The following is a 57,671-nucleotide window of genomic DNA, read 5'->3' on the forward strand; positions in this document are numbered from 1 at the left end:
CGGTGAAGCGGTCGGTCTCGGAGTCGTTGGCGACGTAGTGCTTGGGCGTCGCGGCGACCCCGTTGTCCTGCAGGCCGCGCACGTAGGCGGCGCCGAGCTCGCCGGTGAGCTCGGGGTCCTCCGACAGGCACTCGAAGTGCCGTCCGCCGAGCGGGGTGCGGTGCAGGTTGATGGTGGGTCCGAGCACGACGTCGACGCCCTTGCGGCGGGCCTCGGATGCCGAGGCGGCGCCGTAGCGGTAGGCGAGGTCGGCGTCCCACGATGCCGCCAGCGCGGAGCCCGAGGGCAGGTTCAGCGAGGGATCGCGTTCGTCCCAGCGGGGGCCGCGCACACCCGCGGGTCCGTCCGAGAGGGTCATCGCCCGCAGCCCGATCGCCGGCAGCGGCACCGTCGTCCAGAAGTCGGCGCCCTGGACGAGGGCGGCCTTGTCCTCGAGGGTGAGCTGGTCGAGCAGGGGACGGAGGTGGTCGGTGGACGCGGTCACGGGAACTCCAAGCGAGAGGGGGTGAGGGGGTGGATGCCGGGGCGCCGGAACGGGAGCCCCGGCATCCGTTCAGGCTGCGCCGCGCGCTGCCTCGGACGCGAGGAACGCGCGTCGGGCGGCGCGGCGCTCCTCCTGCCGGTCGGGGTCGGGCACGGGGGCCGCCATGAACAGGCGCTGCGTGTACGGGTGCTCCGGCCGGGAGGTGACCTGGTCGGCGTCGCCCGACTCGACGATCTCGCCGCGGTACATCACCGCGACGCGGTGGCTGACATGGCGGACGACGGCCAGGTCGTGCGTGACGAACAGGTAGGCCACGCCGGTGCGCTCCTGGATCTCGATGAACAGGTCGAGCACGCGCGCCTGCGTCGACAGGTCGAGGGCCGAGACCGGCTCGTCGCACACGATCAGGCGCGGACGCAGCGCGAGCGCGCGCGCGATCGCGACGCGCTGACGCTGGCCCCCCGAGAACTCGCGGGGGAGGCGACTGCGCGCATCGCCGGGCAGGCCGACCTGGTCGAGCAGCTCGCGCACCCGGTCGCGGGCCTCACGAGCGCCGACACCGGCCGCGGTGAGGGGCTCGGTCAGGATCTGCTCGATCGTCATCGACGGGTTCAGCGACGAGTACGGATCTTGGAAGACGACCTGGATGTCGGCGCTGAGGGGGCGCCGTTCGCGCCGGGTCAGGTGCGAGATGTCGCGGCCGTCGAAGATGATCGAGCCCTCGGTGACGGGTGCCAGGCCGAGCGCCGCGCGCCCGAGCGTGGTCTTGCCCGAGCCGGATTCGCCCACGAGACCCACGGTCTCGCCCGGCAGGATGTCGAGCGAGACCCCCTTGAGGGCGCGGAACGGCTCGGCGCGGAATCCCTTGCCGGGGTACTCGACGACGAGGTCGGAGACCTCGAGCAGCGGAGCGGTCATGCGCTCGCTCCCTTCGTGACCAGCGCCGGGCGGGCGGGACCCTCGTCGAGGATCGCGTCCAGCAGCGCTCGGGTGTACGGATGACGTGCGTCGCGGAAGATCGAGCGCACGGGGCCCTGCTCGACGAAGCGGCCGTTCTGCATCACGGTGACGCGGTCGCACAGGTCTGCGACGACGCCGAAGTTGTGCGTCACGAGCAGCATCGCCATGTGACGCTCGGCCTGGAGGTCGCGGAGCAGATCGAGCACCTCGGCCTGCACGGTGACGTCGAGGGCGGTCGTCGGCTCGTCGGCGACGATGAGGTCGGGATCGGTCGAGACCGCGCCGGCGATCAGCACGCGCTGCGCCATGCCGCCCGAGACCTCGAACGGGTAGGCATCGAACGTCCGCTTCGGCTGCGGGATCCCGACGCGGGCGAGCAGGTCGAGCGATCGCTCGGTCGCCTCCTTCTTCGACAGCCCGAGCGTCGCGCGCAGCGGCTCGACGAGCTGGCTTCCGATCGTGAAGGCGGGGTCGAGGTTGCTCATCGGCTCCTGCGGGATGTAGCCGATGCGCTTGCCGCGCACTCCCGCGTACACCCGGTCGGAGGCGTCGGCGAGCTCGGTGCCCTCGTAGGTGATCGAGCCGCCGGTCACCCGGCCGCCGCGGGGGAGGAGGCCCAGCACGCCGAAGGCGGTCTGCGTCTTGCCCGAGCCGGATTCGCCGATCAGTCCGTGCACCTCGCCCCGGCGGATGTCGAGCGAGACGCCGTGCACCACCTCGATGTGCGAGCCGTCGGGCTGGTCGTAGCCGACGCGCAGGTCGCGGATCTGCAGCACGCGCTCGGTCGCCTTGCTGCGTGCGTCCTCGGGATGGACGATGACGTCGGAGCCCTCGACGACGGGCAGCTCGTCGAGGTCCTCGATGGGCTCACCGCCGCCGGTCGACACCGAGGTGGTGACGGCGGCGACCGAGCCGGTGGCGGTGGTCACCGCACGGCGGCGCTTGCGCCGGACGGTGACGGTGCGCTCGAGCTCGTCGCGCATGACGTTGGCCAGGAGAGTGAGAGCGATGCAGGTCAGGGCGATCGCGAGCGAGGGCCAGATCATCAGGACGGGCGTCTTGTAGATGTTCTTGAAGCCGTCGGTCAGCATCGATCCCCACGTCGGGACGTTGACGTCGCCGAGGCCGAGGAACTCCAGGCCCGACTGGATGGCCAGGGCGATGCCGGAGATGATCGCTCCCTGGATGATGATCGGCGCCCGCACCACCGCGAGCACGTGGCGTCCGATGATGCGGCCGTCGCCGAGCCCCGAGACCCGGGCGGCATCCACGTACAGCTCGCCGCGCACCGCGGTGACCGCGGCGTACACGAGTCGGAAGAACGCCGGGGCGAGCAGGATGCCGAAGATCAGCATCGAGATCCACACCGACGGGCCGAGCACGGCGCGTGCCGCGAGCAGCACCACGATGCCGGGCAGGGCCATGTTCAGCTCGGTCACCCAGGTGGCGACGGTGTTGAACCAGCCTTGGTAGTAACCGGCGATGAGTCCGCTGACGACGCCGAGCACGACGGCCACGACGACCGCGATGAGAGCGGCGGCGACGCTCGTCTGGGTGGCTGCGAGCAGGCGCGACAGCACGTCGCGGCCGCTCCCGTCGGTGCCGAGGAGGTGCGCGGCGCTCGGCGGGGCGAGGATGCTGCGGATGTCGGCGAAGTTCGGGTCCTGCGGCGCGATCACCGGGCCGATGACCGCGACGACGGCGACCAGCAGCAGGAACAGCGCCGAGACGACTCCGAGGGGCTTCTTCAGCAGGCGGCGGAACAGACTCACCCGCACGGGGGCGATGGGGACGGCGGGAGGGACGTCGACGGCGGTCATGACAGTCTCACCTTCGGGTTCAGAGCGGCCTGGGCGAGGTCGATCAGGAGGTTCACGATGACGACGATGATCGCGAACGCGATCACGAGGCCCATGACGACGGGGACGTCGCCGAGGGTGGTGGAGCGGACGCTCAGCTGGCCCATGCCGGGGATGGCGAAGATCTGCTCGACGACGACCGCGCCGCCGAGAAGACCGACGAACTGCACGGCCAGGACGGCCAGCGCCGGGCCGCCCGCGTTGCGCAGGACGTGCTTGTAGATGACCGAGCGCATGCCGAGGCCCCGCGAGCGGAGGGTGCGGACGTAGTCGCGCGACATCGCGTCGATGACCGAGCCGCGCACCTGAGCGGCGACCGTCGCGATCGCCCCCAGCGAGAGGGCGACCACGGGCAGGGTCACCGAGGCGAGCCAGCCCGTCGGTGACGTGGTGATGGGCACGTAACCGGTCGCCTTGAACCATCCGAGGTTGATGGCGAAGACGAGCACGAGGAGCAGGGCGATGAGGAAGCCCGGCACGGCGAAGCCGACGAGCGAGAGGAACTGCACGGCCCCGTCGACGATGCCGCCGCGGCGTGCCGCGAGAACGCCGAGGACGACGGCGAGGACGGCGGAGACGATCGTCGCGCCCAGCACCAGCGAGAGGGTGACGGCGAGGCGCCCGCTGACGCTCACCGAGACGAGTTCGCCGGTGAACCAGCTGCGTCCGAGGTTGCCGGTCAGTGCGGAGGCGACCCAGTCGCCGTACTGGACGAGCAGCGGGCGGTTCAGACCGAGCTCCTCGGTCTTCTTCGCGACGGTCTCGGCGGTCGCGTTCTCGCCGAGGATGCGGCGGGCGATGTCGCCGCCGCCGGCGTACAGCAGGACGAACGCGAGGAACGAGATCACCGCGATCAGCACGACGCCCGAGAGCAGGCGGCGCAGGATGAATGTGAGCATGATGCCTTCCCGAAGGTGGAACCCTCGGACCGGGCGCTGGAGAGTCGCCCGGTCCGAGGGAGTCTGATCAGTTCTTCGGCGAGAAGTCGAAGATCGACGGGTAGGCGTTGGTGGGCCAGAACTCGAGGTTCGTGTTCGCGTCGGTCGCGAACGTGCCCTGCACCCGGAAGAACGGCGCGAACCACGCCTGGTCGACGAGGTACTTGTTGAGGTCCTTGAGAGCCTGGTCCGACTCGTCCGGGGTGCCGAACTGCACGGTCTCGATGTAGCCGTCGACCGTCGGGTCCTGGTACTTGAAGGGGTTGAACGTCGCGTCGGGGCCGACCATGAAGTTGATCAGCTGCCAATCGGGGTTCTGCTCCAGCGCCATCCAGGTCGCGGGGTACTTCGGCGCCAGCATGTCGGTGATGAAGTTGCCGGTGCCGGGGTCGGTGTAGTTGACGGTGATCCCGATGTCGGACAGCTGCTGGGCGACGAGGTCGAAGGTGGTCTGGAAGGCCGGGGTCGACATCATGTTGAGCGTGAACCCGTCGGGGTAGCCCGCCTCGGCGAGGAGGTCCTTCGCGGCATCCGGGTCGTACGGGTAGGTGCTGTCGAGCGCGGCGTCGTACGCGACGGAGGTCTCGGGGAACACCTGCTCGGTGACGGTGCCGTATCCGCTCTGCAGCGACGCCAGCAGCGCCTCGCGGTCGAAGGCCATGTTGATCGCCTGGCGGACCTTGACGTCGGCGAGCTCGGGGGCCATCGTGCCGGCGCGGTCCAGCAGCAGCAGACCCTGGAAGTCGAGCTCGTTCGACTCGATCGTCCAGCCGGCGCCTTCGACCTCGGAGATCGTGTTGTTGTCGGCGATCTTCGCGCCGTTCGCCTCGCCCGCGCGGATCGCGTTGACGGTGGCGGTGACGTCCTCGAGGACGTTGATCGTGAGGTTGTCGTACTTGACGGCGTCCGCGTTCCAGTAGTCGGGGTTCGCGGTGTAGTTGTACGTGGTCCCGGTGACCGACGAGGCGGTGTCGAGGATGTACGCGCCCGAGCCGATGGGGTCGGTCGCGGAGTCGGGGTCGTCGAACGTCGACGGGGCCTGGATCAGGCCCGGGGCGATCGAGAGCAGGTTGATCAGCGAGGGGTCGGGCGCCTGCTGCGTGATCGTCACCGTCGTCGCGTCGACGGCGGCGAACTCCTTGCCGGCGAGGGTCGCAGCCTGCGGGGCGGTGCCGTCGCGGAAGTGCTCGAGGCTCGCGACGACCGCCGCGGCGTCGAGGTCGGTGCCGTCGGTGAACTTCACGCCCTCGCGGAGCGTCAGGGTCAGCACCGTGTTGTCGTCGTTGTACGACCACTCGGTGGCGAGCCAGGGCTGCGTCTCACCGGAGGAGTCCTTCGACAGGAGGGTGTCGAACACGGCCTGGAAGAAGGGGCTGCGGTTGCCCCATTCCGCGCCCTGGCCGATGTCGTAACTCGTGGGAGCGGCGATCGCCGTGAGGGTGAGCCGGTCGGCGCGACCGCTGTCACCGCCGGATCCGTCGTCGGTCCCCGCGCACCCCGCCAGGGCGAGTGCGGCGACGACCGTGAGGGCTGCTGTGGCCTTCCATCGGAACATCTTTGGTCCTTTTTCTCGGGAGAGGCGATACCCCGGTGGATCGCCCTGGCGCTGGACGCTAGCACCAAATCCGAGCGGTGACTAGATTTTTGAGACGAATTTCTATCGATCGCTAGGTTTTCGTTATCCGAGCGGGCAGACTGGCCTCCGTTCGCCGACGAGGGCGACGACGGACAGATGGACGATGATGACGACGACCGACACGACGGCGCCCGAGCGCCGTCGACGGCGAGGCACGTACGCGAAGACCGAGGCCACCCGCCAGGCGATCCTGGATGCCGCTCTCGAGGTGTTCTCGCAGTCCGGCTACCGTGCGGGATCGCTCCGTGACATCGCGACGCGCGTGGGCATGAGCGAGGCCGGGCTGCTGCACCACTTCCGCAACAAGAGCGCCCTGCTCGAGGCCGTGCTCGAGGAGCGCGACGCCCGCGCCCGCGCACTGGTGCCCATCGAGTCGGAGGACGGCACCGATGTCCTCCGCGGGCTCATCGAACTCGCCTCGCACAACGCCTCGACGCCTGGCGTCGTCGAGCTCTACACAACGCTGTCGGCCGAGGCGACGGCGTCCGATCATCCGGCGCACGGCTACTTCGTCCGTCGGTACGAGTACACCCGCGGCAACATCGAACGGTCGTTCCGGGTCCTGCGCGACGAGGGGCGCCTCCGGCACGGGATGACGCCTCGTCGCGCGGCGATCATGGCCGTGGCCCTCATGGACGGCCTGCAGGTGCAGTGGCTGCTCGACCGCGACGCGCTGGACATGGCCGCGGAGCTGCAGGCCATGTTCGCGAGCTTCGTCGACATCGAGTGGTCGCCCCGAACCCGAGAAGAGCCGTCGTCGTGATCCGCGTCCCGCTGCACGACGGGTGGACGGTCGGCCCCAAGCTCGGTCCGTTCGAGACCCCGGCCGACGGGCCGGGTCCCGTCGCCGTGACCCTGCCGCACGATGCGGTGCGCGATCTGCCACGCTCGCCCGACGAACCGCAGGGCGTGCACACCGGATACACCCCGGGCGGCGTCTTCGAGTACGCGCGGTTGCTCGACGTGCCCGGCGACTGGCGTTCGCGCACCGTCGTCCTCGAGTTCGAGGGCGTCTACCGCGACGCCGTCGTGTTCGTGAACGGCGCGTTCGCCGCGCATCAGGCGGGCGGCTACGCCGGGTTCTCGGTCGTGCTCGACCCCTTCCTCGAGTTCGGCGCCGTCAACCGCATCAGCGTCGAGGCGCGGGCGCATCGCGATTCGCGCTGGTACTCCGGGGCGGGGATCTACCGCCCGGTGCATCTCGTCGTGGCCGATCCCGTGCACATCCCGCTCGACGGCGTGCGGGTCGAGACACCCGACATCGACGACGAGCGCGCGGTCGTCGCCGTCGCGACGGAGGTCGCGAACACGACGCGGCACACCGTGACGACCCGGGTGAGCTGGCAGGTCGCGGCGCCCGACGGAACGGTGGTCGCGAGTGCGCATTCGCCCGTCACGGTCCTGCCGGGCGAGCGCGCCGTGGCCCGGGCGCGGGTGACGGTCGAGGCGCCGATGCGCTGGGATGTCGAGACGCCCGACCTGTACCGGGTGCGCAGCACGCTCGCCTCCGCCGACGGCGCGCTGCTCGACGAGGATGTCACCGACTTCGGCATCCGCTCGCTCCAGCTCGATCCGCGCCACGGCCTCCGTCTGAACGGGCGCTCGATCGACCTGCGCGGCGCTTGCGTTCACCACGACAACGGCATGCTCGGAGCGGCCACCGAGCCCGCCGCCGAGGACCGGCGCGTCCGGCTGCTCAAGCGGGCGGGTTTCACCGCGCTGCGCAGCGCACACAATCCGATGAGTCGCGCGATGCTCGCGGCATGCGACCGGCACGGGATGCTCGTCATGGACGAGCTGACCGACGCCTGGACGCGCCCGAAGGCCCCGTTCGACGCGACGATCACGTTCGCCGAGCACTGGCGCGACGACATCGCCTCGCTCGTCGCGAAGGACCGCAACCACCCGAGCGTCGTGATGTACTCGATCGGCAACGAGATCCTCGAGCTCGCCACGCCGCTGGGCGCGACCTGGAGCCGGCGGCTCGCCGAGCAGGTGCGAGAGCTCGACCCGACGCGATTCGTCACGAACGGGATCAACGGCATCATCGCGAACCTCGACCGCATGGCCGAAGCCCGCGAGCAGATGCCCGACGCCAACACGATGATGGCGGGGATGGGTGAGCAGATGGGGCTCATGAACGCCTCGCCGCTCGTGAGCGCGTCGATCGAGGAGTCGGCAGCGGTGCTCGACGTGGTCGGGTTCAACTACGCCGACTCGCGCTACCGGCAGGACGCCCTCGACCATCCGAATCGCATCATCGTCGGTTCCGAGACCTTCCCCGAGCGCATCGACGTGATGTGGGAGCTCGTGCGCGAGCTGCCGCACGTCATCGGCGACTTCACGTGGACGGGCTGGGACTACCTCGGCGAGGCCGGCATCGGTCGCGTCGACTACACCGACGAGCCCGGCTACACGCCCACCGGCACGGCCGGTCCCTATCCCTACCGGCTGGCCGGCTGCGGCGACCTCGACATCACCGGGCTCCGCCGGCCGATCTCGTACTACCGCGAGATCGTCTACGGGCTGCGCCGCGACCCCTACATCGCCGTGCACCGCCCGCAGCATCACGGGCGGCCGACGGCGACGACGCCGTGGTCGTGGACCGACACGGTGTCGTCGTGGTCGTGGGATGCGGCATCCGGTGCCCCCGTGACCGTGGACGTCTACGCGGATGCCGACGAGGTCGAGCTGTTCATCGACGACGAGAGCGTGGGCGCCGAGCCGGTCGGCCGCGAGAAGGCGTTCCTCGCTCGCTTCGAGACCCGGTACCGCCCGGGCCGCCTCGTCGCCGTGGCTCGCCGCGGCGGTGCCGAGATCGGGCGGCACGCTCTCGTCAGCGCGGGCCCGGCCTCGCTGGTCGCACGTCTGGAAGACGCCGCCGTGCACCACGACGGTCTCGCATTCGTCGCGGTGACGCTCGAGGACGACGACGGAGTCGTGGTCTGCGCCCGCGACGTTCCGGTGACGGTCGAGGTGTCCGGCACCGGAGTGCTGGCGGGCATCGGGTCGGGGCGGACCGACAGCGAGGAGTCGTTCGCCGGTCCCGTCTTCACGACGTTTGACGGCCGGCTGCTCGCGGTGGTGAAGCCCTCCGGTACCGGCACGGTCGCCGTCACGGCCTCCGCCCCCGGCTACGCCCCCGCATCCCTGGTGTTCGAGGTGGCGCCCGCCGCGTTGTGAGCCGCGAGGGATGAGAGAGAACTCATCGGGGCGAGGAGCGTCGTCGCCTAGGCTCGTCGGAATCCAGGAAAGCGTATTCCGATGGGATCCATTCGATGAAGAACAGACTCCGCTCCACGCTGCTCGCGGGCCTCACCGCGGGAACGCTCGCCGCCGCGACCCTCACCGCCGGAGGCGTCGCGACGCTCCCGGCCGCGGGCGCGCAGGAGCCACCGGCCGCCCCCGTGCCCCGGCTCGAGACCCTCGACCGGGGCCTCGTCGCGGTGCCGACGAGCGAGGGCGTCTTCCTCAGCTGGCGCCTCCTCGCGGGCGAGGCCAGCGGTGCCGGCGAGACCGGCCTCACCGGCACCGACTTCGTCGTCTACCGCGACGACGCGCCGATCGCCACCGTCACCGACAGCACGAACTACCGCGACGACGCCGGCACGGCGGCATCCGTCTACCGCGTGGCGCCGGTCACGGCGGGCGTCGAGACGGCGGCGAGCGACGCCGCGATCCCGATGCAAGACGGCTTCCTCGACATCGCGCTGCAGCGGCCCCAAGGCGGGGTGACTCCGGCAGGCGAGGAGTACACCTACTCGGCGAACGACGTCTCGGTCGGTGACGTCGACGGCGACGGGCGCTACGAATTCGTCGTGAAGTGGGACCCCTCGAACTCCAAAGACGTATCGCAGGTCGGGTACACCGGCGGGGTCTACATCGACACCTACAGCCTCGAGGGACGCCTGCTGAACCGGCTCGACCTCGGTCCCAACATCCGTGCCGGCGCGCATTACACGCAGTTCCTCGTCTACGACTTCGACGGCGACGGACGGTCGGAGACGATGCTCAAGACCGCGCCGGGGACGAAGTCGATCACCTACGCCGACGACGGCTCGGTGGCGTCGGAGCAGTACGTCACGATGCCGGACGAGGATGTCGCCGCGGGCTACGCCCACACCGACGACTACCGCATGAGCGCCGCCGACTACGCCGATCACCTCGTCGAGGTGTTCCGCGGGTGGTCGACGCGCGACGAGGTCGTGTCGGGCCGGTGGCCGGCCACGCTCGAGGAGGCCTTCGGCATCGAGCCGCGCTTCGACTACCCGCTGTCGGATGCCGACGCCCGCGCCCTCGTCGATCACTTCATCGACGTGTACGCGCCGAGCCGAAGCGCCCGCAACGCCCTGCGGAACTTCGAGGGCTTCATCCTCGAGGGGCCCGAGTACCTCACCGTCTTCGACGGCGAGAGCGGAGCCGAGCTGCAGACCGTGCGCTACGAGCCGGACCGCGGCGACGACGGCCTGCTGTGGGGCGACTACGCGATGTCGCGCATCGAGCCCGGAAACCGGGTCGACCGGTTCCTGGCGGGCGTCGCCTACCTCGACGGCGAACGTCCGTCGGCGGTCTTCGCCCGCGGCTACTACACGCGCACGACGATCGCGACCTACGACTGGGACGGCGAGAACCTCGTCAAGCGCTGGTTCGTCGACAGCGGGCACGCGCCGATGACCAACCCGTTCAACGACGGCCCGCACGGGGTCGACGGCACCGACCCCGTTTACGGCACGATCACGACGCAGGGCTTCCACAGCCTCTCGGCGGCGGATGTCGACGGCGACGGCCGCCACGAGATCGTCTACGGATCGGCGACGCTGGATGACGACGGAAGCCTCCTCTACAGCTCGTTCGCCGAGATGCCCGAGGGATCGGCGACCCCGGGCGAGATGGCGCGTCTCGGTCACGGCGACGCGATGCACGTCGCCGACATCGACCCGTCGCGCCCGGGCCTCGAGATCTTCACCGTGCACGAGGGCGGAGCGTATGCGCCGTACGGCACGGCGCTGCGGGATGCGGCCACCGGCGAGGTCGTCTTCGGCGCCTACTCGGGTCGCGACACCGGGCGCGGGATGATCGGCGACGTCCGCCCCGACGTCCCCGGCATGGAGGTCTGGTCGAGCATGCCCGGCGGGACGGATGCCTCGGGCCTGCTGACCGCCCAGGGCGAGGTGCTCTCGGCGGCGACTCCCGGCACGAACGCCTCGATCCGCTGGGCCGGCGACCTCACGACGCAGATCGTGAACGGCAGCGGCGACGTCACCCCGACGATCGACGACTGGGCGCGCGGCACCGTGCTGACGGCATCCGGAGCCCTCGCCAACAACGGCACGAAGGGAAACCCCGGCCTCGTCGCCGACGTCCTGGGCGACTGGCGCGAAGAGCTGGTCGTACGGACGGCGGACTCGTCGGCGCTGCGGCTGTACGTCTCGACCGAGGTGACCGAGCACAAGCTGTATACGCTCATGCACGATCCGCAGTACCGCGCCGAGGTCGCCCGTCAGCAGACGACCTACAACCAGCCGAGCTACACCGGGTTCCACCTCGCCTCCGGCATGGACTTCGCCGGTGTGCCGCTGCGGCCCGCCCCCGCGCCCGTGGCGGCTCCCGGCATCGGGGTCGACTCGGCCGGCGTCAACGTCACGTGGGCGACGACGGATGCCGGCGCCCCGGCCACCGGCTTCGCCGTCACGCTCCGCTCGGCGGCGGGTGAGACCGTCGCCCAGCAGGTCGGGGCCGAGGCTCGCTCCGCGCGGTTCGCGGCGGTGCCGCCGGGGGAGTGGACCGCGACCGTCACCCCCGCGGGAACCTTCGGCCAGGCGGCACCGTCACAGCCGTCGGCGACGGCTACGGTGCGAGCGGGGCAGCCGGTGCCGCTGCGCGTGAGCGCGCGGTCGCAGTGCGTGAACGGGGCGGTGCACGTCGCGGTCCACGCCGCGAACGAGGCTGAGGGTGCGATCGACGTGCGGCTGGCCGCGGTCGGCGGTGAGCACGCGCAGCAGAAGGTCGCCGCGGGCGACGCGGCGTACCGGCTCTTCGACGCGGGCCGTGACTCGCTCGTGCCCGGATCGGCGACCGTGACGGCGTATCAGTGGCTCGACGGAGTCGGCTACCACGCCACCTACGACGTGCCCTACTTCGCCCGGATGTGCTGAGGCGGCCCGCTCAGACGTGATGCCCTGATACATCTGCAGGACCGGAGTGACGGGTGGGGCCGGTGACACGGCGCGAACGCTCACCAGCCCCACCCGTCCGACGGATGTATCGGGTTCGGGCGCGGGTCGGCGCCGGCGGGGGGCCTCAGCGCGTGCGGCGGGGGCGCTCGGCGGCCGTGTCGGGCAGCGGGATGGGCGTCGTTCCGGCGACCTCGTCGCTGAACTCCTCGGGCGCGACGACCGAGATCGGGCGCGTCTCGTCGAGCGAGAGCGCGAACCGGCGCGAGCTCGAGCGGTGGACGCGTCCGGAGACGAGCATCCATGTCACCCCGACGCCGAACGCGACCAGGGCGGCGACGGCACCGAGACCGATGGCCGCGCGCGGCCCGAACTGGTCGGCGACCCATCCGACGATCGGGGCGCCGATGGGGGTGCCGCCCATGAGGATCGCCATGTACAGCGCGAGCACGCGGCCGCGCAGGGCCGGGTCGGTCGTCGTCTGCACGTAGCCGTTGGCCGTGGTCAGGGTGGTCACGACCGCGAAGCCCGTGAACATCAGCGTCACCGCGTACAGCCAGTAATCCGGCATGAAGGCCGACACCGCGGCGGCCACGGCGAAGAGTCCGGCGCCGAGGATCACGACGCGGATGCGCGCCCGCTCACGACGGGCCGCCATCAGGGCGCCGGCGAGGGACCCGATCGCCAGGATCGAGCTGAGGAGGCCGTACCCGTCGGCGTCGCGCCCGAACTCGATCGCCATCGTCGACGCGAAGATCGGGAAGTTCATGCCGAAGGCGCCGAGGAGGAACACCATCGCGAAAGTGACCATGAGGTCGGGGCGCCCGCGAACGTACCGGAAGCCGTCGGCGAGGCGAGCCGCGCCCGGCGAGGTCACGCGCGGGATGAGCTCGCCCGGCCGGATGAGGAAGAGCGCGACGATCATCGCGAGGAACGTCGCCGCGTTGATGAAGAAGACCCAGCCGGTGCCGACCGCGACGATGACGATGCCCGCAGCTGCGGGGCCGATCATGCGCGCACCGTTGAAGGATGCCGCGTTGAGCGCGACGGCGTTGGCCGCGATCTCGCGCGCGACGATGTCGGAGACGAACGCCTGACGTGCCGGATTGTCGAAGGCCGAGATCATGCCGAGCGTGAACGCGAAGACGTACATGAGCGGAAGCGTCATGACACCCGTGAGCAGGAGCGTGCCGATGATCAGCCCGACGAGCATGAGCGAGCTCTGCGTGACCACGAGCAGACGGCGCCGGTCGAAACGGTCGGCGACCCACCCGGTGACGCCGACGAGCAGGAGCGGCGGCGCGAACTGCAGCGCCATCGTGACGCCCATCGCTCCCGCGTCGTTGTCGGTGAGGCCGGTGAGGACGACCCAGCTCAGCGCCGTGGCCTGCATCCACGCGCCGACGTTCGACACGAGGGCGCCGAAGAACCACACCCGGTAGTTGAACACCGAGAAGGAGCGGAACATCGCAGAGCTCATCGGTCGGCCACCGCCCGCATGATGACGGCGGCGGCGGCCAGAGTCTCACGGTCGGCCGGTTCGAGCTCTTCCAGCGCGTGCTCGAGCCAGGAGTCGCGACGGCGGGTCGTCTCGATCACGACGGTGCGGCCCTCGTCGGTGAGGGCGATGTTGACCTTGCGGCGGTCGCCGTCGTCGGGCGTCCGTGTCAGGTAGCCGAGCTCTTCGAGGTGGTTGACGGTGCGGTTCATCGACGGCGCCGATACGCGCTCGCGGTCCGCCAGCTCGCCGAGCGTGTGCGGACCGTGCACGTGCAGGTTCGCGAGCACGGCGTACTGCCCGTCGCTCATCGAATCGACGGCGCGCTGCGCGCGGAGTCGCCGTGCGAGGCGGAAGGTCGCCATGCGGAGGTCGGTCGCGTCGTGCGCGAGATCGATGGCGGACGGCGGGGCGGAGGCGGGGGAGGAGGTGCTCATCTGTGATGTTTAGCTTAGCTCATTAGTCTTGCTAACGGTCTGTGGTGTCCGGAATGCGACGGCCGGAAACGTAGACTCGCCGCATGCCCGAGTTCACCGACGCGCACGGGGTCGCGATCGTCTACGACGTCCATCCCGCGCAGGGTGCGCAGCGGGCGGTCGTGCAGCTGCTGCACGGCGTCGGCGAGCACGCGGGCCGTTACGCCGAGCTGGCCGAGGTGCTCACCGCCGCCGGCTTCACCGTCTACGCCGACGACCACCGCGGCCATGGACGCACCGGCATCCGGCAGCACGGTGACCCGAGCAAGCTCGGCAAGCTCGGCCGGGGCGGACTGCACGCCGCGCGCGACGCGTGCGCCGAGCTGACCCGCATCATCGAGCGCGACCATCCCGGGGCGCCCATCGTGCTCCTCGGCCACTCGTGGGGATCGTTCCTCGCGCAGATGCTCTTCGACGACCGGCCGGACGCCTACGCCGGACTCGTGCTCTCGGGGTCGGCGCTGCGCTGGCCCGGATCGCTCAACTCCGGCGACCTGAACGCGCCGTGGAAGGCGCCCGGCGCGAACGGCGTCGAGTGGCTGAGCACGGATGTCGCCGTGCAGCAGAGCTTCCTCGACGACCCACTGACCACGACGACAGCGCTGCCCCGACTGTTCGGCCCCGTCGAGACGCTCAAGCTCATCGGCCGGCCGCGTCGCGACCTCGGGGTCGACGTCCCGGTCCTGCTCATGGTCGGGCGCGACGACACCGTCGGCGGCCCGCGGAGCGTCCACCGTCTCGCCGACGCATACCGCACGCGTTCGGGTCTGACGGACGTGACCACACTCGTGTACCCGGGTGCCCGCCACGAGATCTTCAACGAGGCGGTGCGGGGCGACGTGCAGGCCGATCTGCTCGCGTGGCTCGACGCTCGCTTCCCGCGGGGCTGAGCCGGGGAAGCGAGCGTCGGGGTCACCGGGCGGGGCCGCGCCGGATCGCCGTGACGAGCGGGCGTGACGCGAGGAGCGCCAGCGCGACCGCGCCGAAGCCCGCGACGAAGGTCGCCGCGATGACGGCCATCGTGAGCGGCGCCACGACCAGGCTGATCCCCACGATCGGGAGGGCCAGCGCCACTCCGACGACGGCCCCGCCGGCGGCCGCCCAGCGCAGGGGCAGCATCACGGTGATGCGACGTGCCCGGGCGAGCTCGGCGGGTTCCATGCCGAGACGGTCGAGGCCCACGATGAGCTCGCGGTCGTCGAGCACCGACGCCGCCTGACTGACGCCCACCGAGGCGGCGAGCAGGATGAAGCCCGCGCCCAGCGTGACGAGGACGCCGGTGCGGATGTCGGCGAACAGCGTCATCCCGGGCTCGTCGCCGGCGATCTCGGTCAGCGCCATTCCGCTGCCGCCGACGACCGCGATGAACGAGATCATCGCGATGCTTGACACGCGGCGCCACGCGGTGGGGGCGTGTGCGGCGAGCTCGCGGCCGGCGACGAGCTGAGCAGCCGTCCGGGCGCGCCGCGCCATCGACCGTCCGCGCGCCGCGACGATCGGAGTCCCGATGAGGTTGACCAGCGCGAGGGCGCCGGCGAACAGGGCCAATAGCACCACGATCGACGCAGCGGGGGCCAGGACTGCGCTGACGCTGCTGAACTGGGCCACGATGGTGCCGACGGCGACGATCGCGATCGCGGAGATCACGAGGGTCCGGGTGCGTCGCGGCGGCGCCTCGGTGCGGCGGCGCACGCCGAGAGGGGTCAGCCGCACGCGACGCAGGCTCGCCGCCGCGCTCACGGTGGCGATGAGACCGACCCCGATGACGACGACGAGGACGATCGGCCACCCCGCCCACACCGCGGCGGCGCCGACGGGCCCGCCGAAGAAGGGGAGCAGCCCGACCAGGGGCAACGCGACGCCGTAGGCGGCGGCGCCGACGACGGCACCGGCGAACGCGACGACGGATGCCTCGCCCACCGCCATCGCTCCGACCTCCGTGTTGGTGGCCCCGAGGAGCCGCAGCGTCGAGAGGCGGTCGTTGCGGCGGCGGCTCGACAGGCGGGCGGCGGCAGCCCCGAGGGTCGCCGTCGGGACGGCGAGGAGGATGAGCGCCAGGACGCTGAGCACGCCGTAGAGGAAGGCCATCTCGCCCGCACGTGGGTCGGTGAGAAACATGCGCGTGCCGCCCGCGACGATCAGCATGAGCATCGTCGTCATGGCGAAGGCCGTCAGCGGCAGGACGATCGCCGCCGACCCCTGCCGCGCCGGCCGGGCGAGCAGGATCGTCAGAGCTGCGACGCGGCCGATGCCGCCCGGCGCCTCGGAGGCGTGCGCGAGCGGAGCGGGAGGCTGCGGGAGCGAACCGGTCGCGACGACGGCGCTCATCGGGTCGCCCCGGTGGCGGCCGCGCCCGCACGCGCGGGGCCGGCAGACGAGTCGACGATGCGCCCGTCGCGCATCCGGAGGACGCGGTCGCAGCGGCGCGCGACCTCCGCGTCGTGCGTGACGACCACGAGGCTGCGTCCCTGACCGGTCGTGGCGTGCAGCAGCGCGTCGAGCACCTCCGCCGAGGTGGTGGAGTCGAGGGCTCCGGTCGGCTCGTCGGCGAACACGACGGGAGCGCCGGTCACCTGAGCCCGGGCGATGGCGACGCGCTGCGCCTGTCCGCCCGAGAGCTCGCCGATGCGACGGTTCTCCATGCCCGCGAGTCCCAGCGCGCCCAGCCACGCCGCGGCGTGAGCCTCGGCGGCCGCGCGGGCCGTGCCCACGAGAAGCAGCGGCAGCGCGGCGTTCTCGACAGCGGTGAGCTCGGGAAGCAGCAGGTGGTCCTGGAAGACGAAGCCGAGGCTGCTGCGCCGGACCGCGGACCGGTCGGCATCGGGCATCCCGACGAGCTCGCGCGGCGCCGTACCGGGAGCGGTGAGGCGGACGGAGCCGGCATCGGGCGCGATGATCGCGGCGAGGCAGTGCAGGAGCGTCGTCTTTCCCGACCCCGATGCGCCCATGATCGCGACGGCCTCGCCGGCGCGGACGGTCAGGTCGACGCGGTCGAGCGCGGTGAGCGGCCCGTAGCGCTTCACGAGCCCGCGGGCTTCGAGGACGGGGGCGGAGTCGATGGTGGGGTTCATGTCATCCACTCTTCCGAGCGGGGCCCGCGCCGTCGTCCGTCGCGAGGTGTAACGGCATCCATCGGGCGACCGATCCTCCGCCCGGTCCTAGGCTGGACGCATGCACGGCGAATACAAGGTCCCCGGAGGAAAGCTGGTCGTCGTCGACCTCGAGGTGCGCGACGGCCGCATCGCCGATTTCCACCTGGCGGGCGACTTCTTCCTCGAGCCCGACGACGCGCTCGCCGACATCGATGCGGCCGTGACGGGTCTGCCCGAGGAGTCGGATGTCGCCACCATCGCGGCCGCCGTGCGTTCGGCGCTGCCCGACGGCGCGCAACTGCTCGGCTTCACTCCCGAGTCGGTCAGCACCGCGGTTCGCCGCGCGATGATCACCGCCCCGGGCTGGCGCGAGTTCGACTGGGAGGTCGTCCACGACCGCGCCGTGTCGCCGAGCATGAACCTCGCGCTCGACGAGGTCCTCACCACCCGCGTCGGCGACGGGCGCCGCAACCCCACCCTGCGCATCTGGGAGTGGAACGAATCGGCCGTCGTCATCGGGTCGTTCCAGTCGTACCGCAACGAGGTCGACCCCGAGGGCGCCGCGAAGCACGGCTTCGACGTCGTGCGCCGCATCTCCGGCGGCGGCGCGATGATGATGGCGGCGAACTCGATCGTGACGTACTCGCTGTACGTGCCGGCATCCCTCGTCGCCGGGCTGACCTTCGCCGACTCGTACGCCTTCCTCGACGACTGGGTGCTCGAGGCCCTCCGCTCGCTCGGCATCGAGGCGACGTACCAGCCGCTCAACGACATCGCCTCGCCTTCGGGCAAGATCGGCGGCGCCGCGCAGAAGCGTCTCGCCAACGGCGGGGTGCTCCACCACGCCACGCTGTCGTACGACATGGACGGGCAGGTGCTCACCGAGGTGCTGCGCATCGGCCGCGAGAAGCTCAGTGACAAGGGCACCGTCTCGGCCGCCAAGCGCGTCGATCCGCTGCGGAGCCAGACGGGTCTGCCGCGCGACGCGATCATCGAGCGGTTCATCGAGGTGTTCTCGAAGCGCTACGGCGCGGTTCCCGGCACGATCTCGGACGAGGAGTACGCCGAGGCCGAAGCGCTCGTCGAGTCGAAGTTCGCGACGGACGCCTGGCTCAAGCGCGTTCCCTGACCCGCGGCGTCGTCAGCGGCGCGTCTGCGACACAGCCCAGTGGGCTCGGGCGAGACCGCCGAGCGGCGCCCGCGTCAGGGTGGCGGCATCCGATTCGCTCAGGATGCCGCCGTCGACCGCCACGCGCAATGCGGTGGCGATGTCTTCCCGTGCCTGTTCCTGTCGTGAGCCCGGCAGCGCGCCGACGGCGGCGCGCAGGGCTTCGACTCCCGTCGGCGGAGTCGAAGACCCCCCGGCGCGACGCCCGGCTCGGACGATGACGGCGACGGTGACGGCGGACGCGATGCCCTGCACGGCGAAGGCGCCGATGGTGAGGCCGGGGGCGCCGGCGTCATCGGAGCGCAGCGCGACGATGATGATCGCGAACGCGGCGAAGAGCACCGAGACGGCATTGATGGACAACTGGGAACCGCTCGCCTCGACGCGCCCGCTCGCCAACTGCCGCCACAGCACCGGACGCGATGCCGCCGCCACGATCGCCAGCGCACCGGCGACGAGGGTCGGCACGGTCAGGTCGGATGCCGTTCGGGCGGGGATCACGACGACCCCGGCGGCGATGATCGGTAGGAACTCCAGCAGTGCGACGCCCAGTGAGCGGAACATCGACCGGCGGCCGACCGGCCGGCGGCGCTCTTCGTCCGACACGTCCAGCAGATCCTGGACCGCCGGTTCGTCGGCGAAGGCGGCGCGCTCGATCAGCGCGGCGTCGAATCCGCGCCCGGACTCCACGAGTTCGCGGGCCGCGGAGGCGGCGGAGCTCTCAGGCATCGTCTTCTGCTCTCACCCGCACCCCGTCAACCGACGAGCGCTCGCACCGATGCGTAACCGTCGGCCACGACCGTCGGCACCGACGGCGCGGCGCCGAACATGCGCGTCGTCCGCTCGTCCGGCGTCCATCGCGGCCAGCCCGGACCGCCGGTCCGGACGAACGACACGGCGGCGCCGTGCATCGCGTCGGCCAGCTCCTGCGGCGGCTGTGGCCCCGCGAGCTTCGCGACGCCGTCGGCGCACAAGACGTCCCACCAGAACGGCACATCGAGGCAGTGCAGCGCCCAGCGCTTGGTCGGCGAGGGCCAGCTGAATCGGTAGGCCCACGTCGAAGAACCGCCACGGGTCCGGGCGACGAGGGGCACGGTGTCGCGGAAGATGCGGTCGGTGGCGTAGCGGCCGAGGAATGCGGCGGTGCCGAGTCGTCGCTGCGTACGGTTGTCGCGGATGTAGCGCCAGCGCATCGCATGGCCGACCCCGAGTGCGGCAAGCGCCAGCGCCGGCGGGACGAGACGCAGCGGGCTGGCGACCCCGTCGGTGATCATCGTGAACTCGTCGTCCGTCGTGCCGAGCACGAGCGACTTGTCCGCGCCGACGCCGGCAGCGAGCGCATCGAGGGTCGGGCGCGGGATGAGCTCGCCGTCGACGACCGGTCCCCATGTGAGCCCGTCGGCGAGCCGCGAGCGCACCGAGGCGATGATGCTGCCGTGCCGCTCCGATTCCAGCGCTTGCTGCGCCCCGAGCACCGTGAGCTCGTCCACGCCGGCGAACGCCTCTCGGGTCGGGGCGATCCCGAGGCGCGCCGCGAGCCGGCCGGTCGCCGTCGCCGCCCGGGCGGGCGGCACGTTCGTCAGGGCCGCAGAGATGGACAGCACGCGATGGAACAAGTGCTGTGCATCGGGCATCCCGAGCAGAGTGAGCACCGCGCCGCCGCCGGCGGACTGCCCGGCGATCGTCACGTCATCGGGGTTTCCTCCGAACACGGCGACGTTCGCCCGCACCCATTCGAGGGCGGCGATCCAGTCGCGCACGGCGCGGTTGGTCGGGGCGCCGGGGAGGAGGCCGAAGCCGTCGAAGCCGAGGCGGTACGAGACCGTGACCACGACGATGCCCGCCCGCGCGAACGAGCCGCCGTCGTACCAGGGGCTCGCGGGGGAGCCCTGCACGAAACCGCCGCCGTGGATGTACACGAGAACCGGATGCCGTGCGCCGGTGCCCGCCTCGCCAGACGAGTCCGGCGCGAACACGTTGACCGACAGGGTGTCGTCGCCGGGGATCGACGGCTCGGGGATGAGGGTGTCGCCGTGGTCACCGCGCTGCGGCGTCGGTCCGTAGGCGGTCGCGTCGCGGACGCCGTCCCACGGCTCGACGGGCACGGGCTCGCCGAAGCGCCGTGCGCCGGTCGGCGGCTGCGCGTACGGGATGCCGAGGAAGACGAGGGTTCCGTCGGGGCGACGCGTGCCGCGCACGCGGCCCGCCGCGGTGGCGTGAACGAGGTTCCCGCCACCGCTTTCCCCCGCTGCGGCGCTCATCGCGTCCTCCGGGCGCGACGCATCAGCCGGGGGCGGGTTCGGGCGCCGAGCTCCTGCCGGCCGGCGGGGATGAGATACGCCAAGCGGACGATGAGGATGACAGCTGTCAGGACGACCCATGCGGTGTCGCGCCCGGTCAGCGCCTGCAGTGGCGCGGCGGCGACCGGGGCCGCGGCTGTGACCACCGCGAGCGCGTAGAACACGATGTTGCGTCGGTACCGGCCGCTGATCGAGAACGGTGACACCTCGTACGCGAGGACGAGGACGGCGACGACGATCGCGGTCGCGAGGGAGAGTACGGCGTTGTCGGAGGCGTCGGCGAACACGGCCGGCAGCACCAGGACGAGGGGATAGACCCCGCCGAACTCGAGCAGGAGATTGCCCCACTTCATATGCAGGCCGAACTGATCGTCCTGCAGGCGCGACAACGAGCCCGACGCGTTCGCGTAGACCTGCGTGGCTCCCAGAGTCAGGATCGTGGCGACCAGCAGGAAGATCCGCAGCGCTTCGGAGAAGTCGGTGATCGTCAGCGAGAAGCCGAGCAGGAAGGTGAGTGCCGCCAGGACGGCGCCCGCCTCACCCGTGCTGACGGACGTCTCGTCGGCGCGCAGGCCGGGTCGGTCCTCGACCTCGAAGGTCGAGACCTCGAAGAACGTCCCCTGCACGCTCTTGATGACGCTGGTCACGGCGTTCGCGTCGGCGCTCAGCAGATCGAACAGGTGATCGGTCGCCGCCACCGGGACGAGGACGCGGTCGTCGGGATCGGCGACCAGCTGCCGGCTCTTCAGCTGGAAGTAGAGACGGTCCTTGCTCGGACCGAAGTAGGCGTGGATGCCGCGCGATCCGACGAAGCCGCTCCGGGTCAGCAGGTCGATCATCGCGACGTTCCTGGGGCTGGTCACCGTCGTGGCCGAGGGCCGCGGCGACATCCCCTTCACCGTGTCGGAGAAGTGCCGGACGAGCCGCGCTCCGATCCCGGCGCGCTGGTGGTCGGGATGAACGGCCAACGCGGCGAGGTAGACGTGCTCGGGGCCGAGTCGTTCGGTCTGCAGCATCCCCACCACGGAGTCGCCGATGACGGCGAGCGTGATCTGTTCACCCGCCAAGGCGCTCTCGAGCTCGCCCGGGTGAGCGGGCTCGACGTCGTCGCGCCCGGGCGGGAAACACAGCCTGTCGAGTTCCCGGACAGCGGGAAGATCATCGGGACCCGCGGGGCGGAGAGAGACGGAGACGGTCGCAGACACAGTCCGAAGCTAGCGGACTCCGCGGCGCCTCGGTGAGGCGACCGCGGGTCAGGCGATGCGGCGGACCTGCACCGTGATGCGGTCGGCCGTCGGATGCTGCGCGCACAGTTCGTCGGCGACGGCGCGGGCCACCTCGGGGGTGCGTGCGGATGCGGCGACGGAGATGGCAGCGGCAGCGGTCACCACCTCGCCATCGGCCGTGACGAGGACGCCGTTCATCGGTGCCGCCGTCTCTCGGTGGAGCGCGGATGCCGCTGCTCCCAGCACGCGGGTCAGCGGCGGGCGGGGGTCGTGCACGGCACTGACCCCGGGCACCTCGACGAGGGGGCGCGGAGCCGACGGGTCGACGATGGAGACGGGCTCGATCATGCGGTGTCCTTGGGCGGGAAGGGACGGTGGAGGTCTTCGACGGTGACGTCGACGGCGGTGACGTTCAGCTCGGTGTGGTGGGCGAGCGCGTCGGACACCGCCCGGCGGACCGCTCCGGCGGCGGTCGGCAGCGACTCGCCCCACGCGACCGACGCGGTGATGTCGACGGCGATCGGCGCATCGGGCACCTCGACGTCGCCGATGATGCGCGAATGGCCGATGAAGACGCCGTCGATCGCGTCGCCGCTGGCGCGGATGAGCGCTTGCACGGCTCCCTCGGTGACGGTCATCGAGACCCGGGGATCGGGATGCGAGAGCGGGATCGAGCGCCCGGCCCGCAGCTCGGCCCGCACCGCGTTCATCACGCCGTGGAACCAGTTCTCCGAGGGCTCGGGCATCTCCGCGGCATCCGCCGCGATGAGCTCGCGTGACAACCGCCCCGCGCGCTCGAGCGCGTCGAGGGCGTTCAGACAGTCGGGACAGGTCTCGATCTCGGGGTCGTACGGCGAGCGACCGCTGTCGAGGTAGTCGCTGATCTCATCGATCGTCTTGCCGCACTCGAGAGTCATGCCATCGGCATCCATCAGCGCCACCCCGCCATCTGGATCGTGATGCTGGCGCGGGCGCGGGACAGGTTTCCTCGAACGGTGCTGAGAGGGAGGTTCATCTCTTCTGCGATCTCGGTATAGCTGAGCGACCCGACTTCTCGGAGCAGCCAGCAGCGGCGTTGGGCTTCCGGCAGCGCATCGAGTGCAAGAGAGAGCGCTTGCAACTGTGCGTTGCGGATGGCAGCGGCCTCGGGGAGGAGACCCGCCTCCGCGGCTCTGTCGAATCCGTCCAGTGTGTCATGGTCGGGGCGCTTCCTGAGATGCGCATACGCCTCGCGGCTCGCGATCTTCATCAGCCACGCCTTCACGGCGTTCGGGTCGCGCAAGGTGGACAGCTGCCGCCACGCGGTGAGGAAGGCCTCTTGCACGACGTCGTCGGTCTCCGAGAGGGTACCGACGATGCGGTACACGTAGGCGCGGACGATGCGGGTGTGCCGATGAAGGAGGACGTCGAAGGCATCGGCGTCTCCGGAGGCGGCTCGGGCCGCCAGGATGCCGTCGGGCGCGGCCTGCAGGTCGGGGTTCGACCCGCTGTCTTCGGCTCGCATCGTTCCCCCAGAAAACTTCTCGAACTTTTTTGTGACGAATCCGGATGAGCCGCCCTCTTATCTGTAGAGCGAACGTAACGCTCACCGAATGACGAGCCGAGAGCTTGCATCGGACAACGCAGACAGATAAGGAAACGTCATGGCTGAGGACCAGAAGAACACCGCCCCCGCTGCTGAGACCACGAAGTCGCAGGCCGCCGCGCCGCAGGCTTCGCGCGTCGACCGCACGTTCTCGTCGTCGCGTGTCCCGGCCGACACCGATGCCGCGGGCAAGACCACGATCGCCGACGGCGTCGTGGCGAAGGTCGCCGGCATCGCAGCCCGTGAGGTCGCCGGCGTCTACGCCCTCGGTGGCGGCGGAGCCCGCGCCTTCGGTGCGATCCGCGACGCCATCAACGCCACCGACCTGTCGCAGGGCGTCAAGGTCGAGGTCGGCGAGACCCAGGCCGCAGCCGACCTCACGATCGTCGTCGAGTACCCCGCGCCGATCCAGGAGGTCGCTGACAACGTCCGTGCCGCCGTTGCCGGTGCCATCAGCCGACTCGTGGGCCTCGAGGTCGTCGAGGTCAACGTCGAGGTCAACGACGTGCACATCGCCGGCGCTGACGACGACGACGAGTCCGAGTCGCGCGTCGCATGAGCGCCACCGTCTCGGGTGCGCTCATCGGCGCCATCCTCGCCGCCGCCGCCCTGCTGTTCGGCTTCTGGGGATTCCTCCTCGTCGCCCTCTTCATGGCGATCGGTGCCGCGGTCGGCCGCATCGCGTCCGGCAAGCTCGACGTCCGCGGGCTGGCCGACGTGCTGACCGGGCGGCGCACCTCGTCATGACCGTCGCAGAGGCCATCCGTCCCGGTGGCGGCGTCACGGCCGCCACCGGCGGGGCGTCCGGTCTCGCCGGACGGGTCGATGTGCGCGAGCGCGTGGTGCGGAAGGTCTCGGAGCAGATCGCATCCCAGGTCATCGGCGTGGACGTCGACCGTGTGTCGGTCACGGCATCCGATCACCGGGGTGGGGTGGCCGTCCGCATCCAGGCGCCGTTCCCCGTCCCGTCGCTCGACGACACCGAAGCGGTGCGAGCCGCCGGAGCCGTCGTCGACATCGCCCGTGAGGCCCAGCGCCGCGTGCAGGAAGAGCTCGGCCGCGTGCTGGGCAAGCCCGTCACGCGCGTCGACATCACCGTCATCGGCGCCACGACACCCGCAAGGAGGAGAGTCCGATGAGCAGTCCCGTGCTGCGCCGCGTCGTGCGGCGTGAGACGCACTCGCCGCGCACCGTCGCGATGATCGTCGCCGTCGTCCTCGTCATCCTCGCGCTCGTCTACGTCGGTACGGAGATCGTGCTGAACCTCGCCGGTCAGCCGGCCCTTCTCCTCGGTCCCGCCGCCGCCTTCGGGTGGGTCGTCGGACTCCCGACGGAGGTGCCGGTCGGCGTCAGCGTCGCCATCGGCGCGGTCATCGCGGTGCTCGGCGTCATCCTCGTGGCGCTCGCCGTCGCCCCGGGCCGCCTGTCGAAGCACCAGCTCGTCGTCGGTGAGAGCGCCGTCGTCGCCGACAACGGCGTGATCGCCTCGGCGATCGCGCAGCGGGTCAGCGACGAGAGCGGATTGCCCCGCGACCAGGTGCGGGTCGGTGTCGGCCACCGCTCGGTCGATGTGACCCTCACCCCCGCGGTGGGAGTCCCCGTCGACGAGACGCAGGTCCGCGCCCTGGCGGACGCGGAGCTGGAGTCGTATCGGCTCGCGTCGAAGCTGCGCACCGCGGTGCGGGTCGAACGGCCCCGCGAACAGGAGGAGAACGCATGAACAACACCAATCGCGCGGTCAACCGCACGATCCTCCTGATCCTGGGACTGGTGCTCGTCGTCGTCGGCGGCGGAATCATCGCCGGCGCGGTGTGGCCGGCAGCCGCCGACACCTGGACCTCGGTCGGGTCCGGGGCCGAGGACTGGGCGAAGCAGGCGTGGGATGCCACCGTCATCGCGGGCACGAGCCTCACCTGGCTCGCCGTCGGCGTGCTCGCCGCGCTCGCGCTGCTGGTCGTGCTGCTGATCGTTCTGGTCGTGCGCAGCATCCACGGCCGCCGCCGGCCCGCACTCCGGGCGACGGGTGCGGAGAGCGACCTCGGCCGCATCACGGTCACCGAGGGATTCGCGGCGGACGCGCTGAAGAACGCGCTCGCCGACCGCGACGAGATCCTCAGCGCCCGTGTCACCGCGAACGACATCAAGAAGCAGCCGGTGCTGCACGTCAGCGTCACTCCGCGGCAGAACACCTCGCCGCTGCACGTGGCCGGGACCGTCGAACGTCTCGTCGGCAACCTCAGCGCTCTGACGGGTCAGCAGCTCACGACCTACATCTCCATCCACACGGGGCTGCGCGCGAAGCTGGCGCATGACCAGCGCCGCCTGTCCTGACCGCACACGTCCACAGCCCCGCCCGGGGCGTCACCACCGAAGGAGAGGAGCCCATCATGGGTCTCGACGACAAGATCAAGAACGCCGCCCAGGACATCGCCGGCAAGGCGAAGGAGGCCATCGGCAAGGCGACCGACAACGACAAGCTCGAAGCCGAAGGCAAGGCCGACCAGGTCAAGGCCGAGGCGAAGAAGACGGGCGAAGACGTCAAGGACGCCTTCAAGTAAGTCGCGTGAACGCAGAGGGGGGTGCCGGGCCGGCATCCCCCTCTCGTCGTGCGTGCGTGGTTGTCGACTGCGGTATCAGCCGTCGCGGCGCGCGCCCGCCGACGGGCTGACCGAGAAGATCGTCGGAGCCGCGTAGCCGGCATCCGCGAATGCCTTCTCGACGGCGCCGGCCACCGCGTCGACGGCACCGGTCTCGACGAGCGCGATCGCCGCGCCGCCGAAGCCGCCGCCGGTCATCCGGGCCCCGATGGCGCCCGCGCCCCGCGCCGTCTCGACGGCGAGGTCGAGCTCGGGCACGGAGATCTCGAAGTCGTCGCGCATCGAGACGTGCGAGGCGTCCAGCAGCGATCCGATCGCCCGCGGCCCCTGCTCGCGCAGGGTGCGAACGGTGTCGAGAACGCGCTGGTTCTCGGTCACGATGTGGCGCACGCGGCGGAAGGTGACGTCGTCGAGGATGCCGGCGGCGCGGTCGAGGTCGTCGACCGACAGGTCGCGCAGCATCGGGACGCCCATGAGCTGCGCGCCCTTCTCGCACGAGGCACGGCGCTCGCCGTAGCCACCCGTGGAGTGCGCGTGCTTGACGTTGGTGTCCATCACGAGCAGCGTCAGCCCCGCGGCGGCGAAGCCGAGCTCGACCTCGTCGGTCTCGAGCGAACGGCAGTCGAGGAACGTCGCGGCATCCGGCTCACCGAGCATCGAGGCCATCTGGTCCATGATGCCCGTGGGCGCTCCGACGGCCTCGTTCTCGGCGCGACGGCCGACCTGCGCGAGCGCGACGCGGTCGAGTCCGAGGCTCCACAGCTCGTTGAGCGCCGAGGCGGTGGCGCCTTCGATCGCGGCGGACGACGACAGGCCCGCGCCGACCGGCACGTTCGACGCGAACGCGAGATCGGCGCCGGTCAGCGTGGTCGGGTCTGCGCCGGCGGCCTGGATCAGTGCCCAGGCGACGCCCAGCGGGTACGCGGACCACTCGGGCACGGCGTGCTCGCCACCTGTGGTCGGGAAGATCGCGTCGAGGTCGGCGATCGCGACCTCGACCGGCACGGTGTCGAACGTCGAGATGACCCGCAGGCGCCCGTCCGTGCGGGGGGCGAGCGCGACGTGCGTGCGGTGGGGAGTGGCGAACGGGAACACGAAGCCGTCGTTGTAGTCGGTGTGCTCGCCGATGAGATTGACGCGGCCCGGGGCCGACCATTCGCTCGTCGCGGTCGCGCCGAGGGAGGCCAGCAGGTCGCGCGCGTCGGTGCGCGGATCGGTGTCGGTCACAGGGTCACTCCTTCTACAGCCTCGCGAATACGCGCAGCCGCGGTCTCGGGCGGGATGTCGCCGATCCAGGCGCCCATGGCGGCCTCGGACCCGGCGAGGAACTTGAGCTTGTCGGCTGCGCGGCGCGGGCTCGTCAGCTGCAGGTGCAGGCGGGCGGTGTCGCGGGCGTGGCGGACCGGTGCCTGGTGCCATGCCGCGATGTACGGCGTCGGGGTCTCGTACAGTGCGTCGATCCCGCGCAGCAATCGCAGGTAGAGCGGGGCGAGCTCGTCGCGCTCGGCCTCGTTCGTCTCGGCGAAGTCGGCGACGTGCCGGTGGGGCATGAGGTGCACCTCGATCGGCCAGCGCGCTGCGAACGGGACGAACGCCGTCCAGTGCTCGCCGCGGAGCACGACCCGGGGACCCGCCTGCTCGAACTCGAGGATGCGCTGGAACAGATCGGGAGCCGTGCGGTCGATCGAGTCGAGCAGGCGCGTCGTGCGCGGTGTGATGTATGGGTAGGCGTAGATCTGCCCGTGCGGGTGCGGCAGGGTGACGCCGATCGCCTCGCCGCGGTTCTCGAACGGGAACACCTGCTCGATGCCGGGGAGCGCGGACAGCGCGGCCGTGCGATCGGCCCACGCCTCGATGACGGTACGGGCGCGGGTGACCGTCTGGGTTCCGAAGGATCCGGCGTGCTCGGGGGAGAAGCACACGACCTCGGTGCGTCCGACGCTCGTGCGGGTGCGGCCGAGGCCCAGGTGCGCGAGGTCATCGATGCCGCGGGGCGGGTCGGATGCCGCGGGTGCGCCGCCGAACGCCTCGGCGAGGGCGGGGCCGAACGACGGCGACTTGTTCTCGAAGACGGCGACGTCGTAGCGCGACGGGATCTCGGAGGGGTTGGTCGGCGTCTGCGGGGCGAGCGGGTCGAGCTCGGCCGGGGGCAGGAAGGCGCGGTTCTGGCGCGATGCCGCGATCGAGATCCAGTCGCCCGTCAGGATGTCCTGCCGCATCGTCGCGGTCTCGGGGCGGGGGTCGAGGGTGCGGGCGTCGACGGCGCGCTCGGGGCCGAGCGTCGTGTCGGGGTCGTCGTAGTAGAGAAGCTCGCGGCCGTCGTCGAGGCGCGTGGAGCGTTTGACGACGCCCGCGCCGAGCGGCACGGCGGGAGGGGCGCTGATGTTCACGATAACACGCTACATTCCGGCCGTGATATCGTCAACACACCCCGACGAGAGGACCGGCATGCGCGTCTCGATGGCCCAGGTGGCGGCTCACGCGGGCGTCTCGGCGCAGACCGTCTCGCGTGTGGCCAACGGCAGCCCGCGCGTCGATCCCGCGACGCGTGCCCGGGTCGAGGCGTCCATGGCGACGCTCGGCTACCGCATGCATCGCGCCGCCCGGGCGCTGCGCACCGGCCAGACCCGCACGATCGGCCTCGTCGTCTCGACCCTCGCCTCGGTCGGCAACTCCCGCATGCTGCAGGCCATCGCCGACGCGGCGGCTGAGCGCGACTACGCCCTGGCCGTGGTGACGGTCGCCGGTGCGCGCGACATCGCGGAGGCGTTCGCCCAGCTGCGCGACCAGGGCGTCGACGGAGCGATCGTGCTCAACGAGGCGACGCGGCTCGCTCGCGACACCGCACCGCCCGCCGACCTCCGCCTCGTCGTCGTCGACTCGCCCCCCGACGACCGCTTCGCCATCGTGCAGACCGACCACGCGGGAGGCGCCCGACAGGCGACGCAGCACCTGCTCGAGCTGGGGCACACGACGGTGCACCACCTCGCGGGGCCCGCAGCCTCGTTCGCGGCTCAAGAACGCGAGCGCGGGTGGCGCGAGGCGTTGATCGACGCGGATGCGGCGGTACCCGAGGTCGTCCGCGGCGACTGGACCTCACGCGGCGGTCACGCGGCCGGTGCGGCGCTCGTGGATGCCACCGCGGTGTTCGCCGCGAACGACCAGATGGCGCTCGGCCTGCTCCGTGCCTTCAGCGACGCCGGTCGCGAGGTGCCGGACGACGTCGCGGTCGTCGGATTCGACGACGTGGTGGATGCCGCGGAGTACCGGCCGCCGCTGACGACCGTCCGCCAGGACTTCGACGCCCTCGGCGCACGTGCCGTCGAGGCGCTCGTGGAGGTCATCGAGTCGGGCTCGACGGCCCCGGCGCACACCATGCCCACCGAGCTCGTCGTCCGCGCGAGCTCTGCGCTGAGGTGAAGCGCCCGCGTGAGCTCAGCTCGGCATGTGGGTCCGGTCAGACGGATGCCGCCCGGCGCGCCTCCCAGCCGGTGCGCACCATCTCGTCGACCGAGTAGCGGTTGGCCCACTCGAGGTCGCGGGCGGCGAGCTCGCCGGTGGCGACGATGCGGTCGGGGTCGCCGGGGCGACGCGGGCCGATCCTCGGGGTGAAGTCGATGCCCGTGATGCGGGCCATCGCGTCCATGATCTCGCGGACCGACAGGCCGTTCTGCGACCCGAGGTTGTAGGCCGGCTCGACGTTCTCTCCGGCCGCGAGGCGCTGGGCCGCGACGACGTGGGCGGCGGCGATGTCGGCGACGTGGACGTAATCGCGCACGTTCGTGCCGTCTTCGGTGTCGTAGTCGTCGCCGTTGATCTGCGGGGTCTCGCCGGCGATCAGCTTCTCGAAGACGATGGGGAAGAGGTTGTGCGGGCTCGTGTCGTACACGGACGGGTCGCCCGAACCCACGACGTTGAAGTAGCGCAGCGAGGTGTGGCGCAGGGGTGCGGGGGAGCCCGCCGTCGCGACCGCCTGATCGCGCAGCAGCCACTCGCCGATGAGCTTCGACTCGCCGTAGGGCGATGCGGGGCGCTTGGGCAGGTCCTCCGTGACGAGCGGAACGTCGGGAGTGCCGTAGACGGCGGCACTGGAGGAGAACACGATCTTGTCGACGCCCGCGGTCTCCATCGCCTCGAGCACGATCCGCGTGCCCTCGACGTTCTGCGCGTAGGTGTGCAGCGGGCGCGTCACCGAGACGCCGGCGTACTTGTAGCCGGCGACGTGGATGACGCCCTCGACGCCGTGCTCGCGCAGGGCGCCCTCGACGAGCGGGCGGTCGAGGATCGAGCCGCGGACGAACGGCACGCCCTCGGGGACGAACCCGGCGTGACCGCTCGACAGGTCGTCGAGGACGACGGGGTCGAGACCCGCCGCGGCGAGGGCGCGCACGACATGCGCGCCGATGTATCCAGCACCACCGGTGACCATCCAGCTCATGACATCCATCCTGCCCGATCGCGGCGGGGCTTCCTCGCGCTCACTCCTCGCGGTGGCCGAGGTCGGGCGCGGCGACGAACGCGGCGACGGGATCGATGACGTGCTCGAGCTCGACGACGACGATCTCGTTCGCCCCGGCACGCGTCGCGGGAGCGGGCACGTACAGGGTGCGCTGCGGGCCGTTGCGCCAGTACCGCCCGAGGAAGAAGCCGTTGACGAATGCGAAGCCCTTGCTCCAGGCATCCGTGTCGAGGAAGAGGTCGGCGGGCTCGTCGAGGTCGAACGTGCCCGCGAGACCGGTGCGTCCCGCCGTCGTCTGCTCCGAAGCAGCGGGGATGCCGGCGGCGACGGCCGCGAGGCCGACGGGCTGCGCCGACCAGCCGGTCAGCTCGCGTCCGCCGAGGGCGACGGGGCCGACGAGGCCCTTGTTCTCGCCGAGACGGACGTCGTAGTTGACGCGCCCCTGATCCTCGACGAGCACGGTCAGCCGCGACCCGCGCGGGATCGGCAGCGAGCGTTCGTGCAGCGCGCGCTGCAGGCGGCCGACGGGTGCGCCGTCGACGGCGATCCAGGCGAGGTCGCGGACCTCGGCGACGGCGAGCACGGCGCTGTCTGAATCTCCGAACGCCTCGGCGGGCAGCGCGATGTCGTAGCGCACGAGGGGGCCGAGTTGTCCGAGTTCCTCGAACGTCGGGGGAGTGACCGCCGCGCCCGCGCCGGAACCCGCCGCGGGGAGCCAGTCGCCCGTCGCCCGCAGCGGAACCGACAGCACGGGGGCCGCGGGCCGCGCGGGCGGCACCTCGTCGGGCACCGGGGCGTAGCGGGCGATAACCTCGCGGAACGCGTGGTACTTCTCGGTCGGGTGGCCCGATTCGTCGAGCGGTGCGTCGTAGTCGTACGAGGTGACGATGGGGGCGTAGCGGCCCTTGTCGTTGGCGCCGTTCGTGGTGCCGAAGTTCGTGCCGCCGTGGAGCATGTAGATGTTCACCGAGGCTCCCGCGGCGAGCAGGGCGTCGAGCTCGGATGCCGAGGCGGCGGCATCCGTGGTGTGGTGCACCCCGCCCCACCAGTCGAACCAGCCGTCCCAGAACTCCGAGCACATCAGGGGCCCCGTCGGCTGGTGCTCCCGCAGCGTCGCGAGGCGCTCGGTGGCGCGCGAGCCGAACGATCCGGTCGTGTGCAGGTCGGGGAGCGTGCCGGCGGCGAGCATGTGCGGCTCGGGCTGGTCGACCGTGGTCAGCGGCACCGTGATGTCGCAGGCTCGGGTGAGCTCGGTGAGCGTGCGGAGGTAGTCGTGGTCGGAGCCGTAGGCGCCGTACTCGTTCTCGATCTGCACGAGCACGACGTTGCCGCCGCGGTCGATCTGGCGGGGCGCCACGATCTCGTAGACGCGCCGCAGGTAGGTGCTGACCGCCTCGACGTACTGCGGCTCGGAGCGGCGCAGGCCGATACCGGGCGTGCTCGTGAGCCACACGGGAAGTCCGCCGTTGTGCCACTCGGCGCAGATGTACGGGCCGGGGCGCACGATCGCGTGCATGCCCTCCGCCGCGATGAGGTCGAGGAAGCGCCCCAGGTCGTTCCAGCCCGTGGCATCCCATTCGCCGCGCACCGGCTCGTGGGCGTTCCAGGCGACGTAGGTCTCGATCGTGTTGAGCCCCATGAGCCGTGCCTTGCGGATGCGGTCGGCCCAGTGGTCGGGGTGGATGCGGAAGTAGTGCAGGGCTCCCGCGATGACGCGGTGCGGGCGCCCGTCGAGGAGGAAGTCGGTCTCGCCGATGCTGAAGGTCGTCACGCGGTCACTCGATTCGTTCCGGGGTTCAGGCGCACGCTCACGCGCGCCCAGGAGAGCGGGGGAAGGGTCAGGGTCACAGCGCTGTCGCTGACCTCGACGGCGAGGGATGCCGGGGCGACGGGCTGCGACGATGCGCTGTTGACGGTGTGCCGGTCGCCGCCCGCGGGGACGGTCAGCACGAGCGCCTCGGCGCGCGCGGCCGAGCGGTCGAGGTCGATCGTGACCGGCGTCTCGGCGTCGAGACCCCGATGCACGAGGAAGATCGACAGCTCGTCGCCCGCGATCGTCGCGACCGCGTCGACGGCGCCCACGTCGCCGTAGCGCGCGGTTGGGATGACGCCGGTGTCGATGACCGGGACCATGACATGGCCGGATGCCGCGGCCGCGGTCAGTTGGAACGGGAAGAAGGTGGTCTGCCGCCAGGCGGCGCCGCCCGGCTCGGTGCGGATCGGCGCGATGACGTTGACGAGCTGCGCGAGGTTCGCCATCGAGACGCGGTCGGCGCGGCGGAGCATCGTGATGAGGAGGGACCCGACGACGACGGCATCCGTCACTGTGTAGTCGTCCTCGATGAGGCGCGGAGCGACGGGCCAGTCGCCGGTGAACACCTCGGGCTTGTCCACTTCGTTCCACCGGGTCTGGTTCCAGACGTTCCACTCGTCGACGCTGATGCCGATGGGGGTCGTGATGCCGCGCTCGGCGCGCACCTCGTCGATGATGTCGGCGACCTCGCCGATGTAGGCGTCGAGGGCGGCGCCGGAAGCGAGGAAGCTCGCGGGGTCGCCCGGGGTCTCTTCGTAGTAGGCGTGCACGGAGATGTGGTCGACGAGTCCCGCGGTGTGGCGGAGCACGGTGCGCTCCCACTCGCCGAAGGTCGGCATCTCGTGGTTCGAGCTGCCCGCGGCGACGAGCTCGACGTCGGGATCGATGAACCGCATGAGCCGGGCGCTCTCGGCAGCGAGGCGGCCGTACTCGTCGGCGGTCTTGTGGCCGATCTGCCAGGGGCCGTCCATCTCGTTGCCCAGGCACCAGAGCCGGATGCCGAAGGGCTCGGCGCGCCCGTTCTCGCGGCGGCGCTCCGACAGCGCGGTGCCGCCCGGGTGGTTGGCGTACTCGAGCAGATCGGCGGCCTCGGCGACGCCGCGCGTGCCGAGGTTCACGGCCTCCATGAGCTCGAGCCCGGCCTGCTCGGCCCACGCGGCGAACTCGTGCAGCCCGACCTGATTGGTCTCGGTGCTATGCCACGCGGCATCCAGGCGCACGGGGCGCTGGTCGCGCGGGCCGACGCCGTCCTCCCACCGGTAGCCCGAGACGAAGTTGCCCCCGGGGTAGCGCACGACCGTCGCGCCCAGCTCGCGCACGAGCTCGAGGACGTCGCCGCGGAAGCCGGCGTCGTCGGCCGTGGCGTGACCCGGCTCGAAGATGCCGTCGTACACGCAGCGTCCCATGTGCTCGACGAAGGTGCCGAAGAGTCGCCGGGGTACGACAGGGCCCGGGGCGGACGTGTCGAGCGAGATGCGGGTGGGGGAGGTCATTGCTCTTCTCCTGGGGGACATGGCGAGGGGCGGGCCGGACCGAAGCTCGATGCGACCCGCCCCTCGTCGGGCGTCACTTGTTGACGGTGAAGCCCTGGTCGTTGCCGTACTGCACGAGCTGGTCCTGCCACGTGGCGAGGCCCTCGTTCAGGTCGGACTTTGAGGCGTAGGACTGCCCGACGGTGTCGCTGAAGATGCTGTTCGCGTACACCTGGAAGGGCAGGTACTGCCAGCCCGGACGCACGTCCTTGGCCGCCTGCACGAGCACCTCGTTGATCTTCTGGCCGCCGAAGTACTCGGGCGCCTTGTTCAGGAACTCGTCCGACTCGAGCTGCGCCGTCGTCGAGGGGAAGCCGCCGCTCTCGGCGAAGATCGTCAGGCTCTCCTCGTCGTTGTTCAGCCACTTGAGGAACGCGGCGGCGAGGGCCGGGTTCTCGCTCTGCTTCGTGACCGCCTGGCCGCCGCCGCCGTTCTCGGCCGAGACCGGGGTGCCGTCGTAGGTCGGCATGGGGGCCACGCGCCAGTCGCCGGAGGCGTCGGCGACCGACGACTCGAGGTTGCCCGGCATCCAGGCCCCGATGACGAGCGTCGCGATCGAGCCGTCGCCGAGGCCCTTGAACCACTCGTCGCTCCAGCTCGGGGTGCTGGCGATCAGGTCGTCCTCGACGAGCGTGTTCCAGGTGTCGGCCCACTTCTTCGAGCCCTCGTCGGCGACGTTGATCGTCACGTCGGTGCCGTCGGCCGAGAAGGGCTGCCCGCCCGCCTGCCAGATCATGCTGGTGGCGAAGCCGGCGTCACCGGTGTCGTTCGTGATCTTCTTCGTCGGGTCGCCGGCGGTGAGCTGACGCGCGGTGGCGATGTACTCGTCCCACGTCGTCGGGACCGTCAGGCCGTACTGGTCGAAGACCGCCTTGTTGTAGAACAGCGCCATGGGGCCGGAGTCCTGCGGCAGGCCGTAGATCTTGCCGTCGAAGTCGACGGAGTTCCACGTCGAGGCGGTGTAGTCGCTCTCGAGATCGCCGAAGCCGTAGGGCGCGAGGTCGAGCAGCCCGTCGGTGAGGGCGAACTGCGGGAAGGCGTAGTACTCGATCTGCACGACGTCGGGGGCGCCCGAGCCGGCCTTGATCGCGTTCTGGAGCTTGGTGTACTCCTCGGTGTTGGTGCCCGCGTTGACGACGTTGACCTTGACCTCGGGGTACTTCTTCATGAACGCCTCGGCCTGCGCCTCGGCGGACGGGGTCCACGACCAGTAGGTGATCTCGCCGCCAGCCTTCAGGGCCGCGTCGAGGTCGTCGGGGTTGCCGCTGCCCGCGGCGGGGCCGGAGGACGAGCAGGCGGCCAGCACGAGGCCGGCGGCTGCGGTCAGGGCCACGACGGATGCGGCGCGACGCAGCGCCGATCCCTTGCGCATGGGTGTCATGGGAGTTCCTTCACTTCGTTGTTGTGGATTCGGGTCGTTGTTGATTCAGGTGGTGCGGAATACGGGGTCTGGGGGTGCGCTCACTGCTTGACGCTGCCGGCGCTCAGGCCGGACTGCCAGAAGCGCTGCAGCAGGAGGAAGGCGACGACGATGGGGATGATCGACAGCAGCGATCCGGTGATCACGAGGTTGTAGATCGGCTGGGCCGCGGCTCCCGTGGCCTGGGCGTTCCACTGATTGAGCCCGACGGTGAGCGGGTACCAGGCGGGGTCGCTGAGCATGATGAGCGGGAGGAAGTAGTTGTTCCAGGTCGCGACGACCGCGAACAGCAGCACCGTGACGATGCCGGGCATGAGCAGCTTCGTCGAGATGGTGAAGAATGTGCGCATCTCGCTGGCGCCGTCCATGCGGGCCGCCTCGAGCAGCTCGGTGGGGACGGCGTCGCTCGCGAACACCCACATCAGGTACAGGCCGAAGGGGCTGATGAGCGAGGGGATGATGATCGCCCACGGGGTGTTGGTCAGGCCCAGCTGGCTGAACATGAGGAACGTGGGGACCGCGAGGGCGGTGCCGGGAACGGCCACGGCGCCGATGACGACGGCGAAGACCGCCTTGCGGCCGCGGAAGTTGTACTTCGCCAGGCCGTAGCCGGCCATCGTCGCGAGAACCGTCGCACCGCCCGCGCCGACGACCACGTAGAGGAGCGTGTTGCCGAGCCACCGCAGGAAGATGCCGTCGCGGTAGGTGAACGTGTCGACGATGTTGTTCCACAGGTTGAAGCTGTCGCCGAACCAGAGGCCGAAGGTCGTGAACAGGTCGCCCTGGGTCTTGGTCGCGTTGATGACCAGCCAGAACAGCGGCAGCAGCGTGTAGAGGATGAACAGGCTCATCACGACGGTGAGCACGACGGACTTCCGCCGGGCGAACGGCGTGCTGCGGGCGAGGGCGGGAGCGGTCATCGCATCTCCTGACGGGATCCGCGCAACTGGACGACGTAGGCGATGACCGCCGTGATGACGCCCATGATGATCGCGACGGTGGCGGCGTAGTTGTACTGCTGGCCGGCGAACGAGAGGTTGTACGCGTACATGTTCGGCGTGAAGAACGTCGTGATCGTGTTCGGGGCCAGGGGCTTGAGGATGTTCGGCTCGTTGAAGAGCTGGAAGCTGCCGATGATCGAGAAGATCGTGGCGATGACGATCGAGCCGCGCAGTGCCGGGATCTTGATCGAGAGGATCGTGCGCCAGGCACCGGCGCCGTCGAGGGATGCCGCCTCGTACAGCTCGCCGGGAATCGTCTTGAGCGACGAGTAGAAGATCAGCATGTTGTAGCCGACGAACTGCCAGGTGACGATGTTGCCGATCGAGACCATCATCCACTCGGGCAGGAAGGGTCGCAGGACCTGTGCGCCGAGGAGGTCGTTGATGTTGCCGGCGAGACCGAACTGGTCGCCGTAGATGTAGCCCCACATGAGGACCGCGACGACGGCGGGGACGGCGTAGGGCAGGAAGATGATGATCCGGTAGAAGCCCGACGCGTGCAGGCGCGCGCTGTCGATCGCGAGGGCGGCGGCCAGCGCGAGCACGAGCATGATCGGCACCTGGATGAGCAGGAACAGCAGCACGCGGAGGAAGCCGTCCCACAGCTTCGGGTCGGCGAAGGCCGTGAGGTAGTTCTCGAACCCGACGAACGCGTTGCCGCCCACGATCTGCTCGCGGAAGAAGCTGAGGTAGAGCGCGTAGGCGAGGGGCGCGAGGAAGACGAGGGCGAACACCACGGCGAAGGGGCCGACGAAGAGCCATCCGCGTTGTTCGACGCTGACGCGCCGCCGCTTCCGCGCGGTGCGCACGGCGGGAGGGGGTGCCGTAGTGGTCGTCATCGTCCGTGCCTCTTCTGTGATGCAGGCGCTCGCCGATTGAGCGCGGATGTTGACGTAAACATAACTCGGGCACGCTAGCATGTCAACGTCAACATCGAGGAGGATCCGGGCATGGGTGAAGCACGAGCAGCCGCAGGCCCGGACGTGCGGCCACGGCGCCGCGAGGTGTCGATGGCCGACGTGGCCGCGATGGCCGGCGTGTCGGGGCAGACGGTGTCGCGCGTCGCGAACGGTCGCGAGAACGTCGACCCCGAGACCCGGGCTCGCGTCCAGGATGCGATGGCGCGGCTGGGGTACCGGCCCAACAGTGCGGCCCGCGCCCTGCGCTCGGGGCGCTTCCGCAGCATCGGCGTGATCATGTTCTCGCTCGCGAGCTACGGCAATACGCGCACGCTCGATGCCGTGGCATCCGTCGCCGCGGAGGCGGGGTACTCGCTCACTGTCATCACCGTGCAGTCGGCCACGCAGTCCGATGTGTCGGGCGCATTCGTGCGCTTGGCCGAGCACGCCGTCGACGGCGTCATCATCCTGATCGAGACGCACCGGCTGGGCGAGCGCGAGCTCGCGCTGCCCACGGGCCTCCCCGTCGTGGTGGTCGACTCGAGTGCCGATTATCCGTATCCCGTGGTCGACAACGACCAGGCGCTGGGTGCGCGTCTCGCGACGGAGCATCTGCTCGACCTCGGGCACCAGACGGTCAACCACATCTCCGGGCCGAGGGAGTCGTTCGCCGCGGAGCGCCGGCGGGTCGCCTGGCACGACACGCTCGTCGCGCGCGGAGCCCGGGTGCCCGAGGCGCACGTAGGGGATTGGACCGCCGAGTCGGGGTACGAGATCGGGCGGTCGCTCGCCGCCGACGACGCCGTCACGGCGGTGTTCGCCGCCAATGACCGCATGGCTCTCGGGCTGCTCCGGGCGCTGCACGAGGCCGATCGGCCCGTGCCTGCGAGTGTCAGCGTGGTCGGTTACGACGACGCCCCCGAGTCGGCGAACTTCTGGCCGCCGCTGACGACCGTGCGCCAGCACTTCGACCGCATCGGCGCGGCCGCCGTCCGCTCGCTGCTCACCGAGATCGACGGGGGAGAGGCGCCGGCCGAGCGCACGCTCGTGCCGACCGAGCTCGTCGTGCGCGCGAGCTCAGGCCCCCGCGCTTAGCCCGGGCCGGACTGCCCGGCTCGCGGACTCGGAGAATCGCGCGTTCCTCGGGCCGTTCGCGACATCTGCTCCGACTTTCGCGTGATCGTCCGAGTTTCGTCGTGAGGAACGCGCCATTGCACCCGCGCACAGGAGTCCCTTAGGCTCGGTGTTGACGTCAACATGTTGACGTCAACATCACCCCCCCCCCCCCTGAGGTCGCATCGGAGCGACCGGATAGGAATGACGATGAAGTCAGCTCGACTGTTGTCGATGACCTGTGCCGTGGCGCTCGCGGCCGGTGGCCTCACCGCCGCTGCCGCTGCGGCGCCCCCGCCGGCGCAGGCGGCCGAGCCCGCCGCCGTGCGGATCGCCCCGAATCCCGCCACCGCCTCGGAGAAGCCGTTCGAGGGATGGGGCACCAGCCTGGTCTGGTTCGCCAACGCGACCGGGAACTACCCCGCCGACGTTCGGCAGAAGCTCTTCGACGCCGTGTTCGGCAACGAGGGCCTCAACCTCAACATCGCGCGCTACAACATCGGCGGCGGCAACGCCACCGACGTCCCGCCGTACCTGCGGCCCGGCGGCGCGGTTCCCGGCTTCTGGAACCCCGACCTGCAGGCCACGGACGACGAAGGCGCGATCACCTCGACCTTCGCCGACCGAGACCGCTACCGGGATGCCTGGGACCCCGACGATCCCGATGCCTACGACTTCTCGCAGGACTCCGCGCAGCGCTGGTGGCTCGACGCCCTCAAAGACAAGGTCACGCACTGGGAGGCGTTCAGCAACTCGCCGCCCTACTTCCTCACGCAGAGCGGCTACGTCTCGGGCGGGATCAACAACGCCACGAGCGAGCAACTCGCCCCGGCCGACATGGACAAGTTCGCCGGCTACCTGGTGAACGTCGTCGACGAGCTCGAGCGGGTTCACGGCATCTCGTTCGACACGATCGACCCGTTCAACGAGCCCAACACGAACTACTGGTCCACGCAGATCCCCGACGGCGCGACCTGGCCCACCGGCGGACGCCAGGAGGGCGCGCACATCGGCCCCGAGGCGCAGGATGCGATGATCGCCGCCCTCGCCGAGCGCCTCGCACAGCCGGGGACGAGCACGGATGCGGTCATCTCCGCGATGGACGAGACCAACCCCGGCATCTTCGCGACCAACTGGAACACGTGGTCGGCGCAGTCGAAGGACCTCGTCGATCAGCTCAACGTCCACACGTACGGCACCGGCGGGCGCCAGGTCGTCCGCGACATCGCGAAGGCGGCCGACAAGCCGCTGTGGATGAGCGAGGTCGAGGGCAACTGGACCGACCGCAGCAAGGGCTTCGTCACCGACGACATCGAGAACGGCCTGGGCATGGCCCAGCACATCGTCGGCGACCTGCGTGAGCTCGAGCCGGACGCGTGGGTGTTCTGGCAGCCGGTAGAAGACCTCTACAACATGGAGAAGGTCGAGAAGCTCAACTGGGGCAGCGTCTTCATCGACTTCGACTGCAACGCCGACGGGAACTCCGAGCGCCGCCTCCGCGACGGCGACGCCGACCCCTCGTGCCAGGTGCTGACGAACGAGAAGTTCAACACCGTCCGCAACTTCACGCACTTCATCACCCCCGGCGACCGGTTGATCGCGACCGACAACGCGGAGTCGACCGCGGCAATCGACGCCGACGGCGAGGGGGCCACGATCGTGCACGTCAACGCCGAGGCGGCCGATCGCACCGTCGAGATCGACCTGAGCGACTTCGGCACCGTGGCCCCCGGGGCGACCGTGACCCCCGTCGTCACGACGCAGTCGACCGCGGCGGAGCCCTCGGTCAACGCTCTCCAGCAGGGTCAGCCGGTCGCCGTGGACGCGGCATCCCGGACCGCCACCCTCACGGTTCCCGCCAAGTCGGTCGTGACCTTCGTCATCGACGGCGTCTCGGGCGTCTCGCCGGATGCCGCCGCCTTCCGCGACGGCGAGACGGTGCAGCTCACGGGCCTTCAGAGCGGGCTCGCCCTCGACGGCAGCTCGACCCTCGCGGTCCGCTCTCTCGCCACCACCCCCGACGCCGCCCGCGGACAGGCGTGGACGGTCCGCACGATCGCGGGGGCGGGCACCAACCGCCACCGCTTCACGCTGCAGAACGGGTCGGGCCAGTTCCTCGCATCGAGCGGCACGGCCACGGCGCTCGTGGACGCGGATCCAGCGGCAGCGGCGACCGATCCCGCACTGCAGTGGATGGCCTCCACGGTCGACGGCGCGTACTACTCGGTGCTGAACGTCGCTGCTGAGCGCGTCCTCGACGTGGGCGGCGGCAGCACGACCCCCGGCGCGTCGGTGGGACTGTGGACCTCGAACGGCGGCGGGAACCAGCAGTGGCGCATCGCGAGCACGACCGTCGCGGGCACCGAGCCCGTCACGGTCGCGACCGCGGTCGGTGTCGTCCCGACGCTGCCCGCGGCCGTCGATGTGCGCTACACGGGAGGGACCGTTCGGACGGCGCCGGTGACCTGGCAGCTCGACGGGGTCGACTTCTCGCGCACCGGTTCGGTCGAGGTTCGCGGCACGGGCACCGAGCTGTTCGGCGGCTCGTTCGAAGCCGCCGCCACGGTCGAGATCGGCGCCTACACCGCGACGCGCCCGGCATCCGTCACCGTTCCCGCCGGAAGTGCCCTCGACGCCGTCAGGAGCCAGGCCGGCAGCGCGGTGCAGGCCGAGCTGCGTCCCTCGGGCGCAGGCTTCTCCGTTCCGGTCGAATGGATGTGGGACGGCATCGCCGATGACGCGTTCGCGAACCCCGGCACGGTCTCGGTGCCCGGCGTCGCGACCGGTCCGAGCGGCGAGAAGCTCGATGCTCGGCTGACCGTGATCGTCACGGCGGCGTCGGAACGCAACGTCGCTCCCGAGAGCACTCCGAGTGCGAGCTTCACCGAGAGCGCGCAGTACGCGGTGGGCAACACCATCAACGGCAGCACGACCGACAAGGGATGGTCGAACTGGCGCTCTGGTGCGAAGAACCCGCAGGACACGCTGAGCTACGTCCTCGCCGAGCGCGAGACCCTCACGCGTGTCGCCGTGCAGTTCTACCGCGACGGCAGCTCGCTGAGCTGGCCCGCGACCATGCGCGTCGACCACCGCGAGAGCGGCGGCGAGTGGGTCGAGGGCGAGCTCGTCACCGTGCCGGAGCCCGCGACGGGCGCGCCGCGCGTCGAGGTGCCGGTCTCCGGCGCCGCCGACGAGGTCCGGGTCGTGATGAACGCGCGCCCCGACACGCACATGATCGTCTCGGAGGTCGAGATCTTCGCGGCCGCAGCCGCCCCGGCAGGCGTCGCCGATCTGGCGCGGCTCACCGTCGGCGATGAGCCCGTTGACGGGTTCGCGCCGGACACGCTGGAGTACACCGTCACGACGACGGGGTCGGCGTGGCCCACGCTCCACGCGCTCGCGGTCGACGACGACGCCACCGTCATCGTGACCCAGCCGGGGGAGAGCCAGACGGGTGAGGCGCAGCGGATGGCGGCGGATGCCGCGGCCGCGGCGGATGACGTGATCACCAGCGTCGGGACCGTGACGGTCACGGCTCCCGGTGGCGCCTCGCAGACGTACACGGTCACGGTCAGCCGGGCGGTCGGCGTCGAGACGCCCGTCGTGTCGGGGGAGCCGCGCGTCGGCTCGACCGTTCGCGCGGTGGCGGTCACCGACCCGGCGGACGCGACGCTCGCGTTCGTCTGGCTGCGTGACGGGGCCGCGATCGACGGCGCCACGGCCGACAGCTACGCGCTGACCGCAGCGGATGAGGGGCGGGAGATCTCCGTCGAGGTGACCGCCGACGCGGCAGGCTTCACCGCCGGCAGTGCTCGCTCCGCGGCGATCGTTCCGGCCGCCGCGGTCGTCGACCCGGGAACGGGCGGCGGCACCGACGGTGGCGCCGATGGCGGCGCGGGAACGCCGGGCTCGGGCTCTGGTTCGGGCGGTGCGTCGACGGGCGCGGGTGCGAACGGCGCGGCCGGCTCGACCGGTGCGCGCGACCTGGCACGCACGGGAGGGGATGCCGGCGGCATCGCCGCGACGCTGTTCGGCGCGCTGGCGCTGCTCGTGCTCGGGGCCGGAGCGGTCGTCGTGCGCCGACGCCGCGTCGGAGCCCGGGACGCCTGACGACGGAGCCCCTGACGGCGGAGTCCCCGACGACGAAGGCCGTGCCGATCGATGAAACGATCGGCACGGCCTTCGTGCTGTGTCGGACGGCGGTCAGCGCACGACGACGGTGATCGGCGCGGAGCGGGTGGCCCCGGCGTCGTTGGCGAACTCGGCGACGTACTCGTAGGTGCCGGGGCTGCGACCGGCGATCGAGGTCACGGCGCGCTGCGCTGCGGGGGAGGCGACCGTCACCTGCTGCCGGTCGATCTCCACGCCGTTCTCGAACAGCGTGTACTCCGACCCGTTCGTGCCCCACCACAGGTTCGTAGTCAGGGTGAACGCGCCGTCGCCGTCGACGTTGTCGTGCGAGACGACGGGACGAGCCGGCGCGGCATCCGTCACCACGACGGTCGTGGGCGTCGTGGCCGTGACGCCGGCGGCGTTGACCAGCTCTCCGGTGTAGACGTATGTGCCGTTCGACCGGCCCGCGACCGCGACCGACGCGACCTGCGCCATGGGCGTGTTCGGGGCGAGCAGGCGCGTGGCGATGAGCTCGCCGTTCTCGTAGAGGCGGTACGCGCCGCCGTTCGTTCCCCACCAGAGGTTCATCGTCACGGTGAACGATCCGTCGTGCCGGCCGTCTCTCCAGCCGCTGTCGGTGTGAAGCGATGCTCGGGCGGGCGGCGCCGAGGCACCGTCGTCGCTGAACACGACGAGCCGCACCTCGGCGGTCGCCACGAGACCGTCGTGGTTGACCGCGCGCACCGTGAGGACGCGTTCGCCCGACATCCCCGCGAGCGGTATCGCGGCGTCGGGGGCGACCGGCGTGCCGTCGAGCGCGACATCGAGGGTGCGGACACCGCTCTCCGGGTCGTCGGCTGCGACCGTGAGCTGCAGCTCGCCGGTGTCGGGCAGCAGCGCCCCGTCCTCGGGCAGCCCCGAGATGACCGGGGCCGTCTCGTCCGTCGCCCCCGAGGGGTCGCCGGTCACCGCGATCGAGGGCATCGGCGCGGGAGCCATCCCGTCTCCGATGAAGAAGCTCGGGTGCGGCGGCTGGTTGTACCCGGTGTTCTGCCAGGCCACGGCGACCCGGTACTGCATGTCGTGCATGAGGGTCGGGATGCGCAGCTCGGTCTCGTCCGTCGTCGAGTAGATGCGCAGCTCCGACGAGTCGGCCGAGCGCCAGACGATCTCTTCGCGCCAGTCGCCGAACAGATCGGCCTGCAGGTTCGGCGTGCCCTTCGTGCCGTTGTTCGACCGGGCGCCGGTGTCGCTGAGGATGACGTTCTCGGTCTCGTTCTCGAAGTCCCACTTCGACACCGTGGGGGTGCCCTGCGATGTCGCGGCGTCCCACGTGTGGTCGACGATCTCGCGCAGCGGGTCGCCGTCGAACCAGGCGAGGAAGTTCGCCGCGGGGATCGTCTCGCCGATGCGCTCGCCGGCCGCCGTCATGAGGTGGCCCGTACGCGAGTTCCAGGCCGCGTCGCCGCCCACGGCCCAGCTCTCCGCCCCCGGATGCCGCGGATCGATGTCACCGGATGCCGCGCGGCCGGTGTCGACGGTTGCGGGGACGTCCCACAGGATCTCGCCGGTGCGGGCATCGCGGAAGGTCGCACCGCGGTTGCCCGACGCGGCCATGTTCTCGTGCGCGGCGAACACCTCGAGCCCCGGCCGGGAGGGGTCGAGATCCGAGACGTGCAGCGCGTCGCCGTGTCCGAGCCCCGTGGAGTAGAGCACGTCGCCGTCATCGTCGATCGTGGCCGATCCGAAGACGATCTCGTCCTTGCTGTCGCCGTCGACGTCGGCGACGGACATCGAGTGGTAGCCCTGGCCGTAGATCGACTCCGCGCCCTCGTCGTTCGAGTCGAGCACCCAGCGCGTCGTCAGGTGCTCGCCGTCGAAGTCGAACGCTCCGATCACCGCGCGGGTGTAGTACCCGCGGCTGAAGATCGCGCTCGGTCGCTCGCCGTCGAGGTAGGCGACCGACGCGAGGAACCGGTCGACACGGTTGCCGTAGGTGTCGCCCCACGATCCGACGTCGCCGCGCTGCGGCACGTAGTCGATCGTGTCGACGGCGGCTCCCGTGAATCCGTCGAAGACGGTCAGGAACTCGGGGCCCTGCAGCACGTAGCCCGAGCTGTTGCGATGATCGGCCCCGGCGGTGCCGATGGGCCTTCCGGCTCCGTCGATCGTGCCGTCGGCGGTACGGGTGATGAGCTCCGCCCGACCGTCGCCGTCGAAGTCGTACACCATGAGGTCGGTGTAGTGCGCGCCGGCTCGGATGTTCACGCCGAGGTCGATGCGCCACAGGCGCTCTCCGCTCATCCGGTAGGCGTCGACGTAGACGTTTCCGGTATAGCCCGACTGCGAGTTGTCCTTCGCGTTCGAGGGGTACCACTTGACGATGAGCTCGTACTCGCCGTCGCCGTCCACGTCGCCGACGGTCGTGTCGTTCGCCGAGTACGAGTACGGCTGGCCGTCTCGGGTGTAGGCATCGGCGGGACGCTGCAGCGGGACCGACCGGTACGCCGCGGTCTGCACGGAGACCGGCTCCGATTCGGTGGTCTCGGTCGATCCGTCGGCGCTCAGTCTCGTGACGAAGTAGGTCGATCCCGTCGAGCCGGTCGTGTCGACGAGGTTCGTCGTCGCGGTGATCGGTTCGTCGGTGATGCGCTCGCCGTCGCGGTACACGTGGAACGCGGCGTCCGCCGGATCGGTTCCGAGCAGCCGCCACGACACGAGCACCCCGTCGTCGGTCGCGACAGCTGCGACGCCGCGGCCGAGGTACTCGGCCTGACGCTGCAGCACGGTCGGGGCGGGCGTCTCGAGCTGTTCGGATGCGGCACCCGGACCGCCCGCGCCGAGGCCCACCACGGTGTAGAAGTAGGGCACGGTCGTCAGCACGTCGGTGTCGACGAACCGCGAGACGTCGACGATGCCCACGAGGTCGCCCCGCTCGCCGGCGGTCTGCGACCGGAACACGAGCGCCGAGACGGCGCCATCCGGTGCCGACCACGACAGCTCGATCTCGCGTTTGTCGACGCGCTCGGCGGTGAGCGCGATCGGTGCCGACGGCGGTGCCGCCTCGGGATCGACGAGGCTCGTGCCGACCGTGGCGGAAGGCACCGACTCGAGACCCGTCTGGTCGACGGCGGTCACGTGGTAGCTGTAGTCGAGACCCAGGCGGGCGGTGCGGTCGGTGTAGCTCGGCTCATCCGCCGTGCCGACGAGCACCGGCGCGCCCTCGAACTCGGAGGCGCGGTAGATGTTCCAGCGCATTCCGGGCTCGGCATCCCACGCGAGGTCGATTCGCGGGGCCGCGGGATCGGCATCGACTCCCGTCACGCTCAAGCCCACGGGGCCGAGCAGGATCGGCGTGATCTCCAGCCCGTTCAGCCGGGTGCCGGCGGCCGCGCCGTAGGCCTCGATGCTCAGCTGTCCGTCGGTGACCAGGAAGGGGCCGCGCAGGACCGCCGCGACCGACGCGCGTCCCGCGTTGCCCGACCCGGCGTCCTTGCCCTCGACCCGGAAGCTCGTCCGCGACGAGCCGATCCAGTCACCGGAGTAGGTCTTGACCGAATAGGTGCCGTTCGGCACGTCGAGGGCGAAGGTCGAGCTGTCGCCCGGCAGCACGAAATCGCGCGAGAGGTCGTCGGCGCCGTCGGCTGCGCCGCGGTCGCGACCGGCGTTGGCCGGCAGGACGTTGGTGAAGCCGTAGCCGCGCTCGGCGGTGTAGCCCATCGCCGGGGTGACCTCGGTGTACCCCGCGGCGAGCGGGTTGCCGGGCAGCTGGAAGTCGAACCGGTACTGCGCCTGCTTGGTCGTGAACTCCACGGATGCCGACGGCTCGGACTCGCCGCGTCCGTTGACGGCCACGACGCGGTAGCGGAACGTCGCGCCCTCCTCGAGGCCCTGGACGATGGTGGTCGGCTGCGTGACGGTCCCGACGAGCGTCCAGGTGTCGGCGGGGTCTGCGGCTCGCTGGCGGAACACCTTGTAGATGTCGGCGGTGGGCACGGCATCCCAGCGCAGCGTCGCCCCGGCGTTGCTGATGCCTCCCGCGACGAGGTTCTGCGGGGCGGCGGGTAGCTCACCGGGCTGCTCGACGTCGACGACCTTCGCGGCGAGCGGGTCGTCGAGCGCCGCGATGCCCTGCGCGACGAGACGAGCCATCTGGATGGCTCCGTACTCCTGGAAGTGGGTGTCGTCGACAGTGCCTGCGGGGCGGTTGGGGAAGACACCGGGGTCGACGTGCAGGAACACCGCCTTCGCGGCATCCGGTCCGATCTGGTCGAGGTAGGCCCGGCTCGACGCCGACAGGTCGACCAGAGCGACATCCTCCTCGTCGGCCAGCTCGATCATCTTCTCGACGTACGCGGGGAAGCTCACGCGGAACAGCCCCGTCGCGGGGTCGAAGTCACGGCGTGAGACCGGCGTCACGAGAACCGGAGTGGCTCCGCGCTGGCGCGCCCCCTCGACGTAGACGCGAAGGTACTCCTTGTAGTCGGCGGGCGACGCGTAGCGGTCGTCGACGCCTTGCGTCGCGTCGTTGTGGCCGAACTGCACGAACAGGTAGTCGCCCGGACGGATGCCGAGGAGGACCTCGTCGAGACGCCCCTGCGTGATGAAGTTCTTCGACGAGCGTCCGCCGATGGCCCGGTTGGTCACAGCGACGTCGTCGGCGAGGAAGCGGTCGAGCATCTGACCCCACCCGGCCTGCGGTGCGTAGGCGGTGGCGTCGTAGGTCTGCACCGTCGAGTCGCCGGTCAGGTAGGTCGTCGGGATCGCGCCGGCGGGACGTTCCGCCAGCCGGGTGACGGTGAGACCCGCGAGGGATGCCGCGGTGCCGCCGACCTGCACGGTGAGCCTGCCGTCGACGAGGGCGATCGGGAACGACATCTCCAGGTACTCGCCGGCCGGCTTCGCCGTGGGCTGCACCTTCACGATGCCCTCGACGGTCAGCGAGATATCGGTCGCTGCGGCGGTGTCACCCGCGACGAGGGCGACCGAATAGTCGCCGGCGCCGAGTTCGACCTCGAACGTGCCGCCGTGAGCGGCGACGAAGTCGGAGCGCAGCGGGTCGTCGCTGCCGCGGTCGACGTTCGCCGGATCGGCGGTGGGAGTCGTCGTGAAGCCGTAACCCGCGGCCGTGTCGAAGGCGGTCTCGGCCGTCACTCCGATGGCACCCGGCGCGATGGCTCCCGGGCCGAAGTCGAACGTGACGCTCTCGCCGGGATCGAGGGGGCGGAGGGCGGTGTCGTCGGCGACGGCGGGTGCCGCGCCGAGGAGAGTGACCACGAGGGCTGCAGCGGCGACCGCGGCGCCGGCGCGGACCGGTCGGTGGTGGACGGGGACGGGGGGACGGCTCGGAGCCACGGTTCCTCCTGGACAGCATCGGCGAGAAGGGCACGCCGCGCAGCCTCTCCGCCGGAGCGGGAGGATGAACGGCATCCGGGGGCGTACGGACTCGACCACGGCGCGAGAGGAGCGCGCCTCCGTCATTGGAAAGCGCATTCCGCCTTGCGTGAAACGATCTAAACACGGCGGTCATCAAGACGCAATGGTCACGTGCGGCTCAGATGCCCGACCCGGCTGTCGCGGGTTGTGAGGCGCGTGACATCCGCGCTACGGTGACGCGGAAAGCGCATTCCGTCTCGACGGGCTTTCCCCGTCGTCGTCGCGATTACGGACCGTGGCGGCGACGGGCCCGATCCGGTCGTCGCGACTTTCGGAGACTCTCACGCTTCTCGGAGCTTCAGCCCGCGCGGCATCCGGTTTTCGCGCCATTCTCCGAGTTTCGCCACCGGCGCGGGCCGCTCAGGCGAGGCGCTGCCAGGGGCCGCGCAGCCGGATTGCGGCGCGCAGGGATGTCGCCGCCGCCTCGGCTCGCCGTGACTCCGCGCCGCTGGGGAGGGCGATCGTCGAGGCGGGTGACAGCGCCAGCACCTCGACGGCGATCTCGCTGGTCTCGGTGGCGCCGGCATCCCGCAGCGAGAGCGACCAGCGCGTGCCGTCCCAGAAGCGATCGTCGACGACGCGGCCGTCGACGACGACGCGTCCGACGTCGCCCGCCCAGTCGAGGTCGAGCACGGCGTCGGCCTCGGGGTCGAACGACGTTGCGGGCATGCGCAGGCGGTATCGGGCGGCGCGCTCGCTGAAGGTCTCGTCCGACGGTGCGCGGTGGCGCGGCCCGCCGAAGCCGTAGTCCGCGGGCGGTGCCTGCGGCGCGCGCTCCTGTTCGACCGACGCGCGTTCGCCGTCGGGCGCGGGCGCGGCTGCGCGGGCGGGGTCCGGCCCGTCCGTCACGACTGCCGCAGCCCGCCATTCGCCCGTATCCGGGTCGTAACGGTGAGCCTCTCCGGCCCCGCGCACGAGGGCGCCGTCGACGCCCCACGTCAGTTCGCCGTCGGTCAGCCACAGCTCGGGGCGGGGACCCGGCCGCACCCAGACGCGGTCGGCGTCGGCGGCGGGCAGCACCACGACGTCGAGGTCGTCGAAGCCGAGGGGGCGGAAGCCCGGCGTGACGGCCCGCGGCGCCTCGTCGCCGACCGCGATCTCGACGGGGATGCCGCGATCTTCGACGAGCACGAGGGTCGGTCGCGCCGTGCCGGCGACGACCGTGAGGAGGGATGCCGTCGCCCAGGCGACGCGCGTCCGCCCGATGGCGAGCCCGACGGGCCATCGCGCGAGCGTGCCGGCGGGCACCGTGATCGGCCGGGAGGGGAAGAGCGTCTCGGTCTCGCCACGGACCACGCGCAGCTGCACGTCGGCCACGTCCGCGACCTGCTCGAACGGCTGGTGGTGCGAGATCACGACGATGCCCTCGTCGGCCGTCGAGCGGAGGGCCCATCGGAGGGTGGTGCGGTCGTCGAGCGACGTGGCGCGGATCTCGGGGAGGGACGACGACATTGCCGACAGGCGGGCGCCGAACGCGGAGAGGAAGGCGTGCTGCGCGCGCAGCAGCGGCGCCGATTCGGCCAGGTCGCCCGACTGCCCGATGGGAGCGTGGAAGTCGTATCCGAACTCGGGCATGTCGTTCGGATATCCGGTGTCGATCGTCTCCTGCAGGTCGGGGCCGGGGTTACGACCGCCGACGAACATGTAGTACCCCTGCCACGCGGAGCCGTTGCCGATCTTCACGTGGGCGAGAGCGGCGACGTCGCGCCCGGCCAGGACCGGACGCCGGTGGTACGCCGTGGCCATGCCCCCGCCGAGCTCGCAGGTGGCCGGCGGGAAGCCGTGCAGATCGGCCGTCGCGCTCGCCGCGGCGAAGCCCTGGCTGGCGCGCACGTCAGCGCCCACGCCCGGGTCGTCCCAGTCGTGCGACGGGAAGTAGTGCGCGCGGAAGGTCGGATCCCACGGGGCTGCGGGGTCGACCCAGAAGCCGTCGGCATAGCCGCCGAACACCGGCATCACCTCGCCGTCGGGGAGCATCGCCCCACCCCATGCCGTCGCGGTCCACAGGGGCGCCGACATACCCGCCTCGCGGGCGAGTCGCTTGAGCGTGACGAGATGCTCGGGGCGGTCGTAGAGCTCGTTCTCGAGCTGGATGCCGATGACCGGTCCGCCCGGCCGTGTGCGGCCGTCGAGGGCAGTCGCGAGCTGACCGAACCACTCGCGCACGAGTTCGAGATAGGCGGGGTCGTCGCTCCGGTGGGCGACCGGCAGCTCCTGCACCCAGTCGGGGAAGCCGCCGTTGCGCGACTCGCCGTGCGCCCAGGGGCCGATCCGGAGCATGACGTCGAGTCCGGCCGCGGCGGCGTCGTCGACGAACGCGCCGAGGTCGAGGTGCCCGTCGAAGCGGGGGCGCCCGCGCTCGGAGACGTGGTGGTTCCAGAAGGCGTAGGTCGAGGCGACCGAGACGCCGGCGGCGCGCAGCTGTCGCATCCGCTCGGGCCAGCGGTGCCGCGGCAGCCTGCTGTAGTGCACTTCGCCTGACACCGGCACCCAGCCCTCGCCGTGACGGTACAGGGCGCGATCGGTGACCGAGATGCCGCGGGCGCGCTCGTGAGGAGCGGGCAGCGGCGCGGGCCGCTCGGGGTGGGGCCAGGCGACGTGCTGGACGGTCAGCGGCTCGGTCACGGGCTCGCTCACCGCGCCCCGACGACCGCGTTGTCGAGCTCGTCGATGTCGACGCCCGGACGCAGGGCGCGGTTGGTCAGCAGCACCCACGCGATGCCGGCGCCCGGGTGGACCCAGAACTCCGTCCCCGCCCAGCCGCCGTGGCCGTACGTGTCGCGGTCGATCAGCCCGGGGGCCCGGGTGCGCAGGTTCCAGGCGAGACCCCAGTCCTGGCCGCGCTCGGCGGGATAGGGCTCCAGCCGCGGGATGTCGCCGGTCAGGGGGCGCCGCATCATCGCGAGCGTCGCGGGCGCGATGATGCCGTCGCGGGCACCGTCGTGGATCCGCAGCAGCTCGGTCCCGAGGGCGAGCAGGTCGCGCGCCCGGCCGGCGAGGCCCGCGCCGGGATTGCGCTGCGCGGCGAAGGCCGCCATATCGGCGCCCGCGGCGGCGGCATCCGCGATCGGCGTCGTGCCGTCGAGGTCGACCGACAGGCCGTCGGCGCCGATGCTCGACGCCCAGCCGGCGACGTCGTCGTGCCATGTGCGGCCGCTCGCGCTCTCGACGAGCGCCGCGACGCCCTCGAAGGCGAGCGTGGAGTATCGCGAGACGGTCCCGGCGGCGAAGTCGCGGCCGCGCGTGAGGAGCTCCGTGCGCAGCGGCACCCGGGTGTCGAGCGGCGGTTCGCTGATGCCGCTCGTGTGGCTCACGAGGTGCGAGAGCCGCACGATGTCGTCCCGGTCGCGGCCGAACTCCGGGAGCGCGCGCGTCAGCGGTGTCTGCAGGGTCAGCTCGCCGCGCTCGATGGCGCGCGCGGCGGAGATGCCCAGCAGTGGCTTCGTGATCGAGAAGAGCGCGTACCGGTCGTCGACATCGGCGGCGACGGCGTCGAGGGCGAGGATGCCGCGTGCGTCCGCGATGCCGACGACGGCGGATGGCAGACGGCCGTCTCCCACGTGCCGGCGGGCCCAGTCGAACGCGGCGGTGAAGCTCGAGGTCATCGCGCCAGCCTACGGGAAGCGTTTTCCGTCTGCGAGCGGCCCGTTCGCCTGCGGCAGCACGAGCACGCCGTTGCGCCGGTGCGGGATGCTGCTCAGCGCCGCGTCGCTCAGCTCGCGCGGCAACAGGGCGGGCGGCGCATCCTGGAAGACGAGCGGGCGCAGGAAGCGGCGGATGGCGGTGGCCCCGACGGAGGTGTGCAGCGAGGTGGTCGCGGGCCACGGGCCGCCGTGGTGCTGCGACCAGGTCACTGCAACGCCGGTCGGCCAGTCGGCGAACAGCACACGACCGGCCCGCTCCTGCAGCAGTGCGAGGGCTGCGGTGACGTCGTCGCCCGGCTCCGAGTGCAGGGTGGCGGTGAGGCTTCCCGGCACGGCGGCGATGGCTGCCAGCAGGTCTGCCTCGCCGGCGTACTCGACGAGCAGGGTGACGGGACCGAAGCACTCCTCCAGCAGGACCTCCGGGCGAGCCGCGACCGCCGCCGCATCGGACGCGAGGACGACGGGGCGTGCACCGTCGCCCGCGACGCCCTCCGCCACCACCCCCACGGATGCGTCGGCCTCGAGCGCCGAGATCCCGGCCGGGAAGGCGTCGGTGATGCGATCGGTCAGCAGCGGGCCGCCGGTCGCGCCCACGGCGGCAGCGGCGACGGCGTCGACGAATCCGCTGCCGCCGGGAACGAACACGACGCCGGGCTTCGTGCAGAACTGGCCGGCGCCGAGCGTGAACGAGGCCACGAGACCGCGGGCGAGCTCATCGCCCCGGGCCGCGGCCGCGGCGGGTGTGACGACCACGGGGTTCACGCTGCCCAGCTCGCCGTAGAACGGGATCGGATCGGGCCGCCCCGACGCGAGGTCGAACAGGGCGCGCCCGCCCGACACCGAGCCGGTGAACCCTGCCGCGCGGACGAGGGGCTGCTGCACGAGCGCGTTGCCGGCCTCGCGCCCCTCGACGAGCGCGAACGACCCCTCCGGCGCTCCGGCGCCGCGGAGGGCCTCGACCGCGATCTCGGCCGTGCGGCGCGAGAGCTCCGGGTGCCCGGAGTGCGCCTTGACGATCACCGGGTTGCCGGCAGCGAGGGCCGACGCGGTGTCGCCGCCGCAGACCGAGAACGCGAAGGGGAAGTTGGACGCCGAGAACACCGCGACCGGCCCGAGCCCCACGAGCAGACGGCGCAGCTCGGGGCGCGGCGGCGTCGCAGCCGGGTCGGCGTCGTCGATCGTGATCTCGCGGAACGAGCCCTCGGTCACGACGTCGGCGAACAGCCGCAGCTGTCCCGTCGTGCGGCCGACCTCGCCGCGCAGGCGCGTCGTGCCGAGCCGTGTCTCGCGGTCGGCGATCTCGACGAGCTCGTCCGCGGCGGCGTCGAGGGCGTCGGCGAGGGCGCGCAGCCAGCCGGCGCGGGTCGCCGCATCCGCGTCGCGCCAGATGGGGGCTGCCGCGGCTGCCGCGGCGGCCAGTTCGTCGATGCGATCGGGGGTGGTGGTCATCGCTGGTCCTCGCGGTGGTCTGTGATCGAGCGTGGGTGAAGGGTGAGTGGGGAGGAGCCGGCCGGTGCTGACGTGTCAGCCGGTGAAGCGCAGGCCCAGGCCGACGTGATCGGTCTCGCGCAGCCGTCCGTCTCGGATCACGACGGGAGACGGATCGCGGAGGGCGCCGAGCTCGGCGAAGCCGGCATCCTCGACGTCTTCGACCCAGGGCTCGGCGGCGCCGCCGGGCAGGGTCAGCGCGATCTGGCCCGACAGCTCCGGCAGCAGGTGCGGATGCAGCTCGGCCCCGGCATCCTCGGCAATTGTGGCGATGCGCTGCAGCGGCGTGATCCCGCCGATGCGCACGATGTTGGGCTGGACGATCTGCGCCCCACCGCGGCGCAGCATCTCGGCGAACCGGTACGCGGTGTGCAGGTTCTCGCCGACCGCGATCGGGATGCGCGGCCCGCCGCCGAGGCGCCGTGCGAGCTCGGCGTGTCCGTCGATGTCGTCGGCGCGCAGGGGCTCCTCGATCCAGCCGGGTCGGACCTCGGCGAGGACGTCGAGCGAGCGCGTGGCGCGGTCGAGGTCCCAGCGCTGATTGGCGTCGATCATCAGGCCGCGGTCGGGCCCCAGGACCGCGCGCACGGCGCGAAGCCGGTCGAGGTCCTCGGCGACGTCCGCCTTGCCGACCTTGACCTTCACCGCACTGAAGCCGCGATCGACCCATCGCTCGGCCTGAGCGACGAGCTCGTCCATCGAGTAGTGGAGGTTCACGCCGCTGCCGTACACGCGGACGCTCTCGCGCCGTCGTCCGATCAGGGTCGAGACCGATGAACCCGCGGGGCGCGCCGCGGCATCCCACAGCGCCAGGTCGAGGCCCGCGAGCGCGATCGTCGTCACACCGCCGCCGCCCGCCTCGTGAACGTGCTCCCACAGGCCCTGCCAGGCGTCGCCCGGGGCGGCGGAACGCCCCACCGCGGCGGGCGCGATGTCGTGGCGCAGGAGGGCGAGCACCGCCTCGGCTCCGATCTGGGGAGTCCAGGCGAAGCCCCAGCCCTCGGCGCCGTCGCTGCGGCGCAGGTGCGTCGCAATGACGCCGACCGAGGTGACGTCGGCGGCCCACGGGCGGGTGAGCGGGACCCGCATCAGGCGCGCGTCGAGCGCGGCGATCGTCGTCACAGCAGAGCGCGCCCGGCATCGAGGATCGCCGCGAGGCGGCGTTCCTGATCGGCGGTGGGGTCGACGAGCGGGGCACGCACGCCGCCGACGGCCTGCCCGCTCAGGCGCAGGCCCGCCTTGATGAGCGAGACGCCGAACCCGGGCGTCTCGTCGCGGAGGGCGACCAGCGGGGTGTAGAACGCGTCGAGCAGTGCCAGGCGGCGCTCCTCCTCGTGCTCGACGTAGGCCCGGTAGTAGGCGTTGGCGACCTCGGGGATCATCGCGAAGGCGGCGGACGAGTACAGCGGCACGCCGATGCCGCGGTACGCGGCCTGGGTGAGCTCGGCGGTGAGGAGACCATTGAAGAACGCGAAGTCGTCGCGGCCCGCGTCGGCGATCGCGCGGACGATGAGCTGTGTCGCGCCGATGTCACCGGTGCCGTCCTTGAATCCCACGATCCGCGGGTTGTCGGCGAGACGGCGCATCGACTCGGGCGTGAACTGCGCGTTGGCGCGGTGGTAGACGATCACGGGCAGGTCGGATGCCGCGGCGATCGCCTCGACGTAGGCCACGAGTCCCGCCTGCGGTCCGCCGACGAGGTACGGCGGCAGGGCGAGCAGGGCGTCGGCCCCGGCATCCGCGGCAGCGCGGGCGGTCTCGAGGGCGTGGCCGAGTGGGCCGCCGGTGCCGGCGACGACGGGGACGGCTCCCGCGACGCTCGCGACCGCGGTCCGGACGACGGCAGCCGCCTCGGCGGTCGAGAGCGCGTGGAACTCGCCCGTCCCGCAGGCCGGGAAGACGCCGCCGGCGCCCTGTTCGACGCCTCGGCCGACGTGCGATGCGAGCAGTTCGTGGTCGACCGAGCCGGAGGAGTCGAACGGGGTGACGGGGAAGAAGAGGATGCCGTCGAAGTTCATGCCGGCACGTCCTTTCGGGTGTCGGAGAGGGAGTGTTCTTCGGTCAGGGCATCGCGCCAGGAATGACGCGGCGCCCAGTCGAGCAGGCGCCGTGCCTTCTCGTTGGAGAAGGCGGGGGTCGTGCCGGTGAGGACGGCGGCGACCTCCTCCGTGCCGGGGTGGAAGCGGGGGATGAGCTCGGCGAGCGGGCGGCGTGCGAGGGCGTCGTCCGCCCCGACGAAGAACGTCTCGGCGTTCGGGATCGTCGGCAGGGCGGCCAGGAGCGCATCGGCGAACGAGGCGACGTCACGCGCGTCGACGTAGTTGAACAGCGCGGGCGCGGCGAGGCCGGGGTCGTCGAGTCGCTCGCGGACGGTATGGCCCTGCTGCGTCGGCGCCCCGCGCCATTCCTCGGGGGCGATGACGTAGCAGGGGCGGAACGCGGCGAAGCGCACGGCGTCGCCGGTCTGCCGGTGCAGCATCCGCACCGTCTGCTCGATGACGAGTTTCGAGAGGGCGTAGCTGTTCCACGGTCGTGGCGGAGTGTCTTCGTCGAGCGGGAAGCGGTCGGGCACCCAGCCGCGGGGTGCTCCATAGCCCAGCACGGTGGGGCTGGACGCGGCCACGATCCGGGATACCCCGGCGGCGACCGCCCCGCCCAGCACCGAGACGGCCAACGCGGCATTCGTGCGCATGATGACGTCTTCGGGAGCGCTGAAGGGGACCGCGATCGCGGCGAGGTGGATGACCGCGGTCGCCCGCTGTGCGCGGAGCGCGGTGACGGTCGCCTCGGCGTCGAGCAGGTCGATCGCGAGCTGATCGGCCCCCTGCAGCTCGGGGGCGTCCGACACCGCGCGGTCGAAGGACACGACGCGGTGGCCGGCCGCGACGAGCCCGCCGACGAGGCTCCGGCCGAGGCGGCCCGCGCCTCCGGTGACGACGACCCGGCTCATCGCCGGCCGTCGAGCAGTCGGATGCCGAGCTCGGATGTGCGCACGGGAAGACCCGACGCCAGCGACAGGTTGCCCGCGATGCCCACCGCGATCGACTGCACGCCGTCCGCCCAGCCGGCGGGTCGAGCCAGCGGGTCGTCGCCGGGCCCGACGAAGACATCGGCGAGCAGCAGCTCGTCGCCGCCGCCGTGGCCGCCCTCGCCCGACTCGATCGGGATCTCGACAGCGTCCTCCCAGTGGCGCTGGACGATCAGACGTTCGCCCTGCGGGCGCAGCGAGACGGGCCCGCCCGCCTCGACGGCCGAGGGATCGAGCACGGGGTGCAGCCCTTCGTCTTCGAGGACGGCGCCGCGCTCGACGACCTCGAGCTCGGCGCGACCCTCGGTGCCGTTCACGGCGACGCGGTATCCCTCCCACGGGGCGTGGGCGTTGAGCGAGTACGACATTGTCGCGCCGCCGGCGTAGTCGACGACGAGAGCGAGGTTGTCCTCGATCGTGATGCCCTCGCCGAACACGTCGCGATCGCGCAGATAGCCGTCGTGGCTCTCGGCCTCGAGATACAGCGCGCGCAGGCGATCGTCGTCGCGCAGGTCGAGCTCGAACGGGTCGTGAGTGCCGTCGTGCGTGCCGCGGAGGGGGCGCTCGCCGAGCTCGCGGGTCCGCGCGTTCTCGGCCCCGTAGAAGCGGAGGCCACCGGAGGCGAAGACGCGGCGGGGCTCGTCGCGAATCCACCAGTTGACGAGGTCGAAGTGGTGACTCGCCTTGTGTACGAGCAGACCGCCCGAGTGCGCCTTCTCGCGGTGCCAGCGGCGGAAGTAGTCGGCGCCGTGCTTCGTGTCGAGCATCCACGAGAAGTCGATCGACGTGACCCGACCGATCCGGCCGTCCTGGATCACCTGCCGCAGTGCGCTGTTGCGGGGCGAGTAGCGGTAGTTGAACGTCAGCACGACAGAGCGTCCCGTGCGCTCGACGGCATCCTCGATCGCGGCGGCGCTCGGCGCATCGATCGTCAGGGGCTTCTCGACGACCACGTCGGCACCGGCATCGAGCGAGCGCACGATGAGCGACGCGTGCAGGTCGTCGCGCGCCGTGATGATGACGCGCTCGGCCTCGGACTCCTGGATCATCCGTTCGAGCTCGTCCGGTGTCCACAGGGTCGGGGCGGGCAGGCCGCGCTCGATCAGCTGATCGCGGTAGTGCTCGGCCCGTACCGGGTTGGGCTCGCAGATCGCGACGAGCTCCGCCCGATCGGCGTGCGTCCCGGTGATGGCGTCGACGTACATCTGGGCGCGGTGTCCCGCGCCGACCAGGGCGTAGCGCGTGCGGGTCATGGCTCTCCTTCGTGCCAAGAGCTGAGGGGCCTCCAGCGGGAAAGCGCTCTCAGTAAACGTTTTCTCAGCGTAGCACGAGCCGCGGCGCGGGCGCGAGGGGACGATTCTCAGGCCGCGGGTGCCCCGGTGCTGCCTCGCACGATGACCCCGGGCGACACCGTCACGGCGGGCTCGGGCGTGCGCCCGTCCAGAAGGTCATGCAGCGCCGACCACGCTCGCGCGCCGAGCTCGCCCATCGGCACGGCGGCGGTCGTGAGCGCGGGGGAGGTGTAGCGGGCGAAGGGGATGTCATCGAACCCCGCGATCGAGAGCCGGCCCGGCACCGGGATGCCGCGCTCGGTCGCCGCGCTCAGCAGGCCCATCGCCGAAAGGTCGTTGAAGGCCAGCACCGCGGTCGCGCCGGATGTCAGGACGTCGTCGAGAGCTCCCGCGCCGCTCGCGAAATCGACCCCGGCGGGGATCTCGGCGATCGAGCAGTCC

The 57,671-nt window shown here is 71.3% G+C and carries 46 protein-coding genes (2 of these 46 only partly in view); 14 read left to right on the forward strand and 32 right to left on the reverse strand.

Features of this window, described 5'->3' with window-relative positions; translation table 11 throughout:
- The 5 genes from C1N74_RS02640 to C1N74_RS02660 all read right to left on the reverse strand — a co-directional run.
- A protein-coding gene (locus tag C1N74_RS02640; protein ID WP_258318028.1) for a glycoside hydrolase family 3 protein crosses the window boundary here: on the reverse strand, positions 1–358 show its 5' end (the start). 1,928 nt of this gene lie to the left of the window's left edge; only the first 358 of its 2,286 coding nucleotides appear in the window; the start codon lies at positions 356–358; the stop codon falls past the left edge of the window.
- 195 nt (positions 359–553) lie between these two features.
- A complete protein-coding gene (locus C1N74_RS02645; protein ID WP_064956269.1) occupies positions 554–1,402 on the reverse strand; it encodes an ATP-binding cassette domain-containing protein in 849 nt (282 codons plus the stop codon).
- Positions 1,399–3,264, reverse strand: a complete 1,866-nt coding sequence (locus tag C1N74_RS02650) for a dipeptide/oligopeptide/nickel ABC transporter permease/ATP-binding protein (protein ID WP_023952565.1) — start codon at positions 3,262–3,264, stop codon at positions 1,399–1,401. The genes C1N74_RS02645 and C1N74_RS02650 overlap by 4 nt, the downstream gene beginning before the upstream one ends.
- The gene (locus C1N74_RS02655; RefSeq protein WP_023952564.1) at positions 3,261–4,202 is read right to left on the reverse strand and encodes an ABC transporter permease; all 942 of its coding nucleotides are present in this window, start codon (positions 4,200–4,202) and stop codon (positions 3,261–3,263) included. Before C1N74_RS02655 ends, C1N74_RS02650 begins: the two co-directional genes overlap by 4 nt.
- Positions 4,203–4,269: 67 nt before the next feature.
- Positions 4,270–5,796 carry an ABC transporter substrate-binding protein gene (locus C1N74_RS02660; RefSeq protein WP_064956267.1) on the reverse strand — a complete coding sequence of 509 codons (1,527 nt, stop codon included), beginning with the start codon at positions 5,794–5,796 and terminating at the stop codon, positions 4,270–4,272.
- A 184-nt stretch (positions 5,797–5,980) separates the two neighbouring features.
- Here C1N74_RS02660 and C1N74_RS02665 point away from each other — a divergent pair, with 184 nt between their 5' ends.
- The 3 genes from C1N74_RS02665 (at position 5,981) to C1N74_RS02675 (ending at position 12,032) form a co-directional block, all read left to right on the forward strand.
- Entirely contained in the window at positions 5,981–6,640 is a 660-nt protein-coding gene (locus C1N74_RS02665) for a TetR/AcrR family transcriptional regulator (RefSeq protein WP_023952562.1), read from the forward strand.
- Complete coding sequence (locus C1N74_RS02670; protein WP_137749907.1) at positions 6,637–9,060, forward strand: glycoside hydrolase family 2 TIM barrel-domain containing protein; 2,424 nt, start codon at positions 6,637–6,639, stop codon at positions 9,058–9,060. The genes C1N74_RS02665 and C1N74_RS02670 overlap by 4 nt, the downstream gene beginning before the upstream one ends.
- A gap of 95 nt (positions 9,061–9,155) precedes the next feature.
- Positions 9,156–12,032: a rhamnogalacturonan lyase gene (locus C1N74_RS02675; protein ID WP_219994757.1), complete on the forward strand. Its 2,877-nt coding sequence runs from the start codon at positions 9,156–9,158 to the stop codon at positions 12,030–12,032.
- A gap of 145 nt (positions 12,033–12,177) precedes the next feature.
- On the opposite strand, the gene C1N74_RS02680 is transcribed toward C1N74_RS02675, so the two are convergent.
- Both C1N74_RS02680 and C1N74_RS02685 read right to left on the reverse strand, forming a co-directional pair.
- Positions 12,178–13,518 (reverse strand): MFS transporter, encoded by a 1,341-nt coding sequence (locus tag C1N74_RS02680; protein WP_258317980.1) that lies wholly within the window; start codon positions 13,516–13,518, stop codon positions 12,178–12,180.
- Between the two features lie 8 nt (positions 13,519–13,526).
- Positions 13,527–13,985, reverse strand: a complete 459-nt coding sequence (locus tag C1N74_RS02685; RefSeq protein ID WP_023952558.1) for a MarR family winged helix-turn-helix transcriptional regulator — start codon at positions 13,983–13,985, stop codon at positions 13,527–13,529.
- An 83-nt stretch (positions 13,986–14,068) separates the two neighbouring features.
- On the opposite strand from C1N74_RS02685, the gene C1N74_RS02690 reads away from it, so the two are divergent.
- Positions 14,069–14,914, forward strand: a complete 846-nt coding sequence (locus C1N74_RS02690; protein WP_137749909.1) for an alpha/beta fold hydrolase — start codon at positions 14,069–14,071, stop codon at positions 14,912–14,914.
- A 22-nt stretch (positions 14,915–14,936) separates the two neighbouring features.
- Here C1N74_RS02690 and C1N74_RS02695 read toward each other — a convergent pair whose 3' ends face one another.
- Both C1N74_RS02695 and C1N74_RS02700 read right to left on the reverse strand, forming a co-directional pair.
- Positions 14,937–16,352: an FtsX-like permease family protein gene (locus tag C1N74_RS02695; protein WP_137749910.1), complete on the reverse strand. Its 1,416-nt coding sequence runs from the start codon at positions 16,350–16,352 to the stop codon at positions 14,937–14,939.
- Positions 16,349–17,095: an ABC transporter ATP-binding protein gene (locus tag C1N74_RS02700; protein ID WP_023952554.1), complete on the reverse strand. Its 747-nt coding sequence runs from the start codon at positions 17,093–17,095 to the stop codon at positions 16,349–16,351. The genes C1N74_RS02695 and C1N74_RS02700 overlap by 4 nt, the downstream gene beginning before the upstream one ends.
- 100 nt (positions 17,096–17,195) lie before the next feature.
- On the opposite strand from C1N74_RS02700, the gene C1N74_RS02705 reads away from it, so the two are divergent.
- On the forward strand, positions 17,196–18,245 hold the full coding sequence (locus C1N74_RS02705) for a biotin/lipoate A/B protein ligase family protein (RefSeq protein WP_137749911.1): 1,050 nt from the start codon (positions 17,196–17,198) through the stop codon (positions 18,243–18,245).
- Between the two features lie 12 nt (positions 18,246–18,257).
- Here C1N74_RS02705 and C1N74_RS02710 read toward each other — a convergent pair whose 3' ends face one another.
- From C1N74_RS02710 to C1N74_RS02735, 6 genes are read right to left on the reverse strand one after another with little or no spacing between them, the layout of a single operon-like run.
- Entirely contained in the window at positions 18,258–19,013 is a 756-nt protein-coding gene (locus C1N74_RS02710) for a hypothetical protein (protein WP_137749912.1), read from the reverse strand.
- 26 nt (positions 19,014–19,039) lie between these two features.
- Positions 19,040–20,545 carry a carboxylesterase/lipase family protein gene (locus C1N74_RS02715; RefSeq protein WP_137749913.1) on the reverse strand — a complete coding sequence of 502 codons (1,506 nt, stop codon included), beginning with the start codon at positions 20,543–20,545 and terminating at the stop codon, positions 19,040–19,042.
- Entirely contained in the window at positions 20,542–21,789 is a 1,248-nt protein-coding gene (locus C1N74_RS02720) for a GNAT family N-acetyltransferase (protein ID WP_137749914.1), read from the reverse strand. Before C1N74_RS02720 ends, C1N74_RS02715 begins: the two co-directional genes overlap by 4 nt.
- Before the next feature lie 48 nt (positions 21,790–21,837).
- Positions 21,838–22,158, reverse strand: coding sequence for a hypothetical protein (locus tag C1N74_RS02725; protein WP_103841333.1), 321 nt, complete (start codon positions 22,156–22,158; stop codon positions 21,838–21,840).
- Positions 22,155–22,742, reverse strand: a complete 588-nt coding sequence (locus tag C1N74_RS02730) for an Asp23/Gls24 family envelope stress response protein (protein ID WP_258317981.1) — start codon at positions 22,740–22,742, stop codon at positions 22,155–22,157. Before C1N74_RS02730 ends, C1N74_RS02725 begins: the two co-directional genes overlap by 4 nt.
- Positions 22,742–23,314, reverse strand: a complete 573-nt coding sequence (locus tag C1N74_RS02735; protein WP_023952541.1) for an RNA polymerase sigma factor — start codon at positions 23,312–23,314, stop codon at positions 22,742–22,744. The genes C1N74_RS02730 and C1N74_RS02735 overlap by 1 nt, the downstream gene beginning before the upstream one ends.
- 139 nt (positions 23,315–23,453) lie before the next feature.
- Between C1N74_RS02735 and C1N74_RS02740 the strand changes: the two genes are divergently transcribed.
- From C1N74_RS02740 to C1N74_RS02765, 6 genes are read left to right on the forward strand one after another with little or no spacing between them, the layout of a single operon-like run.
- Positions 23,454–23,954 (forward strand): Asp23/Gls24 family envelope stress response protein, encoded by a 501-nt coding sequence (locus C1N74_RS02740; protein WP_023952540.1) that lies wholly within the window; start codon positions 23,454–23,456, stop codon positions 23,952–23,954.
- Positions 23,951–24,142, forward strand: coding sequence for a DUF2273 domain-containing protein (locus tag C1N74_RS02745; RefSeq protein WP_023952539.1), 192 nt, complete (start codon positions 23,951–23,953; stop codon positions 24,140–24,142). Before C1N74_RS02740 ends, C1N74_RS02745 begins: the two co-directional genes overlap by 4 nt.
- Positions 24,139–24,534: a hypothetical protein gene (locus tag C1N74_RS02750; protein ID WP_023952538.1), complete on the forward strand. Its 396-nt coding sequence runs from the start codon at positions 24,139–24,141 to the stop codon at positions 24,532–24,534. The genes C1N74_RS02745 and C1N74_RS02750 overlap by 4 nt, the downstream gene beginning before the upstream one ends.
- Positions 24,531–25,115 (forward strand): hypothetical protein, encoded by a 585-nt coding sequence (locus tag C1N74_RS02755; RefSeq protein WP_023952537.1) that lies wholly within the window; start codon positions 24,531–24,533, stop codon positions 25,113–25,115. The genes C1N74_RS02750 and C1N74_RS02755 overlap by 4 nt, the downstream gene beginning before the upstream one ends.
- Positions 25,112–25,726: a hypothetical protein gene (locus C1N74_RS02760; protein WP_137749915.1), complete on the forward strand. Its 615-nt coding sequence runs from the start codon at positions 25,112–25,114 to the stop codon at positions 25,724–25,726. The genes C1N74_RS02755 and C1N74_RS02760 overlap by 4 nt, the downstream gene beginning before the upstream one ends.
- 56 nt (positions 25,727–25,782) lie before the next feature.
- Entirely contained in the window at positions 25,783–25,953 is a 171-nt protein-coding gene (locus C1N74_RS02765; RefSeq protein WP_023952533.1) for a CsbD family protein, read from the forward strand.
- A 75-nt stretch (positions 25,954–26,028) separates the two neighbouring features.
- On the opposite strand, the gene galK is transcribed toward C1N74_RS02765, so the two are convergent.
- Entirely contained in the window at positions 26,029–27,219 is a 1,191-nt protein-coding gene (galK, locus tag C1N74_RS02770; protein WP_064956256.1) for a galactokinase, read from the reverse strand.
- A complete protein-coding gene (gene galT, locus C1N74_RS02775; protein ID WP_064956287.1) occupies positions 27,216–28,376 on the reverse strand; it encodes a galactose-1-phosphate uridylyltransferase in 1,161 nt (386 codons plus the stop codon). Before galT ends, galK begins: the two co-directional genes overlap by 4 nt.
- A 64-nt stretch (positions 28,377–28,440) precedes the next feature.
- On the opposite strand from galT, the gene C1N74_RS02780 reads away from it, so the two are divergent.
- The gene (locus C1N74_RS02780) at positions 28,441–29,412 is read left to right on the forward strand and encodes a LacI family DNA-binding transcriptional regulator (RefSeq protein WP_137749916.1); all 972 of its coding nucleotides are present in this window, start codon (positions 28,441–28,443) and stop codon (positions 29,410–29,412) included.
- A gap of 37 nt (positions 29,413–29,449) precedes the next feature.
- Here the strand turns inward: C1N74_RS02780 and galE are convergent, their stop codons facing one another.
- The 6 genes from galE to C1N74_RS02810 all read right to left on the reverse strand — a co-directional run bounded on the left by galE (position 29,450) and on the right by C1N74_RS02810 (position 37,056).
- Entirely contained in the window at positions 29,450–30,430 is a 981-nt protein-coding gene (gene galE, locus C1N74_RS02785) for a UDP-glucose 4-epimerase GalE (protein ID WP_137749917.1), read from the reverse strand.
- 40 nt (positions 30,431–30,470) lie between these two features.
- Positions 30,471–32,222 (reverse strand): beta-galactosidase family protein, encoded by a 1,752-nt coding sequence (locus C1N74_RS02790; protein WP_137749918.1) that lies wholly within the window; start codon positions 32,220–32,222, stop codon positions 30,471–30,473.
- Complete coding sequence (locus C1N74_RS02795; protein WP_137749919.1) at positions 32,219–33,757, reverse strand: alpha-N-arabinofuranosidase; 1,539 nt, start codon at positions 33,755–33,757, stop codon at positions 32,219–32,221. Before C1N74_RS02795 ends, C1N74_RS02790 begins: the two co-directional genes overlap by 4 nt.
- Before the next feature lie 73 nt (positions 33,758–33,830).
- A complete protein-coding gene (locus C1N74_RS02800) occupies positions 33,831–35,168 on the reverse strand; it encodes a sugar ABC transporter substrate-binding protein (RefSeq protein ID WP_137750943.1) in 1,338 nt (445 codons plus the stop codon).
- An 89-nt stretch (positions 35,169–35,257) separates the two neighbouring features.
- Positions 35,258–36,136, reverse strand: a complete 879-nt coding sequence (locus C1N74_RS02805; protein WP_023952518.1) for a carbohydrate ABC transporter permease — start codon at positions 36,134–36,136, stop codon at positions 35,258–35,260.
- Positions 36,133–37,056, reverse strand: a complete 924-nt coding sequence (locus tag C1N74_RS02810) for a carbohydrate ABC transporter permease (RefSeq protein WP_023952517.1) — start codon at positions 37,054–37,056, stop codon at positions 36,133–36,135. Before C1N74_RS02810 ends, C1N74_RS02805 begins: the two co-directional genes overlap by 4 nt.
- A gap of 111 nt (positions 37,057–37,167) precedes the next feature.
- Between C1N74_RS02810 and C1N74_RS02815 the strand changes: the two genes are divergently transcribed.
- Positions 37,168–38,211, forward strand: coding sequence for a LacI family DNA-binding transcriptional regulator (locus C1N74_RS02815; protein WP_064956252.1), 1,044 nt, complete (start codon positions 37,168–37,170; stop codon positions 38,209–38,211).
- A 228-nt stretch (positions 38,212–38,439) separates the two neighbouring features.
- A complete protein-coding gene (locus C1N74_RS02820; RefSeq protein ID WP_137749920.1) occupies positions 38,440–42,339 on the forward strand; it encodes a glycoside hydrolase in 3,900 nt (1,299 codons plus the stop codon).
- A gap of 93 nt (positions 42,340–42,432) precedes the next feature.
- Here the strand turns inward: C1N74_RS02820 and C1N74_RS16740 are convergent, their stop codons facing one another.
- The 9 genes from C1N74_RS16740 to C1N74_RS02865 form a co-directional block, all read right to left on the reverse strand.
- Positions 42,433–47,697: a GDSL-type esterase/lipase family protein gene (locus C1N74_RS16740; protein WP_309147419.1), complete on the reverse strand. Its 5,265-nt coding sequence runs from the start codon at positions 47,695–47,697 to the stop codon at positions 42,433–42,435.
- Between the two features lie 441 nt (positions 47,698–48,138).
- Positions 48,139–50,415 (reverse strand): beta-galactosidase, encoded by a 2,277-nt coding sequence (locus C1N74_RS02830; RefSeq protein WP_181405574.1) that lies wholly within the window; start codon positions 50,413–50,415, stop codon positions 48,139–48,141.
- Positions 50,412–51,383 (reverse strand): serine hydrolase, encoded by a 972-nt coding sequence (locus C1N74_RS02835; protein WP_137749922.1) that lies wholly within the window; start codon positions 51,381–51,383, stop codon positions 50,412–50,414. Before C1N74_RS02835 ends, C1N74_RS02830 begins: the two co-directional genes overlap by 4 nt.
- A gap of 9 nt (positions 51,384–51,392) precedes the next feature.
- Entirely contained in the window at positions 51,393–52,871 is a 1,479-nt protein-coding gene (locus tag C1N74_RS02840; RefSeq protein ID WP_137749923.1) for an aldehyde dehydrogenase (NADP(+)), read from the reverse strand.
- A 75-nt stretch (positions 52,872–52,946) separates the two neighbouring features.
- Complete coding sequence (locus C1N74_RS02845) at positions 52,947–54,032, reverse strand: mandelate racemase/muconate lactonizing enzyme family protein (RefSeq protein ID WP_258317982.1); 1,086 nt, start codon at positions 54,030–54,032, stop codon at positions 52,947–52,949.
- Entirely contained in the window at positions 54,029–54,928 is a 900-nt protein-coding gene (locus tag C1N74_RS02850) for a 5-dehydro-4-deoxyglucarate dehydratase (RefSeq protein WP_137749924.1), read from the reverse strand. The genes C1N74_RS02845 and C1N74_RS02850 overlap by 4 nt, the downstream gene beginning before the upstream one ends.
- A complete protein-coding gene (locus tag C1N74_RS02855) occupies positions 54,925–55,860 on the reverse strand; it encodes an NAD(P)-dependent oxidoreductase (protein WP_064956246.1) in 936 nt (311 codons plus the stop codon). The genes C1N74_RS02850 and C1N74_RS02855 overlap by 4 nt, the downstream gene beginning before the upstream one ends.
- Positions 55,857–57,191 (reverse strand): Gfo/Idh/MocA family protein, encoded by a 1,335-nt coding sequence (locus tag C1N74_RS02860; RefSeq protein WP_023952507.1) that lies wholly within the window; start codon positions 57,189–57,191, stop codon positions 55,857–55,859. Before C1N74_RS02860 ends, C1N74_RS02855 begins: the two co-directional genes overlap by 4 nt.
- Before the next feature lie 107 nt (positions 57,192–57,298).
- A protein-coding gene (locus tag C1N74_RS02865) for a LacI family DNA-binding transcriptional regulator (RefSeq protein ID WP_137749925.1) crosses the window boundary here: on the reverse strand, positions 57,299–57,671 show its 3' portion. The gene runs 620 nt beyond the window's last position; only the last 373 of its 993 coding nucleotides appear in the window; its start codon lies beyond the right edge, outside the window; it ends in the stop codon at positions 57,299–57,301.

It is taken from the genome of Microbacterium sp. SGAir0570, from assembly GCF_005491085.2.
In the GTDB taxonomy this organism is placed as follows: Bacteria; Actinomycetota; Actinomycetes; order Actinomycetales; family Microbacteriaceae; genus Microbacterium; species Microbacterium arborescens.

What these genes read in the sequence shown, in the direction of transcription:
- C1N74_RS02735 (WP_023952541.1), bottom strand. Translation starts at nt 23,314, where the DNA reads ATGCGAGCCGAAGACAGCGGGTCGAACCCCGACCTGCAGGCCGCGCCC.
- C1N74_RS02850 (WP_137749924.1), bottom strand. Translation starts at nt 54,928, where the DNA reads ATGAACTTCGACGGCATCCTCTTCTTCCCCGTCACCCCGTTCGACTCC.
- C1N74_RS02665 (WP_023952562.1), top strand. Translation starts at nt 5,981, where the DNA reads ATGATGACGACGACCGACACGACGGCGCCCGAGCGCCGTCGACGGCGA.
- C1N74_RS02655 (WP_023952564.1), bottom strand. Translation starts at nt 4,202, where the DNA reads ATGCTCACATTCATCCTGCGCCGCCTGCTCTCGGGCGTCGTGCTGATC.
- C1N74_RS02680 (WP_258317980.1), bottom strand. Translation starts at nt 13,518, where the DNA reads ATGTTCCGCTCCTTCTCGGTGTTCAACTACCGGGTGTGGTTCTTCGGC.
- C1N74_RS02695 (WP_137749910.1), bottom strand. Translation starts at nt 16,352, where the DNA reads ATGAGCGCCGTCGTCGCGACCGGTTCGCTCCCGCAGCCTCCCGCTCCG.
- C1N74_RS02820 (WP_137749920.1), top strand. Translation starts at nt 38,440, where the DNA reads ATGAAGTCAGCTCGACTGTTGTCGATGACCTGTGCCGTGGCGCTCGCG.
- galE (WP_137749917.1), bottom strand. Translation starts at nt 30,430, where the DNA reads ATGAGCTGGATGGTCACCGGTGGTGCTGGATACATCGGCGCGCATGTC.
- C1N74_RS02710 (WP_137749912.1), bottom strand. Translation starts at nt 19,013, where the DNA reads ATGCCTGAGAGCTCCGCCGCCTCCGCGGCCCGCGAACTCGTGGAGTCC.
- C1N74_RS02815 (WP_064956252.1), top strand. Translation starts at nt 37,168, where the DNA reads ATGGGTGAAGCACGAGCAGCCGCAGGCCCGGACGTGCGGCCACGGCGC.
- C1N74_RS02645 (WP_064956269.1), bottom strand. Translation starts at nt 1,402, where the DNA reads ATGACCGCTCCGCTGCTCGAGGTCTCCGACCTCGTCGTCGAGTACCCC.
- C1N74_RS02700 (WP_023952554.1), bottom strand. Translation starts at nt 17,095, where the DNA reads ATGAACCCCACCATCGACTCCGCCCCCGTCCTCGAAGCCCGCGGGCTC.
- C1N74_RS02730 (WP_258317981.1), bottom strand. Translation starts at nt 22,742, where the DNA reads ATGGATGCCGATGGCATGACTCTCGAGTGCGGCAAGACGATCGATGAG.
- C1N74_RS02675 (WP_219994757.1), top strand. Translation starts at nt 9,156, where the DNA reads ATGAAGAACAGACTCCGCTCCACGCTGCTCGCGGGCCTCACCGCGGGA.
- C1N74_RS02650 (WP_023952565.1), bottom strand. Translation starts at nt 3,264, where the DNA reads ATGACCGCCGTCGACGTCCCTCCCGCCGTCCCCATCGCCCCCGTGCGG.
- C1N74_RS02750 (WP_023952538.1), top strand. Translation starts at nt 24,139, where the DNA reads ATGACCGTCGCAGAGGCCATCCGTCCCGGTGGCGGCGTCACGGCCGCC.
- C1N74_RS02800 (WP_137750943.1), bottom strand. Translation starts at nt 35,168, where the DNA reads ATGCGCAAGGGATCGGCGCTGCGTCGCGCCGCATCCGTCGTGGCCCTG.
- C1N74_RS02660 (WP_064956267.1), bottom strand. Translation starts at nt 5,796, where the DNA reads ATGTTCCGATGGAAGGCCACAGCAGCCCTCACGGTCGTCGCCGCACTC.
- C1N74_RS02835 (WP_137749922.1), bottom strand. Translation starts at nt 51,383, where the DNA reads ATGACCTCGAGCTTCACCGCCGCGTTCGACTGGGCCCGCCGGCACGTG.
- C1N74_RS02685 (WP_023952558.1), bottom strand. Translation starts at nt 13,985, where the DNA reads ATGAGCACCTCCTCCCCCGCCTCCGCCCCGCCGTCCGCCATCGATCTC.
- C1N74_RS02810 (WP_023952517.1), bottom strand. Translation starts at nt 37,056, where the DNA reads ATGACGACCACTACGGCACCCCCTCCCGCCGTGCGCACCGCGCGGAAG.
- C1N74_RS02780 (WP_137749916.1), top strand. Translation starts at nt 28,441, where the DNA reads ATGCGCGTCTCGATGGCCCAGGTGGCGGCTCACGCGGGCGTCTCGGCG.
- C1N74_RS02715 (WP_137749913.1), bottom strand. Translation starts at nt 20,545, where the DNA reads ATGAGCGCCGCAGCGGGGGAAAGCGGTGGCGGGAACCTCGTTCACGCC.
- C1N74_RS02765 (WP_023952533.1), top strand. Translation starts at nt 25,783, where the DNA reads ATGGGTCTCGACGACAAGATCAAGAACGCCGCCCAGGACATCGCCGGC.
- C1N74_RS02855 (WP_064956246.1), bottom strand. Translation starts at nt 55,860, where the DNA reads ATGAGCCGGGTCGTCGTCACCGGAGGCGCGGGCCGCCTCGGCCGGAGC.
- C1N74_RS02690 (WP_137749909.1), top strand. Translation starts at nt 14,069, where the DNA reads ATGCCCGAGTTCACCGACGCGCACGGGGTCGCGATCGTCTACGACGTC.
- C1N74_RS02795 (WP_137749919.1), bottom strand. Translation starts at nt 33,757, where the DNA reads ATGACCTCCCCCACCCGCATCTCGCTCGACACGTCCGCCCCGGGCCCT.
- C1N74_RS02705 (WP_137749911.1), top strand. Translation starts at nt 17,196, where the DNA reads ATGCACGGCGAATACAAGGTCCCCGGAGGAAAGCTGGTCGTCGTCGAC.
- C1N74_RS02740 (WP_023952540.1), top strand. Translation starts at nt 23,454, where the DNA reads ATGGCTGAGGACCAGAAGAACACCGCCCCCGCTGCTGAGACCACGAAG.
- C1N74_RS02805 (WP_023952518.1), bottom strand. Translation starts at nt 36,136, where the DNA reads ATGACCGCTCCCGCCCTCGCCCGCAGCACGCCGTTCGCCCGGCGGAAG.
- C1N74_RS02755 (WP_023952537.1), top strand. Translation starts at nt 24,531, where the DNA reads ATGAGCAGTCCCGTGCTGCGCCGCGTCGTGCGGCGTGAGACGCACTCG.
- C1N74_RS02745 (WP_023952539.1), top strand. Translation starts at nt 23,951, where the DNA reads ATGAGCGCCACCGTCTCGGGTGCGCTCATCGGCGCCATCCTCGCCGCC.
- C1N74_RS02840 (WP_137749923.1), bottom strand. Translation starts at nt 52,871, where the DNA reads ATGACCACCACCCCCGATCGCATCGACGAACTGGCCGCCGCGGCAGCC.
- C1N74_RS02860 (WP_023952507.1), bottom strand. Translation starts at nt 57,191, where the DNA reads ATGACCCGCACGCGCTACGCCCTGGTCGGCGCGGGACACCGCGCCCAG.
- C1N74_RS02760 (WP_137749915.1), top strand. Translation starts at nt 25,112, where the DNA reads ATGAACAACACCAATCGCGCGGTCAACCGCACGATCCTCCTGATCCTG.
- C1N74_RS02725 (WP_103841333.1), bottom strand. Translation starts at nt 22,158, where the DNA reads ATGATCGAGCCCGTCTCCATCGTCGACCCGTCGGCTCCGCGCCCCCTC.